The sequence below is a fragment of the Hymenobacter piscis genome, assembly GCF_018760735.1.
Taxonomy (GTDB): domain Bacteria; phylum Bacteroidota; class Bacteroidia; order Cytophagales; family Hymenobacteraceae; genus Hymenobacter; species Hymenobacter piscis.
The window spans coordinates 1-57,671 of the sequence record NZ_JAHHZN010000021.1; the positions used below are offsets into that span (position 1 = coordinate 1).

Sequence of the window (57,671 nt, forward strand, 5' to 3'; positions counted from 1 at the left end):
GCGGCCGGTGCCGCCTGCCGTACCGGCCTGCCCAAGCGTGTGTGGCTGAATCAGTTGCCATTCACGTTCCGTAAGTTCGTGGCGTCGCATCCCGCAAATTTAAACATGACTGTCCACACACTCTAGTAAAAAGTTATGAATTGGTAATGCTGGCTCAGGGCAGTGTTGCCTACCCACAGAAGGCCACCCGTGCCGAACCTCTGGCCGGGAACAAAAGCACTTTTTAACTCGCCAAACCGGCCGTTTCTTCCGGCATGAACCTAAAAAAGCCACCCCTTGCGGAGTGGCTTTTTTTTGAATATTTCCGGGAAGGGGAAGGTCCTAGAGCTTGGGCAATGTCAGCACTTGGCCTACTTCAATATGGTCGGGGTTGCTGCCGATGGTGGCCTTGTTGGCATCGTAGATCTGGTGCCATTTGGCGGCATCACCGTAGTGATTCTTGGCGATTTTGGACAGCGAGTCGCCACTCACTACCGTGTAGGTTTCGCCCGTGGTGGTGTCGGCTGCCTTGTCGGTGTTGCCGAAGAAATCGGTGGCGCCGCCGGCGGGCGTAGTAGTAGGAGCAACTGGTTTTTTATCGCCTTTATCGGAGAGGAAATCGAAGAGTCCCATGAGCGTGGTAGGTTAGGGTAGAGGGGTGAGGAAAGAGGGAAGGAGGCTGCCGGGCAGCGGGGTAATCAGCACCTCTTACGCCGTGGTAGGCAATAGGTTGTGTCGGGCTGGTAATAGCGGTTTAGGCGGGTAAGGGCCACGGTAGCCAGAACGAACCCCGGGAGCCGTGCTACCGTAAGAGGCGCAACACCGTGCGTTCCGCTGCGGAGCCGCGGTTTCTTTTGCCACATCCTTTCACTATCCTTTCCTCTCTCCGATGAAAAACCTGACCACCACCTCATCCCGCCTGCTGGCTAGCCTGTTCATGCTCGTGCTGCTCTTCACCGCTGCCTGTGGCGGCAAGGAAGGCACCGTGGAATCCGTTAATCAGCTCTACGGCACCGACAGCAAAACCTGGAAAACCGACAAGGAAATGGACGCTACCGGCGATAAGGTGAAGCAAACCGACGCCATGGAGGACCAGCGCGTGACCTTCTACGCCAACGGCCAGTACAACATGATGTCGGGTGCCCAGACCATGAACGGCAAGTATGCCTTCGATCAGGGTGCCAAAACCATCACCATGACCCCCGACGGGGCCGCCCAGTCGAACACCTTCTCGGTCGTAACCCTGACCGACGACAAGCTCACGCTCAAAGGTACCGACGGCTCGGAACTGCGCCTGGAAAAAGAGTAGTTTCGGTTCGATAACCGCTTCTGAAAAATACAGAAAGCCCCTTCTGCCGCAGGCAGAAGGGGCTTTCTGTATGCCAGTACCTTGGGTTGATTGGGCCGGTAAAAGCTGGCGGAATTTGTGCTACTTTGCCGGCTCTCTTTCCTATTCTAGTTTCCGTTATATGCTCGTAAGATTGTCCCGGCTGGCCGTTTTAGGCCTGCTGAGCGCCGCCCTGCACGGCCCCGCGGCCCAGGCCCAAACCACAACTCCCGCCACCACGGCTCCGGCGGCCACCCCGCTGCCCACCCACGCTATCCGCAGCATCAGCCCCGCCGACACCGACTTCTCGGACCTGGAGTTTCTGCGCCGGGAAATTGGCGGGGCGCGGGTGGTGATGCTGGGCGAGCCGACCCACGGGGAAGGCAATGTGTTTGAGGCGAAAATCCGGCTGATGCGCTTTCTGCAGGAGCGCATGGGCTTTACCACGGTGGCCTTCGAAAGCGGCTTTTACGAATTGGACAAGGCCCAGCGGGAAATACAAGCAGGTACGGCTGTGCGGGAGGCAATTGAAGGTAGCGTATTCCCGATTTGGACTACTACCCGCGAGTTTCAACAGGTGCTGCCGCTGCTAGGGCCTGGTAAGCTGAAAGTAGCCGGGTTCGATTACCAGCTAAGTGGAGGCTACCAGGATGAGCTGGTGGAAGAGTTGGAAGCTTTCCTCAAGCCTGAAAAAGGTGCTGACGGCATTGCCTACGATTACCTGGACGAGTGCATCAGCACGATGGGCGAACAATTTATGTTTCCGGCCTCCCACCAGATTGTGCTGTTCAATCTGCAGGTGAACAAGGCCCGCAAGCTGCTCGAAAAAGTAGCCACTGGCCCCGACGCCCGGCGGCGGGAGCGGGCCGCTTTCTGGCTCCAGAACCTGCGCAGCCTGCAGGCCATGGCCCACGACTACGCCAACAACGACCCCGGCGCCATTGATTCGGCCGATTTCAAAGCAGTAAACAGCAACCCCCGCGACGCCCAGATGGCCGATAACCTGCTCTGGTACGTGCGCCAGCATCCGCAGGAGAAAGTTTTGTGCTGGGGTGCCCTGCCGCATCTGGCAAACCGGGTGGAAGTATTGAATGATGACGAGATAAAACAGTACATCCCCATGGGTCGGGCCGTGAAGGCGGCGTTAGGCGACGATGCGGTGTACGTGCTGGGTACGTTGGCGGGCAGCGGTACGCATGGTTTCCTGAATTCCGGGGGGCACAAGCCGGTGCCGGTGCCCGCTCCCGGCACGCTGGAAGCCGAACTGCTGAGCCGGGGGCAGGACTACAGCTTCGTGAGCCTGAAGCATGAAGCGCCCAACCGCCAACTGACCACGTATGCCTTCCAGTATGAGGCCTTAACCGGCCCCTGGAGCCAGATAGTGGATGGTTTTCTGTTTTTGAAAACCATAAATCCGGCGCACCTAGCCGACCCGGCAACCGGCGCCGTAGCCGCCGAGGCAGCTACCACCAAGGCAGAGGCCCGGCAATCGGGAATTCTGAACCCGGCCCAGCGGCCTATTCCAGTGGGCAAAGCCAGCGGCGCCGCTTTTACGCTCAGCGGCACAGTACTCGACCGTAAAACCGGCCAACCGGTACCCTTCGCCACGGTGGCCGTGCCCGCCCGCAGCGCCGGCACCGTGACGGATGCCCAGGGTCGGTTCCGGCTGGATGCGCGCCGGGACGAGCTGGTGCAGATCAGCAGCATCGGCTACGAACCAACTACGCTGGCCGCTGAAGGAACTGCCGCTGCGGTGCGTCTCATGCCGGCCGCTTTTGCCTTGGCCGATGTACGGGTGAGTGCTCAGTCGCAGAACCCGAAGCGCATCATGAAGAAGGTCATAAAAGCGGCGGAACAGAACTATGAGCAGCAAGATTATATGGCCCAGGTGTATACGCAGCGGCGGCTCATTAATTTCGATACGCTCCGCCACGAGGTAGAATACGTGAGTCACATATTCGAGCCGGCAGGCTACCGGCACTGGGGCGGGGGTTTTCTAATGATGGGCCCCGTCCAAACGCATCAGGTTTTAGAGAAGCACGTGGCGGTGCAATCGGTCAAGCCATTGGGGTCTTTCGACCTGATGGAGGGCGGCCAGGGCTTCATGACGGCTGCCGCCGACCCCGTGCGTACCTCTCCGCTGTTCAAAAGTCGGACTCTAGGCAAATTCGCGCTCCGGTTGGATTCGGTCGAACACCACAACGGCGAAACCTGGTACGTTATCCGGTTTGCCGCTAAGCGGGCTACCCACCGAAGCACCGGCACGTACCTGCAGGCTGGCTATTCGGGCAAGGTGTACGTGCGTCAAAAGGATTACGCCGTGACGCGTTACGAAGCGCTCTGGCAGACGGATACTGTGCGGTACAACGCCACCGCTCGCAAGTACAGCGGGCGGGCGAACCAGATTGCCCGACTGTATGCACAGGTATATTCCGATAGCCGTACGGCGCATGTGGTAAATTACGAGCAGGCAGCTAACGGCCGCTACCACGTCAGCAGCAGTATTGCCCAGGCTCTGAGTATCGGCCGGGTCCTGAAAGGCAATGCCTTCTACGCGCAGAAGTATTGCGCGCAGTATTTCCAGCAGTTGCCGCCAGCCGCGCTGGCTAACCGGCCGGATCATGGAGATAAGCCCGGAATGAAAAGCTTCGAAATCTGGCAGGTGAATAACACGCCCTACCGCCCCGAGTTCTGGCAAACCTACCAGCGCCCCGTGCCCGCCGAGCCGGCCCCGATGCTGGAAGTGAGTAAGTAGCAGTTGCATCGGCCTGTGGCCCGGCCGCAGTTCGGGCCACAGGCCAATGCAACTGCTAGGAATGCATAACCTTCCGGGCCGCGCGCTTGCCGTAGATGCGGGTAATCCAGCGGGGCAGGAACACGGCACCCAGCACCAGGTAGAGGTAGTAGGTTACGATGCGGTAGAGCAGGACCATGAAGTTGGTCATGGTGGCCGTGCCGATGAACTTGCCGAAGAAGGTGGGGAACGCGCCCTCGGCCACGCCCGCGCCGCCGGGCGTAATGGCAATCAGCAGGATAACCTTATAAGTGAGGTTGCGGCCGAAAATCAGCCAGAACTCGGTCCAGCCCACCGGAATAAAGGCCCCGATCAGGCAGCCGATGACCAGGTAACGGGCCGTCCAGACGAAGGCCGTGCTCAGGGCCGCCCGCAGCCAGTAGGCGGCCCCGTTGCCGCGCAGCTGGGCCGAAGCCAGCACCAGCTCGTTGCCCAGCTTATAGGCCCGGCCCCGGAACCGCCGCAGGCCGCGCAGCGTGAACAGGCGCACCAGCAGCCGGCGCACCGCCCGCGGGTTCACGAAAATGGCGTAGCCCATCAGCAGGGCGTAGGCCGTCACGAACACGTAGCTCAGGATAAAGCCGATGCGCAGGGTGGCAATCAGCCCGCCCTGCAGGGCCTCGTGGGGATAGAGCGTTTCGCCCCCGATAACCACCACCAGCGGCACCATGAGCACGTAGTAGAGGTTGTCGAGCAGGGCGGTGGCCATGATGTAGGCCACTGACTTGCCCAGCGGAATGCCCTCCTTGTGCAGCAGCACCGGGGCCACGGCCGTACCGCCCACTGCCGAGGGCAGCACGCACGACGAGAACTCCCAGAGCATAATCACGTCGAGGGCCGCGCGCCAGCTCAGCGCTTTTTCGGTCAGGTAGCGGATGCGGTACACGTAGCCCGCGTCGCGGGCCAGCAGCACCAGCACCGTGACCAGCAGCCACCCGGGTCTGGCTTCCGCCAGTGGGGCCAGGTCGCCGGGTTGGTAGCTACGCCAGAACATGAAGCCCACCACGCTCAGGCCGATGAGCACCGGCAGCACAATCCGCGAAGGCCGGAGCTTATCCAGTAGCTGTTGGTCTTCGGATTGGGCGTGGTGGAGCTGGGGCATGAGGTAGGGTAAAGCGTGGTCGGGTAAAGGTACGCAATCAGGTAAGGCAGGGGTATTACGTTTGGTGCATGCGGGAAGCAATGAACTGAACGGCGCCACTCCCTTCGCCACCTCCTGGCCCGCTGAACCGGGCGAACGGAAAACGCGTAACTTTGCTTGCCAACCTCCGCGCGTGCGAAGTCTGCAAGATAACTTTCGGCCTCAGGCGGCTGTTGCCACGCTACTTATCCCATCGTTTCCTACCCTTTGCACATGATTGTCGAACCCGGTCCCCTGCTGGCGGAAATTAATTCCCCCGACGACCTGAAGAAACTCAGCCCCGATCAACTGGTGCAGGTGAGTCAGGAACTCCGCCAATTTATCATCGACTCGGTTTCGATTTACGGCGGCCACTTCGGGGCCTCGCTGGGCGTGGTGGAGCTGTCGGTGGCCCTGCATTACGTGTTTAATACGCCCTACGACCAGCTGGTGTGGGACGTGGGCCACCAGGCCTACGGGCACAAAATCCTCACCGGCCGCCGCGACCGGTTTCCCAGCAACCGCCGCTACCACGGCATGTCGGGCTTTCCTAAGCGCAGCGAAAGTGAGTACGACGCCTTCGGGGTGGGCCACAGCTCCACCAGCATCGGGGCGGCGCTGGGCATGGCCGTAGCTTCGGATTACAAGGGCGAGTTCGACCGCCAGCACATTGCCGTGATTGGCGACGGGGCCATGACGGCCGGTATGGCCTTCGAGGCCCTCAACCACGCCGGGGTAGAGAAATCCAACCTGCTCGTTATCCTCAACGACAACTGCATGAGCATCGACCCCAACGTGGGCGCGCTCAAGGAATACCTCACCGACATCACCACTTCCCGCACCTATAATAAAGTGCGCGACGAGCTTTGGAACGTGCTGGGCAAGCTCAGCAAGTTCGGCCCCAACCCCCAGCAGATTGCCCGCCGGGTGGAGCAGGCCATGAAGGCCACCCTGCTCAAGCAGGGCAATCTGTTCGAAGCGCTTAACTTCCGCTACTTCGGTCCCGTGGACGGCCACGACGTGCAGCATTTGGCCACCATTCTGGCCGACCTCAAGAACATTCCCGGCCCCAAGCTGCTGCACTGCGTGACGGTGAAGGGCAAGGGCTACGCCCTGGCCGAGAAGGACCAGACCCTCTGGCACGCGCCGGGTTTGTTCGACAAAATCACGGGCGAGATTTACAAGAAAGTCCCCGAGAAGCCCCAGCCGCCCAAGTACCAGGACGTGTTCGGGCACACGCTGGTGGAACTGGCCGAGCAGAACGACAAGATTATGGGCGTGACGCCGGCCATGCCGTCGGGCTCCTCGCTCAACATCATGATGAAGGCCATGCCCGACCGCGCCTTCGACGTGGGCATTGCCGAGCAGCACGCCGTGACCTTCTCGGCCGGCCTGGCCACCCAGGGGCTGGTGCCGTTCTGCAACATCTACTCCTCCTTCATGCAGCGGGCCTACGACCAGGTGGTCCACGATGTGGCCCTGCAGAACCTGCATGTGGTCTTCTGCCTCGACCGGGCCGGTTTCGCCGGCGCCGATGGCCCCACCCACCACGGCTGCTACGACCTGGCCTACATGCGCTGCATCCCGAACATGGTGGTGTCGGCGCCCATGAACGAGGAGGAGCTGCGTAACCTGATGTACACGGCCACGCTGCCCGAAAATGCAGGGCCCTTCAGCATCCGCTACCCGCGGGGCGAAGGCGTGATGCCGGAGTGGCGCAAGCCCCTGAGGAAAATTGCCATCGGCACGGGCCGGGTGGTGCGCGAGGGCGAAGGCGTGGCGGTGCTCAGCATCGGCCACATCGGCAACTACGCCGCCAAGGCCACCGAGCAGCTCCGCACCGAGGGTCTCAATCCCGGCCACTACGACCTGCGCTTCTGCAAGCCCCTGGATGAGGAAATGCTCCACAATATCTTCAGCCGCTACCGTGCCCTCGTAACGGTGGAAGACGGCTGCGTGCAGGGCGGCTTCGGCTCGGCCGTGCTCGAATTCATGGCCGACCACGGCTACAGCCTGCCCGTCCGCCGCTTGGGCATCCCCGATCGGGTAGTGGAGCACGGTTCCCAGGACGAACTTTACAAGGAATGCGGCTTCGACGCCGCCGGCATTGCCACTGCGTTGCGCGAGTTGAGCGGAAAGGTAACCGCGCCGGTGGCGGAGAAGGTGCTGCTGTAAATAACTTATGATTCTCAAAAGCAAGATAAAAGAGCATTGGCGACTGCTGGTGCTCTTTTTCGTTGTACTGGTTGACAGTACACACATGCAGGCACAGACACCCGGAAGCACGCTATTTCCGCTGATGTCTGCATCTACTAGATTTACCCCACGGTGGCTCGACGCGAAACTGCCACGCGACTTTAAGGTTCCTGATAGTTACGTTCGGATATTGCCTGAGCCATACCGCCGGAACAACAAGTTGTACAGCCAGTTGGCTATCAGCTATGGAGAGAAAAGCGGAGTCGTATTCACCCTTCGTCAGCAGGCAGATACTGTCTGGCTGGCAATGGATACCCAGGTAGTGGACTGGGACTCTGGTACGAGTGCGCAGCGCTTGCCTCTTGTGCAGGAAAACGTCCGCCAGCTCCAGGCCAGTTATCCTGCGCTCTTCTCCGCTATACCAACGAGTCTGGAGGAGAGTGTTTTGTTCCGCTTTAATGCTCGGATAGGCGAAAAGTGGATTTGCTATGCCAGTACCCGCCAGCGTTATACCTTCTACAGAGTAGAATTGCAAGATATTATTGTCGAAGGCCAAGCTGAACCCCAATATGTATTCAATGTCAGCTATAGTGGCGCTGCATCACACACGCCCAGCTTATTGAAAATTACGGTTTCAAAAAGTCGCGGAATCCGGGGTCTGCTTTGGTATGATTATCTGTGCGGGCCTCAGCTGAATTGCGCTGATGTACATATTCTGTATGGTCAGATGCCTACGGGTGGGGGACCAGGGCAGCTACGGCCGCGTCGGTTTCGCAGCGGCGGCGGATGACTTCCAGGATGCGCCGCTGGATTTCGCTCATCACGTAGCCCGTCCAGAGGCCGGCGTAGGGGTTGAGGCGGGTGCTCAGGCGCTGGCGGCTGTAGAGGACCAAGCGGGTGCGGCCGGGGCCGGCGGGCTGTAGCTCGTAGGTGCCGCGCAGCACGTCGAAAAACCGGCCGCCTACCGTCACGTGCTCGTCGAAGGTGGTGGGCGGAATGGTGGCCGTGTTGGGCACGATGCTGAACGAAATGCGCCGCTGGGGCTCCCACACGTCGATGGTTTCCAGAAACTCCACGCCCCGTTCGAAGGTGGCGCGGCGCACTCCGCCCAAGCCCTCGTGGCTGAGGGTAGCTTCCACGGGCCGCGGGAAACCCAGCCGGTCCACCAAGCTCGGGCCCAGGTCGCGGGCCGCAATGGGCGGCACCCGCACGATGTGCCGCCACACCACGGCCGCCGGGGCCGCAATGACCACCGTGTTTTCGACGCGCCGGTATGCGTCGGGGGCCGTGAACTGACTTTCAACGGGGGCCAGCACGAAGGGCAGCAGGGCGAAGGCGGCCACCACGTAGGTTCTGGACTGGTCGTCGCGGTTGCGGGTGATGAAGTGGTAGGCTAGCGCCCCTAATCCGGCCGTGACGATGAATAGCGGGAAAATCATCAGCACGCAAATCATTCCTTCGAGATGAAACAGCAATGCCGTGATGAGAAACACGAGCACTGTTAAAGAAGGTCCCCACACCAAGTGCCACCACAAGGAGGCGGTACGCGGGGTAAAATGAGCTGTAACTGCTCCGAGCGCCATCGGAATCAGCAGCAGGAAGCAGAGCATCAGCAGGCCCCCGGCATTGTTGAAATAACGGCTGGCAAAAGTGAATCGACCCAGCAGGGCGATGAACAGCCCCGCGCCGCTGGCAATCAGGTAGTGATAATACTGTCGTTGGATAAAGGCCATCGGAATCCAGAAAGGAGTAACGGAGGCGGTAAAAGTGCGTAATTGACCTGATTCCGCCAACTATCGTCCCATTGCTCATGCCCGCCGTTCCACCGCCTACCCTCGTCTTCCTCCATGGCTTCGCCGAAAGCGCGGCCATCTGGACCGACTTCACCCAAGGATTTCCGGCCCGTTACCGCCTACTCATGCCCAACCTGCCCGGCCACGGCCCGAATCCGGAGCCGGTAGCGGACTACTCCATGGAAGCCCAGGCCCGGGCCGTGCGGGCCCAGCTGGATGCGGCCGGCGCCGAAAAGGTGCTGCTGGTGGCCCACAGCATGGGCGGTTACGTGGCCCTGGCCCTGGCCGAAGCCCAGCCCGAGCGAGTGGCCGGCCTCGTGCTCTTCCACAGCACCGCCCTGCCCGATTCCGAGGAAAAGAAGGCCAACCGCGACAAAAACGCCGACTTCATCCGCCGCCACGGCCTCGGTAAGTTCATGGACTCGTTCATCCGGCCCCTGTTCGCGCCCTCCAACCGTGACTGGCTGAGCGCGGCCCGGGCCCAACTGGAAGCCATCGGCAAGGCCACCCCCGAAGCCACCATTCTCGGGGGCCTCGGCGCCATGCAAACCCGCCCCGACCGCACCCATGTGCTGCGGGAGGCTGCTTTTCCAGTCCTGTTCATCGGCGGCCACGAGGATGTGGCTGTGCCCCTGGAAACGCTGTTGCCCCAGTTGGCCCTGCCCGCCCAAAGCCAGGCCCTGCTGCTGCGCAACGTGGGCCACCTGGGCTTTGTGGAGGAGCCGGAGCTCACGCGGCGGGCGGTGCTGGATTTTGCGGCGGGGGCCTTGGGGGAGTAGATGTTCGGCCCGAAACAGGCTTCCCAGGCAGCGCGAAGGAGCTTGCCGCGTCAGAAAGACAACCGTTGTTAGGGCTATCTTTCTGACGCGACAAGCTCCTGGCAATTGCTCCGGATGAGAAGCTGGTTCTACCTGATTACGCCGTCAGCAAACCCATTTTGAGCAGGGCTTCGGCAATCTGCACGGCGTTGGTGGCGGCGCCTTTGCGCAGGTTATCGGCCACCACCCACAGGTTGAGGGTGCGGGGCTGGGTTTCGTCGCGGCGCAGGCGGCCGACGAGCACCGCATCTTGGCCGTGGGCGTCCTTGGGCATGGGGTAGACGTTGTTCTTTACGTCATCCACCAGCTCCACACCCTCGGTGCGACGCAGGATGGCGCGCACCTCATCAAGGTCGAATTCCTCGGCAAACTCCACGTTCAGGGCTTCGGAGTGGCCGCCCATCACGGGGATGCGCACGGTGGTGGCCGTGACACGAATCTGGTCGTCGCCGAAGATTTTCTTCGTCTCGTTCACCATTTTCATCTCCTCCTTGGTGTAGCCATTGTCCTCGAACACATCGATGTGGGGCAGCACGTTCAGGTCGATGCGGTGGGGGTAGGCGGGGTTGGTGGGCTGCTGGCCGGCACGCTCCTCCAGGAGCTGATCCACGGCCTGCTTGCCGGTGCCCGTCACGCTCTGGTAGGTGCTCACCACGATGCGCTGCACCTTGTAGCGGGCGTGCAGCTCGTTGAGGGCCACCACCATCTGAATGGTGGAGCAGTTGGGATTGGCAATGATTTTATCGGCGGCGGTCAGCTCCCGGGCGTTGATTTCGGGCACCACCAGCTTTTTGGAGGGGTCCATGCGCCAGGCCGAGGAGTTGTCGATGACCACGGTGCCGGCCTCGGCGAAGCGGGGCGCCTCCTGCTTGCTGATGGAGCCGCCGGCCGAGAAGATGGCCACGGCCGGGCGGGCCGCAATAGCGTCGTCCATGCTCACCACCTGGTATTTTTTGCCCTGGAATTCGATTTCCTGGCCCACCGATTTGGCGGAAGCCACCGGCAGTAATTCCGTGACCGGGAAGTTGCGCTCGGCCAGTACGTTCAGCATCTCGGTGCCTACCAGTCCGGTGGCACCCACTACGGCTACTTTCATATGCGTTGGGGGTTGAGCGGTAAAGGTAAAGCGGTTATATTTCCTACGCACATTTATCCGGGGGCTGGCCACCCGCCGCCGCAACCGGCGCGGCGGCCCCCGGCTGGCCGCGTTGCTATTTTTTATTGACCAGCGCCTATCCGTTATGAAGCACTTCCTGCTTTGGGTCTTGCTGTTGAGCAGCTTCGCCACCCGCGCCCAGCTCACCGACACTTTCGCCGACGGCGACTTCACCCAGAACCCCGCCTGGACCGGCGACGCGGCCTCGTTCCGGGTAAACTCCGCCCAGCAGCTCCAGAGCAGCGGCCCCGCCCTCACGGGCACCCGGCTTCAGCTCGCAACGCCCTGCCAGGCCAGCACCGGCACCACCTGGACGTTCTGGGCCAACCTGAAGCTGGCCACCAGCAGCGGCAACTACGCCGACGTGTGGCTGCTGGCCGACCGCGCCGACCTCAAAGCCACCGGCACCCGGGGCTACTTCGTGCGCCTGGGCGGCACCCCCGACGAGGTGGCCCTCTTCCGCAAGGACGCCACCGGCAGCCCCGCCTACGTGGTAAATGGCACTGATGGGACGCTCAGCTCCACCACCAACAACCTCGTGCGGGTGCGCGTCACGCGCTCGGTCCAGGACGTCTGGACCCTGGAGCGGGACCTGAGCGGGGGGCAGAATTTCACGAGCGAAGGCACCGGCCCCGATGCCACTTACCAGACCAGCGCGTTCTGCGGCGTGGTGCTGACCTATTCCTCGGCCAACAGCCAGGCGTTCTACTTCGATGATTTTCAGGTAACCGATGCCACCCCGCCCGCCGCCGTGCAGGCGGCCGTGGCCGGCCCCCGCACCCTGGATCTGACCTTCAACGAAGCCGTCGGCGCCACCCAGCGGCCCGCCGACTACCAGCTGCCCGGTGGCCCCACCGTGACGACCGCCCAGCGCGACGCCGCCAATCCGGCCCTGGTGCACCTGACGCTGGCCACCGATTTGCCACCCGGGGCCGGCACGGTGGAAGCGCGCGGCGTGGCCGACCTCTACGGCAATGTGGCGGTCGGGCCGCTCACGGCCGCCTTCACCTTCGCGGGCGTGCTCACCGAGCCCGGTTTCTATCAGCTGCTCATCACCGAAATCATGGCCCGCGAAACGCCCGTGGTGGGCCTGCCGGCTTCGGAGTATCTCGAAATCCACAATCCCTCGGCCACGCGGACGCTTGATCTGGCGGGCGTGAAGCTTAGCAAGGCGGGCAGTACGGGCAACGCGGCCGTGTTTCCGGCCGGGGCCACCCTGCTGCCCGGCGAGTACGCGGTAGTCTGCGGCAGTACCCGCGGGGCGCAATTCGCGGCCTTCGGGAAGGTGTTCGCCCTCACGAATTTCCCCAGCCTTAACAACGGCGGCGACGAGCTGCTGCTGCGTGCCCCGGGCGGGCGGCTTCTGTACGCGGTACATTACCTGGACAGCTGGTACCGCGACGCGGCCAAGCAGAACGGCGGCTGGAGCCTGGAGATGCTCGACCCCGCCAACGCCTGCGCCGGGGCCGAGAACTGGCGGGCCAGCCAGGACCCGAGCGGGGGCACGCCCGGCCGCCCCAACCCGGTAGCCACCAGTACCCCCGATACCGCCCCGCCGACGTTGCAAAGTGTGCTGGTGGTCAGTCCCACGGTGCTGCGGCTGGTCTTCAACGAAACGCTCGACAGCGCCCGGATGGCCAACCCCATTTTCTACAGCCTCACGCCCGGCGTCAGCCTCCAGCGGGTGCAACCGGTACCCTTCGATTTCCGGGCCGTGGAGCTGACTTTGGCCGCCCCGCTGGCAGTTGGGCAAACCTACACCGCCGCCGTGCAGAGCCGTACCGACTGCCTGGGCAACAGCACCGGCGCAGCCGCCACGGTCAGTTTCAGTTTGCCCGTAGCCCCGGGCTTCGGCCAGCTGCTCATCACCGAAATCATGGCCGACGAGACGCCGGCAGTGGGCCTGCCGGCCGCCGAATACCTGGAGATTTATAACCCCTCGATGAGCCAGGTGCTCGATCTGGGCGGGGTGCAGCTGCTGAAGCCCGGCAGCACCGGCAGCGCGGCCGTCTTTCCCGATTCGGCGCGGTTGCAGCCCGGCGAGTACGCGGTGGTCTGCGGCAGCACCCGGGGCGGCTTGTTCGCGGGTTTCGGCAAGGTATTTCCGCTGACCAATTTCCCCAGCCTGAGCAACGCCGCCGACCAGCTGGTACTGCTCGGCCGCACCGGCCGCATGCTCTTCGAGGTAACGTATTCGGACAACTGGTACCGCGACACCCGCAAGCAGGAGGGCGGCTGGAGCCTGGAACTGGTGGATGCGGCCAATTTCTGCGGGGGCTCTGAGAACTGGACGGCCAGCCAGGACCCCAGCGGCGGCACGCCCGGCCGCCAGAACTCCGTGCGCACCGCCAACCCCGACCGCACCGCGCCCGCGCTGCTGCGGGCCGTGGCCCTCACGCCCACCCGCGTCCGGCTGTTTTTCAGCGAGAAGCTCGACAGCGCCGCCGTGGCCAATCCCGCCCTCTACACCTTCGCGCCGGCCGCAACGGTGGCGCGGGTGCTGCCCCAGGGGCCCGACTTTCGCACCCTGGACCTGGAGCTCAGCACCGCCCTGCAACCCAACCAGCCCCTGACGCTTACCGTGCAGCGGACCACCGACTGCGCCGGCAACGCCAGCGGCCCGGCCACTGCGGCCCCGCTGGCCCTGCCCGCCCCGGTAGCGGCCGGCGACGTGGTTATCAACGAAATCCTGTTTAACCCGCGCCCCGGGGGCGTCGATTTTGTGGAGCTGCTCAACCGCTCGGCCAAGTACCTGAACGTGGAGGGCTGGCAGCTCGGCAGTGAAAAGCCCGACGGCTCGGTGGACAACAAAATCCTGAACGGCGGGCCCTACGTGCTGGCCCCCGGCCAGCTGCTGGTGCTCACCACCAGCCCCGCCAACCTCCTGAGCTACTACCCCAGCAGCGCGGAGCCGGCCAATCTCCTGGCTTTGCCCAGCCTGGCTTCCTACCCCGACGACGCGGGCATCGTGGTCGTGTACTCGGCCACCGGCCAGCTCCTGGACCGTTTCGCTTACGACAAAGCCATGCACCTCAAGCTGCTCGACGACCTGAACGGGGTGTCGCTGGAGCGCATCCGGGCCGCGGGACCGAGCACGGCCGGAAACTTCCACTCGGCCGCCAGCGCCGTGGGCTACGCCACGCCCGGCCGCCCCAATTCCCAGTACCAGCAGGACCCCGGCGGCGACCAAATATTTCGCCTCGAACCTGAAGTTTTCACCCCCGACGAGGACGGCCAGCAGGATTTCACGACCCTCAACTATACCCTCGACGCGCCCGGCTACGCCGCCAGCGTCACGATTTACGACGCCCAGGGCCGCCTCGTCCGCCGCCTGGCCCGCAACGAAACCCTGGCCACCACCGGCTTCCTGCAGTGGGACGGCCTCACCGACCGGGGCCAGAAGGCCGCCGTGGGCTACTACGTGCTGCTCATCGAGCTCTTCCAGCCCGGCACCGGCCAGAAGCGCGAATACCGCAAAACGGTGGTGGTGGGCGCCCGCCCTTAATCACAGCTGGTGCAGATGAAGGGGGTGTTGCAGATTCGTTTTGGCGAAGGAGTCGGTCTGGCACATGATACAATCGTCAAACGATTCCCTCCACCAGAACGAATCTGCGGCATCCCCGTCATCTGCACCAGCTGTGATTTAAACCATGAGAGCCCGGGCGCGTCCAAGCTGGCATGACGACGACGCAACAACAACTCCAGCACCTGTACTGGCGGGCGGGTTTCGGGCCGACGCCGGGGCAGGTGGCCGCCGGCCTGAGCCCCCGGCAGGCCCTGCGCCAATTGCTGCGCGACTCGCAGCAATTCGAACCCCTCGACGGGCCGGCCATGCGCTACGCGGAGCCGTTGCCCCCGCCTTCCGATAAGAGGTTGGCGGCCCAAGGTCGGCCCCAGACGGCGATGGTGACCACGCCCGACGGCACGGCCCAACCCGCCACCCAGGGCGCGGGCAAGATGACGGCCGCGGAACGCAAGCAGCGGAACCAGGCTATCCGGAGCGCCTATTACGCCATGAATACCGGCTGGCTGACCCGCATGGCTACGTCGCCGGCCCAGCTGCGCGAGAAGCTCACCTTCTTCTGGCACGGCCACTTTGCCTGCCGGGTGCGCCGGCCCGATGCGGCGTTGCAGCTCAACAACACCATCCGGCGGCTGGCCCTGGGCAAGTTCCCCGACCTGCTGCTGGCCGTGAGCAAGGAGCCGGCCATGCTCCAGTTTCTTAACAACCAGCAGAACCGCAAGCAGCATCCCAATGAGAACTTCGCCCGCGAGGTAATGGAGCTCTTCACCCTGGGCCGCGGCCACTACTCGGAAACCGACGTGAAGGAGGCCGCCCGCGCCTTTACGGGTTGGGGCTACAACGCCGAGGGGCAGTTCGCGTTCCGGGAGCGGCAGCACGACGACGGCCCGAAAACCCTGCTCGGGCGTACCGGCAACTTCACCGGCGAACAGGCCTTGGCCGTCATTCTGGCCCAGCCCGCCTGCGCCGAGTTCATCACCACCAGGCTCTACCGCTTCTTCGTCAACGATACGCCCGACCCAGCCCACATTCAGCCGCTGGCCCAGGCGTTTTTCCGGAGCGGCTACGACATTGCAGACCTGCTGGAACGCCTGTTTTCGGCCGACTGGTTCTACGCGGCGGCCCACGTGGGCACCCGCATCAAGTCGCCGGTGGAGCTGCTGGCGGGCCTCAAGCGCACCCTGGGCCTGCAGCTGGCCAACGAGCGGCCGATCATCGTGTTCCAAAAGGCCTTGGGCCAGACGTTGTTCGAGCCCCCGAACGTGGCCGGCTGGCCCGGCGGCCGCAGCTGGATTGATTCGTCGTCCCTGCTCTACCGGTTGCAGCTGCCGGCGGTGCTGCTGCGCAACGCCGAGTTCAACGTGGCCCTCAAGCAGGACGAAAATGACCTGGCCCCCAACCTTTCCCGCGCCGACCGCACCTTCAACGAGCCCGTGAAAACCACCGTGCAGCTGGCTCCGCTCCAGCAGCTGCTGGCCGGCACACCCGCCGCCCGCCAACCCGCCCGGCTCAGCGAGTTTCTGTTACAGGTGCCCATCCGCCCCGAGAATTTGGCCCTGGTGCGCGGGGACCTGCGCGCCATGACCACCGCTTTGCTGAGTTTGCCCGAGTACCAGCTGATGTAAGTGGTTATGCTTTGCCGGCAGAACGTCATGCTGAGCTTGTCGAAGCATCTCGCGTGCTGACGTCGCAAAGGTAACTCATTGGCAGCAAGCGAGATGCTTCGACAAGCTCAGCATGACGTTCCTTGTTGCCCGGTCCCTCAATTACCTAATCCCCCAGTCCCCCGGTTCCCCGAAAACCCCCAACCCATGACGTCTCGCCGCGAATTTCTGAAAGGCTCGGTGCTGGCCAGCACGCTGCTGTTTGTGCCCCGGTTTCTGCACCGCCTCGATGCCCAGGACCTGAAAAGCCTGCGCGACGCCGACGGGCGCCGCCTCGTGGTGGTCCAGCTCGGGGGCGGCAACGACGGGCTCAATACGGTCATTCCCTACGAAAACGACCTGTACTACAAGGCCCGGCCCACGCTCGGCATCCGGCCCCAGAGCGGCATTCTGACCCTCGACAAAGGCCTGGGCTTCAACCCGGCCATGACCGGCCTTAAAAGCCTCTACGACCAGGGCCACGTGGCCGTGCTCAACTCCGTGGGCTACCCCAACCCCGACCGCAGCCATTTCCGCTCCATGGACATCTGGCAGAGCGGCTCGGGCGCCGAGGAGTACCTGGGCACCGGGTGGCTCGGCCGCTACCTCGACTCGAACTGTGCCCCCTGCACGCTGCCCTACAACGGTCTGGAGGTGGACGATACGCTGAGCCTGGCCATGAAGGGGGGGCTGCGCAAGGGCCTGGCCCTCAAGAATCCGGAGAAGTTTCACCAGCTGACTCAAAACCGCCTGCTTGCTAAAGTGGGCAGCGAAAAGCCCGGCGGTGCGGTATCGGAGCTGGATTACCTCTACAAGACGCTGGCCGAAACCACGTCCTCGGCCGAGTATCTGTACCAGAAAAGCAGGGTGTACAAGTCCGGCGTAACGTACCCCGGCACCGAGTTCGGGCGCAACCTCAAAACCACCGCCGAGCTCATCAATTCCGGGGTCGATTCGCGGGTGTTCTACGTTTCACTCACCGGCTTCGACACCCACGTGCGCCAGCAGGAGCAGCAGGGCCGGCTGCTCGGCGACTTGTCGGAAAGTCTGCGCGCCTTTTCGGAGGATTTGCAGCAGGCCGGTAATTTCGACGATACGCTCGTGCTGGTCTTCTCCGAGTTCGGCCGCCGCGTGGAGCAGAACGCCAGCAACGGCACCGACCACGGCACGGCCAACAACGTGCTGCTGCTCGGCGGCGGCCTCAAGCGCCAGGGCATTCTCAATGACGCGCCCAACCTGCAAAACCTCGACGCCGGCGACCTGCGCTACCAACTCGACTTCCGCAGCGTCTACGCCACCGTATTGCACGACTGGCTCCGGGCCGACGACCGCGCCATCCTGAGCGGCGGCTTTGAGCGGCTGCCGGGGCTGGTGTAAGGTTAGTGGTGGGTTGTTGGTTGTCAGTTGCTAGTTGTCAGTTGAAGGAACGTCATCCTGAGCGGAGCGAAGGATCTTACCACGTTGAAACGAGTCGTTGATACGATTCTCGTTCATGCTTGATAGGATCCTTCGCTTCGCTCAGGATGACGTTCCTTCAACTGACAACTAGCAACTGACAACTGACAACTGACAACTAAAAAGACTACCGCCGCACCACCAGGCCCACGAAGTACTCCCGGTCGGCGTTGCGGGTGAGGGCGAAGTGGCGGCCGAAGTCGAACTGCAGGTTTTTGCCCACGAAGAAAACCGGGCCTACGTTCAGGGCTTCTTCCCAGCGCCGGGAGCGGAAATCCCGCTCGGCCACGGCTTCCACGAACACCATGAGCCAGGGCCGCAGCGTGTGGTCGAGGTTGATGGACGGGCTCGTGGCGAGGTAGTGGCGGCTCGCGTCGCGGTCGAAGCCCAGGCGCAGGGGCAGTTGGGCGCTTAGGTTCCAGGAGTCCGAGAGGGCGTAGGTGGCGGGCACCAGCACGGCGTACTCAGTGCCGCCGGCGCCCTGGGCGCCCCCGGTGGGCAGCAGCACCGACCCGATCAGGCCCAGGGCCAGAGGGCCTTCCGTGCTGTCGTTGCCCAGCAGGTTGCGCTTGAGGCGCAGCGTCACGTCGCCGAAGCCCCGGGAGCTGGTGGCCGGCTCGTCGGCGGTGGCAAAGGTGCGCTCCCACTGGTAGGCATCCACGAACACCTGCAAATCGGTCCGGTTGCTGAGACCCATTTTGAGGGCAAAGGCGTTGGCCCGGATGGTGCGCTGGCGGGGCTCGGTGCCGGGTCGGCTGGTGATGAGGCGGCCCAGGTCGGTTTCAAATTGCAGGTGGCCGGCATCCACGGTCACCGGGTTTTCCGTCACGCCGGGCCGGTCGGCGGCCAATGGGCGCATCAGGCTCCGGGGCACCGGCCGCAGCAGGGAATAGCGGCTTTTGACGGCCGTAAGCGAATCAGTGGTGGTTTGGGCGGCGGCCAGGTGCGGCAGCAGGGGCAGCAGCAGGGCCGCCAGAAAAGCAGGGGAGGGGAAGCGCATAGCAGCGGTAGTACGCGGAATGCCGCGCACGGTTGAGCTTCGGAATAGTCGGCCGCGGCCCGGTCGGCGGAGTCAGCGCCCGAAAACAATCCGCCGCGGCCGGAGCTTACAGGTGCTTACCATGCTGCCGGCCATGAAAAACACCCTCTACTTCAGCCTCGCCCTGCTCGCGGCCTCCTGCTCCTCGAATCCCGAGCAAACTACCCCGGAAGCCCCGGCCGAAACAACGACGGCGGCCGTTCCGCGCAAGCTGCCCGCAGTGCTCCGGCAGGCCCTGGAAGCCCACGGCGGGCTGGCCGCCTGGCAGCAGTTCGGCACCATGGAGTACCGGATGAAATCGACCCTGGGCACGCCCCGCGACGAAAAGCACCTCATCGACCTGCGCACCCGCCAGACCCGCATCGAGGGCGCCGGCTACCAGCTGGGCCGCGACGCGCAGCAGCAGGTTTGGGTGAGCCCCGCGAAGGCGGCCTTCGGCGACATGTCGGCCCGCTTCTACCACAACCTGTTCTTCTACTTCTTCTCCATCCCGTTCGTGCTGGCCGACGAGGGCATCGTGTACGAGGACCTGGGCCTGCGCACCGTGGCCGGCCAGGAGTATCAGGCCCTGAAAGTAAGCTACGAAGCCGGCCGCGGCGACTCCGCCAAAGACGAGTATATCGCCCACTTCAACCCCCGCACCCACCGCCTGGAGCTGCTGCTCTACACCGTCACGTTCTTCGAGCCCGGCAAGCAGGCCACCTTCAACAGCCTGCTCTACACCGACTGGCAGCAGGCCGACGGTTTGCTGCTGCCCCGCAAAATGGAAGGCCACAAGTTCGCCAACGACCAAATTGGCGACCTGCGCTACCAGGCCGAGTTCAGCGACGTGCACCTGACCCGCGCCCAACCCGCCGCCAGCCTGTTCGCCATGCCAAACGGTGCGGAAGTGGATTCGCTGAAGCAATAGAGCGGATAGCAATCAGTAGAAAGAACGTCATCCTGAGCGCAGCGAAGGATTCTGTTACGGGAGAACGATAGTCTTGGCAACGACTCGTTTCAACGCAAGAGGCTCCTTCGCTCCGCTCAGGATGACGTTCTTTCTACTGACAACTGACAACTGACAACTGACAACTGACAACTGACAACCGGCAGCCCACTCAAAACGGCACGACCACCTTCACGCTCAGGTTGCGGCCGGGGTTGTAGATGCCGGTGCGGCCGGTGGGCGAGGCGCGGTAGTATTCGAAGTATTTGAGGCGGTTGAGGTGGGCCTGGTAGGCCACGTCGAAGAGGTTGTCGGCTTGCAGCACCAGTTGGGCGAGGGGGCGGCCGGTGGCGGTGCGCAGGCTGGTGCCCGCGCCCAGGCCCGTGAGCAGGTAGCCGGGCGTGGCGGTTTCGGCCCCATCTACGGCGTAGAAGCGGTTCTGGCGGGCGGTGCCGGCCAGCGTGAGGCGCAGGTAGGAAGCGGCGAAGCGGCGGCCGGGCTGGTCGGGCAGGGTGAAGCGCAGCTCCGTTTGAGCCGTGGGCGCCGGAATCAGGGGCAGGTAGCGGCCGGCGCGGCCTTCGCGCTGGCGCAGAGCGGCGTTGCGGTTCAGGCCGACGACCAGGGCCGCCCCGGTGCGCCAGCTCAGGCCGGGCAGAGCGGCCGGCTGCACGTTCAAGGCCAGCTCGCCCCCGTAGAGGCTGGCGCCGGCCTGCTGAAACTGGTAGGTGGCGTTGCCCAGGGCATCGCGCCGGGGCTGGCCGTTGGCCTCGAACAGCCGGGCCTGGTAGATGAAGTTCTCGACGCGGTTATAGAATGCCTCCGCGCTGGCCTCCACGGCCCCCGACTTCCAGAGCACGCCCACGTCCTGCTGCCAGTTGAATTCGGGCCGGAAAGCGGGGTTGCCCAGATAAATGATGTGGGCGCCCGGGTCGAGGCCGTTGGAGCCGATTTCGGGGATGTTGGGGGCGCGGTAGCCCCGGGCCAGGTTGGCCCGCAGCACCAGGCGCGGCCCCGCCGCGTAAGAGCCCCCCACGCTGGCGGACACGCCCCGGTACACCTTGTGAAAGGCGGTGAATTGCCGCTCGGCCCCGGGCGTGGTGGCGCTGGCCGCGCGGCCGAAGCCGGTGGCCGGGTCGGTGCCCACGTAGAAGTCGTTCCAGTCCACCACCCGGGTATCGTAGCGCAGGCCGCCGGTCAGCTCCAGGGCCCCGAAAGCCTTTTTCACCACCCCAAACCCGCCAACATCAAACAGGCGGTAGGGCGGAATGGGGAAGTCGGTGGCGTTGAGGTGGCGGTTGTCCTGGGCCATGCCATTGGTGCCCACCGTCAGCTCGTAGCCGTGCTGGCTGGGCAGCAGGTAGCGGACCTCGTAGTTGAGCGTGGTCAGGCGCAGATCGAGGCCGGGCTGGGCGGGGTCGGTGGGGTGGTTGAACTCCTGGCGGTGGTTTTGCTGGAGGCCCAGCAGCAGGCGCAGCTCGCCGGGGCCGGCCTTCAGCTCGCTCGTGGCAAAGGCCCGGTAGTGCGCAATGTGCTGGTGCAGATCAGTAATCCGGTAGCTGTTGAGCTCCCGCCGGCTCACCACGGGCCGGGTGGCAAAGTCGTCCTGCTCGCCCTCAAATACCTGCCGCGTGAAGGCCCGGCTCAAAGAGTCGCGGCTGCCGTCCGGGATTTCCTGGCGGTTGTCGTAGGCCGTCAGCCAGAGGCGCACGGTGCCCCAGTTGCGGCGCAGGCCCAGCAGGCCCGTCAGGTTCAGCTCCCGGAAGCCGGTGTTGTACACCCGTCCGTCCACGGGGTTGCGGTAGTCGCGGGCCCAGCGGTGGCTGGCGCGCAGGCTGGTCTCAATACCCCGGTTCTGGTACTCCAGCGCCCCCGACTTGCCCACCAGCCCGTTCACCGACTGGTACTCGGTCAGGACTTCGCCGTGCAGCTCGCCGTCGGGGCCGGAGGGCAACGCGGGCAGCAGGTTCACCACCCCGGCTACGGCATCAGAGCCGTAGAGCAGGCTGGCGGGCCCCTTCACTACTTCCACCCTATCCAGGCCGTAGCCGTCCACCTCCAGGCCGTGCTCGTCGCCCCACTGCTGGCCCTCCTGGCGCAGGCCGTTGAACAGGGTGAGTACCCGGTTGTAGCCCAGCCCCCGGATAAAGGGCTTGCTCACGTTCGGGCCGGTGGTCACGGCGGCCAGCCCCGGAATGCCCCGCACGGCCGCGTCGATGGCGTTGCCACTGGCGTTGAGGCGGATTTCCCGGCCCGTCAGGGCCGCAATGGGCACCGGGGAGCGGCGGATTTCGGTGCTCCGGCCCACGCCCGTCACCACTACTTCGCCCAGGGTGCTTGCTGCCGCCCGCAGCCGCACCGTCAGCAGGTCGGTGCGGGGCATTTTTACGATAATGGTGGCCGCCGCGAAGCCCACGGCGCTGCCCTGCACCGGCTGGGACCCCGCGGGCAAATCGGGCAGGCTGAAGCGGCCGTCGGCATCGGCGGCCGTGCCGCGCTGCAGGGCGGGCAGGGCCACGCTGGCAAACGGCACGGGTTGGCCCCGCTCATCGAGCACCACCCCGCGCAGCGTGCTGGTTTGGGCCAGGGCCGGCAGGGCCAGCAGCAGGGAAAAAAGCAGCGTAAGAACTGTCTTCATTTTAGTGGTGGTTAATTTTAAATTTAGATGTGTCTAAATCTGTGGTCGAAAGAAAAGCCACAAGCAGGTTGCGGCTTTTCGGAGTGATGATAGGAGGCTGGCTAGGCGTCCCAGGCGTCCCAGGGTTGAAACCCTGGGCTACGGAGCAGTTTGCATCTTCGCCGCCAGCTCACTAGCCCAGGGCTTCAGCCCTGGGACGCCTGGGACACCTGGAATGCTACGCCCCAGTGAAGAACTGGAACAGCAGGTAGCCGTTGAGGCCCAGAATGATGGCCGAAATAATCCAGCAGACGGCCTGCAGCCAGGGTTTATTCACGAAAACGCCCATTTTGAGCTTGCTGCCGGTGAAAAGCACCAGCGGAATGACGGCAAAGCTGAGCTGCAACGACAGAATCACTTGGCTCAGGACCAGCAGCTCACTCGTGCCTTTTTCCCCGTAGAGCATGGTTACGATGAGGGCCGGCACCACGGCAATGGCGCGGGTGATGAGGCGGCGCATCCAGGGCTTGAGCTTGATGTCGAGGAAGCCTTCCATCACGATTTGCCCGGCCAGAGTGCCCGTCAGGGTCGAGTTCTGGCCCGAGGCCAGCAGGGCAATGGCAAACACGGCCGAGGCCGCGCCCGCGCCCAGTACCGGCGTGAGCAGCTTGTGCGCGTCGTAGATGTCGGCTACCTCGCGCAGGTTGTTGGAGTGGAACGTGGCGGCCGAGACGACCAGGATGGCCCCGTTCACGAAGAAGGCCAGAAACAAAGCCACCGTGCTGTCGATGGTGGCAAACCGGATGGCCATGCGCTTGCCCGGCTCGTCCTGGCGGATGGCCCGGGTTTGCACGATGCTCGAGTGCAGGTACAGGTTGTGGGGCATCACGGTGGCCCCCAGAATCCCGATGGCCAAATAGAGCGCGTGCGGGTCAGTGACAATCTGCGGCTTCGGAATCAGACCTTCGGCCAGGGCGAAGTAGTCGGGGTGGGAGGCCACGATTTCGTAGATGAAGCACCCGAAAATCACGAAAATCAGGCCCGCCACGATGCTTTCGATGATGCGGAAGCCCTTGCTCTGGAAGAAGAGCACCACCAGCACGTCGAGAATGGTGAGCACCACGCCCCAGACCAGCGGAATGCCGAACAGCAGGTTGATGGCAATGGCCGAGCCGATGACTTCGGCCAGGTCGCAGGCAGCAATGGCAATTTCGCACAACACCCAGAGCACGAACGACACGGGCCGGGAGTAATGGTCGCGGCAGGCCTGGGCCAGGTCGCGGCCCGTCACGATGCCCAGCTTCACGGCCAGGTGCTGGAGCAGCATGGCGAAGAAGTTGGAAATCAGAATCACTGAGAGCAGCATGTAGCCGTAGCGGGCCCCGCCCTCAATGTCGGTGGCCCAGTTGCCGGGGTCCATGTAGCCCACGGCCACCATCAGGCCCGGGCCGGTAAAGGCCCAGAGCTTGCGCCAGAACGAGGCCCCTTCGGGCGGCACCGTGATGGAGCCGTGTACTTCGGGCAGGGAGTTGGCGCGGCGGGCGTGCCGCCAGCCGGTTTCAGGAGCAGCGGCGGCCGGGGACGAATCGGGGAGAACGGGTAACGTGGAAGGCATACGGGTGGCCGCGAGGCCCAAAACAGAAGCGGAGGAGCTGATCCTCACAAAGAACGGTAATTTTTAGCCTTGTCTAAATTTTAATTTATGACAGTCTACCTACTGCTTTTGTTGACAAAAGTTGCGGACCGGGCAAAAAGACGGAATTTTGCCGGCCCCGGGCGTGTCTTGGCAGGCCATAATCCGGGGAGCCGCTCAGCCGCGTTGCCCTCCCGCCTGCCTTCTTTTGCCGCCGCCGTTTCACCCGCTGCCCATGCCGTTGCCCCTCAAAACCCGTTTCGCTATTCTTTCGCTGGTCGTGAGCGTGGTGCTGATTGTGGTCAAGTTCTACGCCTGGGTGCTTACCCGCTCCCAGGCCGTGCTCACCGACGCGGTGGAGTCCATCATCAACGTGGTAGCCAGCGGCTTCGCCCTCTACAGCATCTACCTGGCCAGCCTGCCCAAGGACGAAAATCACCCCTACGGCCACGGCAAGATTGAGTACCTCTCGGTCGGTTTCGAGGGCGGGCTGATTCTGATGGCGGGCGGCTACATCTTCTACTCGGCCATCCAGGCCCTGCTGCATCCTCACCCCGTGGCCCGGCCCGACTGGGGCATTGCCCTGCTGGCCTTCACGGCCCTGGTCAACCTGGCCGTGGGCTTCGCCCTGGTGCGGGCCGGCCGGCAGCACCACTCGCCCGCCCTCGTCGGCGACGGCCAGCACCTCTACCTCGACGCGGTCAGCACCTTCGTTTCCTGCGCTGCCCTGGGCCTGGTCATGCTCACCGATAACCTGCTTTACGATGCCCTGGCGGCCCTGCTGCTGGGCGTGTTCATCGTGGTGAACGGCTACCGCATGGTGCGCCGCTCGGTGTCGGGGCTGATGGATGAGGCCGACGTGAAAACCGTGCAGCAGGTAGTGGCCGAGCTCCAGGAACACCGCCAGCCCACCTGGATTGACGTGCACAACCTGCGCGTGGTGCGCTACGGGGCCAGCCTGCACATCGATTGCCACGTGACGATGCCCTACTACCTGAGCCTGGAGCAGACCCACGAGCAGGTGCACGGCATCGAGCAGATCGTGGCCCAGGAATTCGAGGTGCCGGTGGAAATGTTCGTCCACGCTGACCCCTGCACCTTCGCCGCCTGCTCCCACTGCCACGTGGCCGACTGCCCCGTGCGCCAGCACGCCTTCACCCGCGAAATTCCCTGGACCCTGGCCAACGTCGCCAAAAACGAGCGGCACGTGCTGGGGAATGAGTAAATGAGTGAAGTGGAGAATGAGTGAATGCGTGATGTGCCCTGTCATCCTGAGCGGAGCGAAGGACCTTATCACGCTTGAACAGCCCGTTTTACGGCGTACTCTTCAGACGTGGCAAGGTCCTTCGCTCCGCTCAGGATGACAGCATAGTCACTCATTCCCCACTTCACTCATTCCCCGACTCACTCCACTACCAACTGCTGGGTGCCGCCGCTGCTTTGTACCGAGTAGAGGCCGGGCCTGAGGCCTTCCACCGAAAACGTGAACCGGGTCTGGGCGGCGGGGAAACGGGTGGTGCGCACGGTGCGGCCCAGGGCGTCGCGAACCAGGACGGTGGCACCCGCGGCGGCCGGGGCGGGCAGCTCCAGCGTGACGGTGCGGCGGGCCGGGTTGGGCCAGAGGCGTAGCCGGGCCGCGGCGTTGCTTTTGGTGGAGGTGGCCACGTAGGCCCGGTTTTCGAGCACCAGAATCCGGTCGTCGGGGGCGGCGGGGTTGCCGCGGCCGTCGCGGTTGCTGGTGCCCACGTAGAGGCGGCCCTGGGGCGAGATGCAGATGGAGCGCAGGCGGCCGAAGCCGGTGAGGTAGTCGGTGCGGGACGTTACGGCGTCGCCGGCGGCGTTCAGGGGCAGGTCGGTGAGGCGGGAGGCCTTGAGCGAGGTCAGCAGCAGGTGGTTCTGCCAGCCCGGAATGGCGGGGGAGGTATAGTAGGCGAGGCCCGCCACGGCCAGGGTGGGCGTCCAGGTGGTGAGGGGCTCACGCACGTTGTTCTGGGCGCAGAAGGCCGTTTCCGTGGTCTGGTCGCAGTAGCCTTCCACCGTGGGCCAACCGTAGTTGCGGCCGGCCTCGATGAGGTTGAGCTCGTCGTCGCTGCTGGCCCCGTGTTCCGAGCTGTAGATGCGGCCCGCGGGACCGAGCGCGAGGCCCTGGGGGTTGCGGTGGCCGAGCGTGTACACTAGGCTGCCGGGGACGGGGTTGTTGGCCGGCACGGTGCCATCGAGGTTGAGGCGCAGGATTTTGCCGTTCAGCGAGGCCGGGTTCTGGGCCTGGGGCCGCTGCTGGGCGTCGCCGGTGCTCATGAGCAGGGTGCGGTCGGGCAGCAGCAGCAGGCGGGAGCCGCTGTGGGTGCTGGTAGCCGGAATGTTGCCCAGCAGCACCAGGGGCGCACCCAGCGTGCCGTTGGCATAGGTCAGGCGCACGAGCTTTTCGAGGTAGGTGCCGTTGTCGGTGTAGTTGTAGACCACGTACACGTAGGGCGAGGTAGTAAACTCGGGGTGAAGCACCATGCCCAGCAGCCCGCCCTCGGAGGAAGTGGAAACGTCGGGTAGCGTAAGCAGCGGCGTTACGGCCCCCGTGGCGGGGTCCACGCGGCTGATGCGGCCGCCGCGCTCGGTCATCCAGATGAAGTTATCGGGCCCCCAGACCAGCTCCCAGGGCACGCTCAGGCCGGTCGTCAGGGCCGAAACCGTGACGGTGGTGCTGCCGACCGGGAAGGTGGCCAGGGCGGGCGGAGTCGTCTGGGCCCGGGTCAGGACCGGGCTGGCCAACAGGAAAGTGGCAGTCAGAAGAGCGTTCAGATGTTTCATAGTCAGGTGCTTAGAATGGAGAGGCAGTTCAGGAGCTAACGAAGCCCACCAGTTTTTGGATGGTGCCCCGCCGGATTTTGCCGCCGCCTGCCGTTCTTGGCACCTTACTTCCTGCCCTCTGACTTCGCGCCCGTCATGTTCACCGTCAGCCCCGACCCCGCCCGCCTTGATGTACCCCTGATTCACCGCTACCTCTCGCAGGAGTCGTACTGGGCCCGGGGCATTCCGCGCGAAACCGTGGACCGGGCCCTGGCCAACTCCCTCAACTTCGGCCTCTACGGCCCCGACGGCCGCCAGGCCGCCTTCGCCCGGGTCGTGACGGACTACGCCACCTTTGCCTGGCTCTGCGACGTGTTCGTGCTGCCCGAGTTTCAGGGCCGGGGCCTGGGCAAGCAGCTCATGCAGGCCGTTTTTGCCCACCCCGACCTCCAGGACCTGCGCCGCTTCCTGCTCGCCACCCTCGACGCCCACGGCCTCTACCGCCGTTTCGGCTTCCAGGACCTGGCCGCGCCGGATCGGTACCTGGAAATCAAGAAACTGAATCCGTACGGGGTGCCAACGGGGAATTAGAAAGTTAAGAAGTTGGGAAGTTAGAAAGTGAGCGAAGATGAGGCAAGAAGCTTTCGATTGACTCACCGCTACCGACTTTATCAGAGACGATATGCTCCCAGCGCATCCTTCTAACTTTCTAACTTAGAAACTTCCCAACTTTCTAACTCCGCATGCAAACCCACTGGAACGCCCTCGTAACGCCTCTGCTGCCCGATACCGCCCTCCGCGACGACACCTACCGGCAGCTCGAATCTGCCTACTCCGGCCCCGGCCGCCACTACCACAACCTGACCCACATCCGGGCTCTGCTCGATACGGTGGACCAGCACGCCGCCCTGGTCCACGACCGGGCGGTGGTGGAGCTGGCCATCTGGTTTCACGACGCGGTATATGATTACCGGTCGGCGGAAAACGAAATCCGCAGTGCCGCGCTGGCCCGGCAGTTTCTGGCCCGTACCACGCTCAGCCCCGAGCAGCAGGCGCGGGTGGCCTACCTTATCGAGTGTACGGCCCGCCACACCGCCCGCCACGCCCCGGCCCCCGATCTGGATTTCTTCCTCGATGCCGACCTGCAAATCCTGGGGGCGGCGGAAGCTGATTACGCTGAATACGCCCGGCAGATACGCCAGGAGTACCGCCTCATCCCCGGTTTTCTGTACCGCCGCGGCCGCCGCAAGGTGCTGGAGCAGCTGCTGAATACGCCCGTCCTCTACTGCACCCCGGAGTTTCGGGCGCGGCTGGATGCGGCGGCCCGCCGGAATCTGCGGTGGGAGTTGGCGGGGTTGTAGGGTGATGCACGCGCCTACCGGAGCTACTTACCGGGCAACAAATAGCTCGCTTGCATTTGGAACACGTTGTTGCGTGGTCCTTGCGGGGTAACTTGGGTAAAGTCATGAGCATAGCGCAGGCCCAACCCCAGCCCCATCGGCAGCCGGTAGCCAATGCCGGCGAGGGCACCTGCCGCCAGTCGGTTATGGGAGCTTACATCGGTGTAAGTGCCCGTGGGCCCCTCGTTCCGAACGGCCAGCAGGTAGCTGACTTGTGGGCCGAGTTCGAAGAACAGCCCGCCTGCCTTGATTCGGGCCAGCAACGGGACATCGAGATAATGGAGCCGGTCGGTATTACTGCCAGCATAAAAGGAGTCTTTCGCACCCTTAGCCGAGTAAAGTAGCTCAGGTTGAAACGCCAAAAAATCATCGGCCGACAAGGGAATCTGTGCGAACACGCCCGCCGCGGGGCCGAGCAGCCAGCCGGGGTCTTCAAGGTAGAAGGAGAGACGGCTGTAATTGAGGCCGCCCTTCAATCCGAGCCGGACGTTCTGGGCGTTGGCAGGTGCGGCCACGCCGAGGGCCAATAGCGCCAAGGTAGATAACAGGATAGTTTTCATAGGAGGGTTGATAGCGTGTTGAAGGAAGGAGTAATACCGGCTGACGCCCGGAAATCGAGCGATATTACAATCATCTTCCAGAAATGACAACCGGCCTGGATCTGCTGGCTTCGGCAACGTCGCGCGGCTAATCGTGTCTGTGAGATACTCCTTCCTCGCTTAGTAGATTTGTTGATGCCTGAAATCCGCCTTTTCGGCCTGCTGCTAATGGTAGCCGCCCCGACTTTTGCCCCAACCACTGCTGCCCAAGCCCAGCAGCTGGCCCCGCTCACCGTGGAGAAAATAATGCGCGACCCGGCCCAGTGGCTCGGCACCTCGCCCTCCAACATTTCCTGGGCCGCGGATGGCAAGGCCATCTACTTCAGCTGGAACCCCGAAAAGGCCCGCCGCGACTCGCTCTACCGCATCGGGCCCGGGGGCGGTGCGGCCCGCAAGGTGAGTCTGCGCGAGCAGCCCGGCCTGCCCGCCGCCGAGGGCGAGTACGACCGGCGCCACGCCCGCAAGCTCTACGAGAAGGCTGGCGACATCTACCTGCTCGACCTCAAAACCCAGCGCATCCGGCGCATCACGAACACGGCCGAGCAGGAAACCGACCCCCACTTCGCCCTCCTGGACCAAGCCATCAGCTACACCCGCGGCGGCAACCTGTTCACCTGGGACCCCGCCACCGGCGAAACGGTCCAGCGCACCGACTTCCGCAAGGGCAACCGCCCGGCTACGGGTGAGCCCACGGATAAAAGTGAGAAGTTTCTGAAAGCCCAGCAGCTGGCTTTGTTCGAGGTGCTGCGCGGCAAGGACCAGGATGCCCGCGCCCGGCAGCAGCAGCAGAAGGCTTTGGCCCGGCTGCGGCCCAAGGCCATCTGGCTGGGCACCCAAACGGTGCGCAATCTGCGCCTCGCCCCCGATGGCCGCTACGTGACCTACACCCTGACCCAGGAACCTTCGGCCGAGAAAGTGGCCCTGGTGCCCAACTTCGTCACGGCTTCGGGTTTCACCGAAGACATCAACACGCGCACCAAAGTGGGCGCGGCCCAGACCGCCTACCAGCTGGGCCTCTACGACGTGGGCCGCGACACCACCTTCGTGCTCGGGTATAAGGAATTGCAGGGCCTCGACGAGCAGCCAGCATACCGCCAGGAGTACCAGCTCAGGGCCCAGGCGCCCGCTCCGGCCGATTCGGCCAAGGCGGCTAAAATGGCCAAAACCGGCAAGCCGGCCACTGAGCAGCGTCGGGTGGTGCCGTTCGGCCCGTTCTGGTCGCCCGACGGGCAGCACGCCTTCCTCGTCATCCGCAGCACCGATAACAAGGACCGCTGGATTGTGAGCCTCGACCCGGCCACCCAGAAAATCAAGCTCCTGGACCGCCAGCACGACGATGCCTGGATTAACGGCCCCGGCATCGGCTACGACGAGGGCAACGTGGGCTGGCTGCCCGATTCGCGCCACCTCTGGTTCCAGAGTGAGGCCACCGGCTACTCCCACCTCTACACCTACGACATCAGCAGCGGCCAGAAAAAGGCCCTGACCAGCGGCTCGTTTGAAGTGCAGAAAACCCAGCTCAGCCAGGATGGCAAAACGTGGTACCTGCTGGCCAACAAAACCCACCCCGGCGAGCAGCACCTCTACCGCCTGCCGGTGGCGGGCGGCGCGCTCACCCAGCTTACCACCCAGCCCGGCGGCTACGACGAGGCCACCCTCTCGCCCGACGAGAAAACCTGGGCCCTGCGCTACAGCACCAGCAACACGCCCTGGGAGCTGTACACGATGGACAACAAGCCCGGCGCCAAGCTGCGCCGCCTTACCCACAGCACCACCCCCGAGTTTGAGAGCTACGCCTGGCGCCAGCCCGAGGTGATTGAGTACAAAGCCCGCGACGGGGCCGGCGTGTACTCCCGCCTCTACCGCCCCGCCAACCCGCAGGCCCAGGGGCCGGCCGTGGTGTTCGTGCACGGCGCGGGTTACCTCCAGAACGCCCACAAGTGGTGGAGCAGTTACTTCCGCGAGTACATGTTCCACAATCTGCTGGTCGACAAGGGCTACACGGTGCTCGACATCGACTACCGCGGCTCGGCCGGCTACGGCCGCGACGTGCGCACGGGCATCTACCGCTACATGGGCGGCAAGGACCTCACCGACCAGGTAGACGGCGCCAAGCTCCTGACCGAGAAATACGGCGTCAGCCCCCAACGAATTGGCATTTACGGCGGCAGCTACGGCGGCTTCATCACCCTGATGGCCATGTTCACCCAGCCCGACGTGTTCCAGGCCGGCGCCGCTCTGCGCTCCGTTACCGACTGGGCCCACTACAACCACGGCTACACCGACAACATCCTCAACGAGCCTTACAACGACTCCTTAGCCTACGCCCGGTCCTCGCCCATCAACTACGCCGCCGGCCTCAAAGGGCACCTGCTCATGTGCCACGGCATGGTCGATACCAACGTGCACTTTCAGGATATCGTGCGCCTGAGCCAGCGCCTGATCGAGCTCAAAAAGGAGAACTGGGAGCTGGCCGTCTACCCCGTCGAAAACCACGGCTTCGTGGAGCCTTCTTCCTGGACCGACGAATACCGCCGGATCCTGAAGCTGTTCGAGGAAAACCTGAAGCCGGCCGGCGCGGCCCCCGGCAGCACGGGCGGGCAGTAAGGCCCGGATTATTGTAGCGGGCTGCCAGCCTGACGCAGGCAAAGCCGCCTGAGGTCCGACGCCGTTTGCTCCGGGGCGTGGAAGTGAATTTCCTATGGCACCAGAGACGTGGCGCAGCGTAATTTCGGCCGTTCGTCAGCTTACCTCTAAAAATGCCCTCTTCAATCAGCCGCCTTCTCCGCTACACCTTGCTGATACTGGTGGCTACGGCTTCGTTCTGGTTTTCACCCGCCCCGCGCACTGACGGCGAGTACTGCGGCACCTACCTGCACCTGACGTCTTTTGCCGGCTTCACGGCCAATTGCGACGGGTTTGTGTACATGGAAGATGCCCGCCAGCCGGCCCGCCTGCTCGAGCCGCGTGAGGTCCGGCAGTCGCGGCCGTTGTTTATTCTGTTGGGCACGGCCGTGGGCTACCCGGTTACCTGGGCGGTACAGGGCCTGCAGCGCAGCGGCCTGCTCCCGGCTGGCCTGGTGCAGAAGCTGCCCGCCAAGTACCAGCCTTTGCTGGGATTTTACATCGGGTACGTTTTGCTGAACTACGCGGTGCTGCTGGCGGCGCTGCTGTTGTTTCGGCACCTGTACTACCGCCTCACGGCCGGGCAGGGAAGCCCCTGGGTACTGGCCGGCCTGCTGGTTGTGCTGGTGTCGAATCAGATTACCAAAGCCTTTTTCTGGACGGTGCACCAGCAGATGTTCACTTTCCTGGTGCCGCCACTGCTGCTCTGCACGGCACTGCAGCTGCGCAACTCGGCGCGGTGGCGGGCGCGGCTGCCGGGGCTGGCCGTATTGGGCGGGTTGCTGGCGCTGGTGTATGGCAGCTTCGTGCTGGCGCTGCCGGTCCTGCTGTACGGTGCCTGGCGGCCGCGGCCCCCACGCCTGCCGCTACGGCTGCTGGGGCTGGTCGTGTTATTCCTGCTGCCTACCCTCAGTTGGATTGCCCTGCTCCAGCTGCGCGGCGTCACGTACTACAACCACGAAGCCGTAGCCTACAACCAGCTGGTATGGCTACGCGCGGCCTGGCAGCAGCCCTTCCCGGAGTTTTTGGCGCTGGCGGGTGCCAATCTGCGGCAGTTTGCGGCTACGCTGCCCGCCATCGGGCTGTGGCTGGCGGTGGGCCTGGGAGCGGGATGGCGCTGGTACCAAACCGGATTGTCCGGCCCGGCCGGCCTTCCTGAACTGGTGGGTCTGCTGCTGCTGCAACTCGTGTTTCTGGCCGGTTTGGGCTACTACCAGGAGCGACTCACCTTCATGCTGGTGCCGCTGCTGTTGCTGCTGCTGGCGGGCGCGCTGGCCCGGCGGCCGCCGGGCCGCGTCGGAGTGGGGCTGCTGACTGCGGCGGCCCTGAGCTGGCACGTCTGGCAGGTTGTCAGCTACGGACCGTTTTCTTAGAGCAACTGTAGGGCCGCAAACCGGCTACAGCCGCTTGGTAAGCAGCAGGCCGCTGTAGGCGTGGCCGTTCACGTTCAGGCCCCGCACGGGCAGCAAACCCAGGCCCCGGCCGTTTTTCTTATGCAGCTGCGGAATCAGGATGCCCGAGGCGGCGCCCACCGCGTAGCCCACGATGTTATCGGAGAGGAAGTGCTTGCCGGCCCTGAGGCGGGTGTAGCCCTGCGCGGCCGGCACCAGGGCGGCGGCGGTCCAGATCAGGGGCTCGGCGGCGGTGCCGGGGTTGAAATCGTGGTAGACCTTGGCGGCGAAGAACGTGGCCGTGGCCGTGTGGGCCGTGTGGCCGGCGAAGAAGGAGTTGGTGGAAATCTTGCTGTTGCGGTCGCCTCCCCCTTCGGTACCGTACAGAAACGGCCGGTAGCGGGTCACGTTCCCAATGGTGAGGGTAAAGGTGGCGTCGGTGGCCAGCATGGTTTCGAGGTAGAGCGCCAGCACCTGCCCGTAGCTGCCGCGGATATCCTGGTTGAGGGCCAGCAGGGCCGGGGCCACCAGTAACGAGGGATACACAATCAGGTCGCCCGCTGTCTGGGCCGAGGTGCTGTAGTAGCCTGCCGAAAACCGGTCGAACTTGGGCACGTCGTTCTTGTTGAGGGCAGCCAGCTGGGCATCGGTCAGGCCGTCCTTCTGCTGCACCAGGTACAGGCCCGTGGCGCTGGCCAGGCCCAGACCCAGAATAACCGGTCCGTCCACGGCCAGGCGCGTCTGGTACGGGGAAGAAGTGCGCTGGGCGTGGGCCGCCGCCGGGTTCAGCAGTAGTAGCAGTGGCAGCAGGGGAGCTAAAAGTCGTTTCATGCGGGGAGGGAAGAGGCGAAAAATTGTTTGGGACCTCTAAACGAAACCGGGCGTTGCGGGTTGGAGGTAGGCGCAAACAAGCGGGTCGGTTTTGGCAAATGGCTTCGGCTAACTTCCGTAAAACTCGTAGCTTTGCGGCCCCACGCTGGCGCTCTGGCCGCACCGGGGCAGGGGCTGCCGGCCTCTCGCGTACTTCTACCTTTTCCTAGCTGATGCCCTACCTGTTCACTTCCGAATCTGTTTCGGAAGGCCACCCTGATAAAGTAGCCGACCAGATTTCCGACGCCATCCTCGACGAATATCTGCGCCAGGACCCCGCCGCAAAAGTGGCCTGCGAAACCCTGGTAACCACCGATTTTGCGCTGGTTGCCGGCGAAATAAAATCGACGGCCCACGTGGAGGCGGAGCCCATTATCCGGGAAGTGATTCGTCGCATCGGCTATAACAAGCCCGAATACCTGTTCAATGCCGATACGTGCGAGGTGATGAACCGCCTGCACGAGCAGTCGCCCGACATCAACCAGGGCGTGGTGCGGGCCACGGCCGAGGAGCAGGGCGCCGGCGACCAGGGCATGATGTTCGGGTACGCTACCAAGGAAACGGCCAACTACATGCCCCTGGCTCTCGACCTTTCGCACCGGTTGCTGCGCGAGCTGTCGGCCATTCGCAAGGCCGGGCAGGAAATGACCTACCTGCGCCCCGATGCCAAAAGCCAGGTCACCATCCGCTACGCCGACGACAACACGCCCGAGGCCATCGAAACCATCGTGGTCAGCACCCAGCACGATGAGTTTGCCGCCACGGAGGCCGAGATGCTGCGCCAGATCGACGAGGATATCCGCACCATTCTGGTGCCCCGCGTGAAGGCCCAGCTCGATGCCGACACCCAGGCCCTGTTCACCACCGACATTACCTACCACATCAACCCCACCGGCAAGTTCGTCATCGGGGGGCCCCACGGCGACTCGGGCCTGACCGGCCGCAAAATCATCGTGGACACCTACGGTGGCAAAGGAGCCCACGGCGGCGGCGCCTTCTCCGGCAAGGATTCGAGCAAGGTCGACCGCTCGGCCGCTTACGCGGCCCGTCATATCGCCAAAAACCTGGTAGCCGCCGGTGTGGCCGATCAGGTACTCGTGCAGGTGGCCTACGCTATTGGCGTAGCCCAGCCCGTGGGTGTGTTCGTGACCACCTATGGCACGACCAACGCCACTGGCCCGAACGGCGAGAAGCTCACCGACGGTCAGGTTGCCGAAAAGGTGCAGCGCCTCTTCGACCTGCGTCCGTATGCCATTGTGCAGCGTTTGGGCTTGCAGAACCCCATCTTTGCCGAGTCGGCCGCCTATGGCCATATGGGCCGCGAGGCGGGCTCCAAAACCGTTACCCTGCCCGACGGCAGCACCAAAACGGTGGAAACCTTTACCTGGGAAAAGCTCGACTACGTGGACCGCATCAAAGCCGAATTTGGCTTGTAGACTGCTTCCCGGCCGCTTGGCCCGAACGCAGAAAAAGCCCCGTCTGACAATTCAGACGGGGCTTTTTTATGGCTCAGCTACTGACTGAGAGCTCCTGGCTGGCAGCCAGCGATTTAGTGGTTTACGAGTTTCTCTTTGTGTTTTACCAGCTGACGGCGCATGCACTCGTAGGCGGCGTCGGTGGCCGACTCGAACGTGGGCGCATCTTCCTGGCAGAAGAGCGTAGCGCCCGGTACGAGCAGCTTCACTTCCACTGTTTTGTTGGCGATACCGTCCTTATTGTTCAGCTTCAGAATCACTTCGCCTTCCGTGACGCGGTCATAGAAGGTTTCAAGTTTGTCGAGGCGTTTCTGGATGAAATCGAGCAGTTTTTGGTCAGCATCAAAGTGTACCGAATGCGTCTGTACTTTCATCGACTGGGGGGTTAAGGGTAAAAAAAGAAACAACATCAGGCCTTGGGATGGGCCTTCTCAAAAACCGACCGGAGCTTGTCGATGCTCAGGTGGGTATATACCTGCGTGGCCGCCAGGTTGGCGTGGCCCAGCAGTTCTTTAATGGCGTTTAAATCAGCTCCTTTACTGAGCAGATGGGTGGCGAACGAGTGGCGCAGCACGTGAGGGTGCTGCTGGCCCGTGGCCGTGGTAATCTGGCTCAGATAGTGCTTTACGGTGCGGTAAACAAACTTTTCGTAGAGCGATTCTCCTTTATCCGTAACGAGCAGGGCGCTGCCGGCGTTGCTGCCGGCGCCAAATTCCTGGTGCTGGCGGGCTATATAGCGTTCGAGCACTGTTAGCAGGCTGGGGTTGAGCGGTACGATGCGCTGCTTGTTGCCCTTGCCTGTTACGCGTACCGTGCGGCCGGGCAGGCTCAGGTCGGCGTGCCGGATGCCGATCAGTTCCGAGAGGCGGATGCCGGTGCCATAAAGCAGCTCCAGAATGAGCTGGTCGCGGACACCGGCAAAGGTGTCGGGAAAGTCAAAGGAGTTGAGCAGGCCGTTAAGGGCTTCTTCCGGCACGAAATCGGGCAGTTTCTTCGCCACTTTGGGCGACGTGATGCGAAGCATCGGGTTTTTCCCGATCTGGCCGGTGCGCAGCAGATAGTTGTAGTAGGAGCGGAGGCAGGCAATTTTGCGGTTCACCGTGCGCGGGTCCCGCTGCTGCTGCATGAACTGCACTACCCAGGACCGGATCAGGGTGTGGTCGGCCCGGGCCGGTTCGGCCAGCTCGTAGGTAGTCTGCAGAAACTCGGCAAACTGGCGCAGATCAGTCTGGTACGATACCACGGTGTGGGGGCTATAGCGCCGTTCGAACCGCAGATAATCAAAAAATAACTCCATACTTCGGGGTCGGCCCTGGGGGCCGCATACCCAATGTAGGGAATTCAAGGCAGGAAAAAAACCAAAGTGTGCGCACGCGAAAAACCCACCCGATTCATTTCCTGAGGGAAATCGGGTGGGTTTTCGCTCGACCAAGGGCTATGCCGTGGGCGTCGGACTATTTCGGATCCGCGTCGGGACCGTAGGTCGCCAGCTTGTAGATAGCCTTCTGCTTCTGCTTGCGGTTGGTGATGGAGGGCTTCTGGAAGAAGGTGCGACGACGCAATTCTTTCAGAACGCCGGTGCGCTCGAATTTCTTCTTAAAGCGCTTGAGCGCACGGTCAACCGACTCGTTTTCTTTGATTTGTACGATGATCATATCAGCAGTGAACTTGAGAATGCAAACCTGTGAAGGGCCGCAAAGATAATCACATATTCTGCGGATTCAAAAGATAATCACAGATGGTGCAGATAAAAGTAATGCCGCAGATTCGTTTTGCTAAAAGAAACGCAATCAAATCTGCGGCGTCACTTTTATCTGCACCATCTGTGATTCTATTTGAGGATGGCGCGGGCAATCACGAGCTTCTGAATCTCGGAAGTGCCTTCGCCGATGGTGCAGAGTTTGGCGTCGCGGTAGTATTTCTCGGCGGGATAGTCCTTGGTGTAGCCGTAGCCCCCGAAAATCTGCACGCCTTCGTTGGCCACGCGCACGCTCACTTCGGAGGCGTACAGCTTGGCCATGGCCGACTCTAGGTTCACGTTCAGACCCCGGTCCTTCATGTCGGCCGCCCGGTACGTGAGCAGGGAAGCCGCTTCAATTTCGGTGGCCATATCGGCCAGCTTGAAGCTGATACCCTGGAAGTTGCTGATGGGCTGGTTGAACTGGTGGCGCTCCTTGGAGTACTGCAGCGCGGCCTCGTAGGCCCCCTGGGCAATACCCAGGCTCAGGGCCGCAATGCTGATGCGGCCGCCATCGAGCACCTTCAGCGCCTGCACAAAACCGTCGCCGACCTGGCCAATTACGTTCTCCTTGGGCACCCGGCAGTCGGTGAAGATGAGTTCGGTGGTTTCCGAAGCCCGCATGCCCAGTTTGTCCTCCTTGCGGCCCGCCTCAAAACCGGGGGTGCCGCGCTCAATGATAAAGGCCGTCATACCCCGCGAGTCGCCGACTTCGCCGGTCCGGGCAATAACGACGGCCACGTTGCCGGTTTTGCCGTGGGTAATGAAGTTCTTGGCGCCGTTGAGCACGTAGTGGTCGCCATCTTCCACGGCCACGGTGCGCATGTTGCCGGCATCGGAGCCGGTGTTGGGCTCCGTGAGGCCCCAGGCCCCGATCCACTCCCCGGAAGCCAGTTTGGGCAGGTACTTGTGCTTCTGCTCTTCGGAGGCGTGCTGCAGAATATGGCCCGTGCACAGGGAGTTGTGCGCAGCCATGCTCAGGCCAATGCTGCCATCAATTTTGGAGAGCTCAGCAATGGCCGTCACGTATTCTACGTACCCAAAGCCGGCCCCGCCGTACTCCTGGGGCACCAGCACACCCATCAGACCCAGTTCTCCCAGTTTGTGGAAGACGTCTTTCGGAAATTCCTGCGACTCATCCCACTGCATCATGTGGGGCTTGATGTGTTGGGCGCCGAAGTCGCGCACCATCTGGGCAATCATGGTCTGATTTTCAGTAGCTACCAGTTCCATAGGGGTGGGGGTGGGATTGGTGGGAATCAAGAAGGGGGCAGATTGGCGTAAAACGCCGCGGCCCGGATTTTGGGTCCGCGAAAGTACGATTTTAAGGCCGCACAAGCCAGTACAGGATTCCGGCTTACGCGGGATGTTATTTTGAAAGAGGCGGGTAATTCGGTTTCTTTGATGGTTTTTAGGCAAATACTGCCCTGTCCTACAGGCAAAATACGCCCCAATTTTCTACCTGAATCCGGTCTGGGCCGGTCTGCATGCATAAATTCCTCTCTCGCCGCCTCTTGTTTTTGTGGTTGCTGTGCGCCCCGGCCGCTCTGTTGTTGGGCTCCTGTGCCACTGCCCGGGTGCACCAGCAGAACATTTTGTTTCGTACGGACGGAGCTGGCCGTATCGATACAGCCAGATTGCGGGATGTAGTGAACCGTGCGGAGCGAAACTATATTATTCAGCCTAACGATTATCTGGAGGTGCGGCTCTACACCAACGAGGGCGAACGAATCCTGGACCCCAACGGTGAACTCTTCTTTGGTAACCGTACTGGAAATGCCGGTGGAGCCAGCACTATCCGTCAATCAGCAGGTATTGGTCGACAAGGCCAGCAAGGCCAGCAGCAAAATCAGCAGCAAAATCAGCAGGGGCAAGGAAATACAGTATTTCTGGTGCAGCACGACGGTATTGTACGGTTGCCGATGGTGAACTATCAGCGCCTAGCAGGCCTTACGCTGCTCCAGGCCGACAGCCTGCTGCAAACCAAGTATACCGAGTTCTACAAAGGTGTATTCGTGACGACGCGGGTGACCAATAACCGCATCGTAGTACTGGGGGCTCTTTCCGGTGGTTCCGGTCAGGTTATCCAGATGTTCAACGATAACATGACCTTGCTGGAGGTGCTGGCCAGTGCCGGTGGTATCGAAGGTGCCTTCGTCGGAACCAGTGGCACAGGCCGGGCCGGCCGGGCCGATAATATCCGCCTGATTCGGGGCAATTTGAAGAACCCTCAGGTTCAACTTATTGACCTGACCACCATTGACGGAATGCGGCGAGCCAATCTGCAGGTGGAACCCAACGATATTATATATGTTGAGCCTATCCGGCGGCCTTTCTACGAAGGTCTACAGGATATAACGCCTTTGTTCGGGCTCCTTGGGGGCATTGCGTCCGTGGTGAGTACTATTTATCTTGTTTCGCGCCTTTCGGGCGGCAACTAAGAATTTTTTCTCTGACAACTACCCGAATGGCGGCAAAGGAAGACGCAGAACTGGAAGAACTTATCCGCAGTGCCGGAGGAGAACCGGAAGAAGAAAGTGACGGGGGAGGACTGGATTTAACGACCCTACTAACAGTTGCCCGCCGCAGCCTGCCCTGGATGATAGTGCTGATGGTATTGGGAGTAACGGCGGCGTGGCTGTATTTGCGCTATACTCCTTCGGTTTATAAGTCTACTTCCACACTTAAGATTGATGAAAAGTCGGAGGCGGGCGTATTGGGTCTGGAAGGATTAGGAGGAGCAATTGAGCAAAAGCAGTCCATCAACAAACTCTCGGGAGAAATCGAGATAATTAAGTCGGATATCATCTATCGGCGCCTTAAAGATTCTTTGGATCTGGACGTTAATTACTACGTTCAGGGCACCGTGCTGGAAACTGAATTGTATGGTTTATCGCCCTTTGTGGTCGCCTATGAATCTAGTGATGGAAGTGTTTTCGATCAGAAGATAGCTCTGCGCTTCGTATCGCCTACGACTTTTGAACTGACCTTGCCAGAGGCATTAGGAGGAGCAGAACAGCAGCAGCTATTTGACCAGCCCTTCAATGCTGCGGGCTTCCGGTTTACCGTGCGGAAAACGGCTTTTTACAATGAGGCGGCACTCGACGGCCAGTATTCTTTTGTAGTCAACAGTAATAGCGCGCTGAATAACTATTTCAATACCAACCTGCTCATCGATATCGTGAATGCTGATGCCAACACCATCAGTATTTCGTTCACTGACCGCAACCCTGCCAAAGCCCGGGATATTGTGAATGCCATTGATTCCGTTTATCTGCAGGAAAAGCTGGAGAATAAGCGTGAGCAGGCGGCGCGCGCCATGCGCTACATCAGCGAGCAACTCGGCGACAACAACCAGAAGCTCAGCCGGGCGGAGGAAAATATGGGCAACTTCGTGAAGCGGGCCGGCACCTACGATGTCAAGGGGGACGTCGGGCAGATTACCACTGCGCTACAGGAACTCGAACAGGAGCGTGCTGTATTGCAGGAGCAGGTCACGATGATGAACGACCTGGCTCAACTGATTGAGCAGGAGAGACTAACGGATCGGGCGGATGGGGACGTGATGCAAAGCATTCCGGCCCTGGCCGAAGTGAAGGATGCCCAGTTAGTGGAACGCATTACACAACTGAGTGATGCGCAACTGGACTTGAAGCGCACTTTGCTTTCCTACCAGCCGGGGGCCACGCTGGCCGTACAGGCCAAGGAGCAAACCGTTGCTGATCTGAAAAGAATTGTGCGGCAACTACTGCGCAAAAACCAGCAGCTAATTATAGGGCAGGAGGCCAAGCTCCGCAGCAAGCGCGCGGAACTGGAAAACGAGCTCCGGCAGTTGCCTGATAAATACACTGAACAAACCCGGCTGCAACGTCCGCTCGAATTGTACGAAAAGTACAACCTCATGATGATGGAAAGGCAGATGGAGTTTGGCATATCCATGGCTGGGGCAACGGCTGACTTTCAGATTCTGTCACCCGCCAGCCCGGCTGTGCCTATTTCTCCTATAAAAACCATGGTTTATGCCATTGGTCTGGCAGTGGGCATATTACTGGGGCTGGGGCTTATTGCGGTGCGGTATCTTCTGCACAACACGGTAACCAACATCCGCGAGCTGGAACGGAACACGCATGCTTCGGTGCTGGGAGTCATTCCTACGTATGACAAGGAGAAAATGGCCGTGTCGAAACTGGTGGTGGACCGTAACCCCAAATCGGCCCTTTCCGAGGCTATTCGCTCCATCCGGACCAACCTGGAGTTTGTAGCTACCTCCAAGAAAAAACGGCTGATTTCCATCACTTCTACTATCAGCGGGGAAGGCAAAACCTTCGTCACTGTCAACTTGGCCGGTATTATTGCAGCTTCGGATCAACGGGTCGTGATTCTGGATCTGGACATGCGCAAGCCCAAAGTCAACCTGGCCTTTGATGCTGAAAATACGAAGGGCGTAAGTACAATCCTGATTGAGAAGCACACTTGGCAGGAATGCCTGCAGCATACCAGCATTCCGACCCTCGACTTTATTTCCGCCGGTCCGACGCCTCCTAACCCTTCGGAGCTGATCCTGAGTCCGAACTTCGATGAGCTGATTAGTCAGCTACATCAGCAGTACGATGTGGTGATGATTGATACGCCGCCGGTTGGTTTGGTGACGGATGGCATCCTGATCATGCGCAAAGCCGATGTGCCGATTTATATCGTGCGGGCCAACTACTCCAAAAAGTCGTTTCTGAAAAACGTCAACAAGCTCATGCGCACCAACGGCTTCACGAAGCTGACCACTATTCTGAATGATGCGCAGACCACGGGCGGTTACGGCTACGGGTATGGCTACGGATATGGCTACGGGTACGGACAGGGATACTACGACGAAGACACGACTCCCAAAGGGCTGTTCGGCCGGTTGCGGAAGCGCATCTCCTGATTCTGTCGGCTCTTTAGATGTCTTTTTTTCAGAAACTCTTCCAGCGGGACAAAGCCCCGGCAGTTCCGGCGTCGTTGGCGGCGTTGGGCACGGACATGCACTCCCACTTGCTGCCCGGCCTGGACGATGGGGCTGAAACCTTAGACCAATCGGTAGCGCTGGTGCGGCAATTGCAGGACCTGGGCTACCACAAGCTGATCATGACGCCCCACATTATGGGCGACTTCTACCGCAACACCCCCGAAGGCATCCGGGGGGCCCTGGCTGCCTTACGGCAAGCGGCCGCAACGGCCGGGATTACGGGAATGCAGCTGGAGTGCGCAGCGGAGTATTACCTGGATGAGAGCTTCGGGCAGCGCCTGGAGAACCAGCAGGAGTTGCTCACGTTTGGGGGCGAACAGCGGCTCGTGCTGGTTGAAACCTCTTACATCAACGAGCCCTTCAACCTGGCCGAAACCATCTTCAACCTGAAGGCGGCCGGGTACCAGCCGGTGCTGGCCCACCCCGAGCGCTACACGTATTTGTACGGCCGGTTTGAGGAACTTGTGCGCATCCGGCAGGAAGGCGTATTGCTGCAGGTCAATCTGAACTCGATAACCGGTTATTATTCGGCCGGGGCAAAACGGGTTGCGGAGAAACTCATTGACGGTGGATTGGTTGACCTGCTGGGCACGGACACCCACCACCTCAAACACCTGGATACCTTGCGCAACAAAGTGCTGGCCAGTCCTTACCTGGCAAAGGCTCTGGCCCTGCCACTACTGAATAATACGCTCTAGCAACTGCTTGCAGCCGCTCATCATCCCCAGTAGAGTCTGCGCAGCAGGAAGGAACGTGTTTGCTTGCGGGCAGGCTGCCACCCCAAGGGCCTGCGAAAACGAAAAGGCAACCTCGAAAAACGAAAGCATGATTCTCGTAACCGGCGGTAGTGGCTTAGTGGGGAGTTTTCTGATAGCCAGATTGCTGGGACGGGGCCTGCCTGTGCGGGCGCTCTATCGCACCACGATTCCGGCGGTTGCGGGTGCCGAGGCAGTCGAGTGGGTGGCCGGCGACATTCGGGATGCTCTGGCCGTAAGGGCGGCCCTGGAGGGCGTCACGCATGTATTTCACTGCGCCGGACTCGTCTCCTATGCTCCTCAGGACGAAGAGGAACTGCTGCGGGTGAACGTGGAAGGCACAGCCAATGTGGTAGATGCCTGCCTGGAGCGGGCAGGCGTTCGGTTGGGGTTTGTGTCGTCGGTGGCGGCGCTGGGGCAGATGCCGGCCGCGCCGGAGGAAACTGCGCAGCAACCGGTGGTGGATGAGCAGGCTAAGTGGGACCTGGGCGCCGAGCACAACGCCTACGCCACGTCGAAATACCTGGCGGAGCTGGAAGTGTGGCGCGGCGTAGCCGAAGGGCTGTCGGCGGTGATGGTGAATCCGTCGGTGATTCTGGGACCGGGCGACTGGCAGCGCAGCAGCACCCGCCTGTTGCGCTATGCCTACCAGGAGCACCGCTTCTACACGCCCACCACCATCAACCTGGTGGATGTGCGCGACGTGGTGGAGGCCTTGCTAGGGCTGACCCTGGATACCAATCGGAGCGGAGAACGGTACGTAGTCAGTGCGGGAAGTATGCCGCTGCGCGAACTGCTGACGCAGGCGGCGGCCGGCTTCGGCAAGCGCCCGCCCACGCTGGCCGTGCCCGGTTGGGCCGCCGAAACAATCTGGCGTTTGGAGCACGTGCGGGCGTTGCTCACGGGTGCCCGCCCGCTCATCACCAAAGACACCGCCCGGGCCGGCCGCCGGCCCCTGGAATACCGGGCTGATAAAATCCGGCAGGAATTGGGCCGGGAGTTCCGACCTTTGTCGGAAACCATCCGCTGGTGCTGCCAAGAGCTGGCGCAGGGCGAGCTAGGGAAATGAGAAGTTGATGCTGGGGGGCGCGAATGGGGCGGAATAGGCAGCCTGGGCCAACGGCTCCTGTCGGTCGGTACCCGCCGTTAACGCTGCCCGACCGTCAACTGCCCTTTTCACTAGCTTCCCATTTCACCTTAGGTGTGGTTGTTGTATATTATGGGCGGGGCGAATTCGATCCTGAAAACGCGCCCGTTCACCCACGAAGTCTGCCCTTTTGGCGGACTCGTGCTGATAGCAGAAGCATGAGAATGAACGAGAACTTTGAGGACCGGGAAGAAGTGCTGGCCACCGTGCGTCGATTTGAGGACATGGTAGCCAGCAACGCCCCCGTGTTTTTTGACCTGGCCGATTTTGAGAACATCATCGACCACTATACCACCAACACCCAGTACGATAAAGCCCTGCAGGCCTGCGAGGCGGCTATTGCGCAGTACCCGTTCAGCACGGAACTGCTCATCGACCGCTCGCAGGTGCTGGCCATGAAAGGCGAATACGCTGCCGCCAGCACCCAGATTGAGGATGTGGCTCACCTCGACCCCGACAACCCCGACGTGGCCGTGACGCGCGGCATCATTGCCACCCAAAAGGGGGAGTTTGCCGAGGCCGTGGCCTTCTTTCTGCAGGCCGTGGAGCGCACCGAAGACCGCGACGACATCTTCTTCAACCTCGGGCTGGCTTACCAGAGCTGGCAGAAGTTCAAGAGTGCGGCCAAGTACTACAAGCAAAGCCTGCGCCTGAACCCCGATAACGAGGTGGCCGTGCAGGAGCTGCTTTACTGCCTGGAGGTGAGCGAGCGGCTGGAAAGCAACCTGGAGTTCTTCCGCCGCTTCACCGACGAAGACCCGTATTCGGCCGTGGCCTGGTACAACCTGGGGCAGGCCCACTTCCGGGCCGGACAGTTTGATGACGCCATCCGGGCCTTTGATTACGCCATACTCATCGATGGCGAGTTCTACGACGCCCACGGCTACCTGGCCAGCACCTACGTGAGCCTGGAGCGCTACCGGGCGGCCATCAGCGAGTTTGAGCTGAGCCATCCGGCCGGTGAGCCCACGCCCGAGGCCCTGTGCAACATTGGTGAGTGCCACGAAAAGCTGGCCGAGTGGGACCTGGCCCGCCGCTTCTACCAGCGCGCCATAGACCTGAATCCTGAAATGGACGAGGCCTGGTTTGGCATTGGTGTGATCATGCAGGCCCAGGAAAAGTACTTTGAGGCCATCCACTTCTTCCGCAAGGCCGTGAGTCTTTACGCCGACAGTGTGGAGTACTGGTTGGCCCTGGCCGCCGCCGAGTACCAGATCGGCAACATCGTGTCGGCCATTGAGGCCTACGAAAAGGGCACCGAGGTCGGCCCCGAAAACAAGGACGGCTGGCTGAACTGGAGCATCCTGCTCTATGAGCAGGGCAACTTCGACGGGGCCATTGACCTGATGCGGAATGCGTTGGAAATCAGCCCGGCCGAGGCGGAGCTGCACTACCGCCTGTGCGCCTATCTGCTGGCGGCCGGGCGCTACCGCGAGGCCTACGCCTGCCTGGAAGGGGCTTTGCTGCTCGATTTCGACAAGCACCGCCTGTTGTTCGAGTATTTCCCCGAGCTGGAGTCGCAGCAGGCCCTGGCCCGGCTGATCAACCAGTACCGGAAGTAGGTTGGTGGGGTATCGGGGGCCGGGGAGCTGAGGGACTGGGTTGAAGTTCGCAAGGGAAGACCAATCCCCAGTACCCGGAATTCCGGTCTCTTAGTCCTCCGCTACCCCAACTCCCCGCAACCCCGGCAACCTAGTCCCCCGGACCCTCAGTCCCCGGGACCCCATCTTATAGAATTCGGGCGTACTTTTGAGCCGCCGCGCGCCCTGGGCGCGGCGGCTCAGTTTTTTTAGACTCTCAGTCCTCCGGACCTTCACACTACCATGAACTACTCCCTCAATCAACTTCCCGAGCGCACCGTCAAACCCCGCGAGCAGGGCTTCACCATGGTCATGGACAAGGGCCTGAGCGTGCGGGAAGCCGAAGACTTTCTGGAAGTAGGGGCCTCGTACACCGATATTGTGAAGCTGGGCTGGGCCACCTCCTACGTAAACCCCAACCTCAAGCGTAAGCTGGCCGTGTACAAGGAAGCCGGGATTCCGGTGTATTTCGGCGGGACGCTGTTTGAGGCCTTTATCATCCGCAACCAGTTCGAGGATTACCGCCGCCTGCTCGATACCTTCGGAATGGAATACGCCGAGGTATCGGACGGTTCCATCGACCTCAACCACGACAAAAAGCTCGAATTCATCCGGACCCTGTCGCAGGATGTGCAGGTGCTGAGCGAGGTGGGTTCCAAGGATGCGGAGAAGATTATTCCGCCCTACAAGTGGATTTCTCAGATGAAGACCGAGCTCGAAGCCGGCGCCACGAAAGTTATCGGCGAAGCCCGGGAAGCCGGCAATGTGGGCCTGTTCCGCAGCACCGGCGAGGTGCGCTCGGGGCTGGTGGAAGAAATTCTGACCCAGATTCCGTTCGAGAAAATCATCTGGGAAGCGCCCCAGAAAGCCCAGCAGGTGTGGTTTATCAAGCTGCTGGGAGCCAACGTGAACCTGGGCAACATTGCGCCCAACGAAATCATCAGCCTCGAAACCATCCGCCTGGGCCTGCGCGGCGACACGTTCACCGACTTCCTGGATATGGACGCCGTGGACGAGATGTTCCGCCCCGAGCCCAAAACCTCGGGCCGCCCCGGTACCTCCATGCCGCGGGGGTAAGGCCGCCGGCTCAGCAGGACCAGAAAGGAAAAGGCTTCGCCTCAGCGGCGGGGCCTTTTTTGTTTCGGCGGCGGGCGAATGGCCCGAAGCTTGCGGGGCGGCCGGACGGTTGTGGTTAACCTAGGGCGCGCAAATGCAGTACACGGAAATAGCCCGGGCTGTCAGTGGTTTCGGTTATTGTTGTCTTGTACTTTTACCTTTCTATGCATCACTTCGCCTCCACATCGGCTTTTGTCACTCTGTTGCTACTGGCGGGCTGCGGAGAACCCACGAAAACAGAAAAGACCGAAGCGGCCCTCATTACCCCCGCCGACACCGTAGCCACGGCCACCAAAGAGCTGGAACTGCCGGCTCCCTACGCCACCGAATCAGTGACCAAGCGCAGCCGGATTGTGGAGTGGCCCCAGGCCGAGATGCCCGCCGTGCCCACCGGCTTTCTGGTGACCCAATACGCGGCCGGGCTGGAGAGTCCGCGCAATATGTACGTGCTGCCCAATGGCGACGTGCTGGTGGCCGAGGCCAACACCGTACCCACTGACACCAAGGAGAAAGTAGCCGCCGCCCTCAAGCTCGACCCCTCTAAATCGTTGCGGCCGACCAGCGCCAACCGCATCACGCTGCTGCGCGATGAAAAGCAGGACGGCCGGCCCGATACCCAGACCGTATTTCTCAAGGACCTGAACCAGCCCTTCGGCATGCTGCTGCTGGGCGGCTACTTCTACGTGGCCAACACCGACGGCGTGTGGCGCTATCCCTACCAGGAAGGCCAGACGAGCATCACGGCCCCGGGCGAGAAAATCCTTGACCTGCCCGCCGGCGGCTACAACAACCACTGGACCCGCAACCTGCTGGCCAGCCCCGACGGCCAGAAAATCTACGTATCGGTGGGCTCGGCTTCCAACGTGGGCGAGCACGGCATGGAGGAAGAAAGGCGCCGGGCCAACATTCTCGAAATTAACCCCGACGGCAGCGGTGAGAAAGTGTACGCCGCCGGCCTGCGCAACCCCGTGGGCATGGACTGGGCCCCCGGCACCAATGTGCTCTGGACGGCCGTGAATGAGCGCGACGAACTGGGCGACGAGCTGGTGCCCGATTACCTGACCAGCGTGCAGGCCGGGGGCTTCTACGGCTGGCCCTATGCCTACTTCGGCCAGCACGAAGACCCGCGCCGCAAGGGCGAAAAGCCGGAGTTGGTGAAGAAATCCATCGTGCCCGAAGTGCCGCTGGGGGCCCACACGGCCTCCCTGGGGCTGGCTTTTTACGATGCCGAGGCGTTTCCGGAACGCTACCGCAACGGCGCCTTCATCGGGCAGCACGGCTCCTGGAACCGTTCCGAGTTTTCGGGCTATAAAGTGGTATTCGTGCCCTTCAGCGCGGGTAAGCCCAGCGGGCCGCCCGAGGATTTCCTGACCGGCTTCATTGCCAACGCCGAAAAGAACGAGGTGTACGGCCGCCCGGTGGGCGTAACGGTGCTGCCCAACGGCGTGCTGCTGGTAGCCGACGACGCCGGCGGTAAAATCTGGCGGGTGGCCGCCCAGTAGCCTTCCTGCTTTATCTCACCAGAGCCACTTCCCGCCGGGAGGTGGCTTTTGTTTTGGCCGTACCTTCGGGGCCTATGAACAAGCTGCTGAGTGCCGGGCGCCGCCTGCTGAGTTACGTGCTGCCCCTGACGCGCCAAGTGGCCTCCGCGCACAGCGGCACTTTGCGCGTCACGCTCTACCGGGGCCACAAGGTGCTCGACACGGCCCAGGCCAATTACAGCTACGGCACCTTGCAGCGGGTGCTGCGCTACGGCCTGCTGTTTGCGCCCGCTCACCCAACCGGGCCGGTGCTGCTGCTGGGCCTGGGCGGCGGCTCCGTGATTCCCACGCTGCGGCAGGAACGGGGCGTTACGGGCCCCATCACGGCCGTGGAGCTGGACCCGGTGGTCATTCAGGTGGCGGCGGAGGAATTCGGAATCCGAACCGGCCCGGGGCTAAACGTCGTTTGTGCCGATGCTTTTGTCTGGGTGGCCACGGCCCCGGCGGCCACGTTCGAGCTGGTGGTGGTAGACCTGTTTCTGGATCTGGAGCTGCCCGCCGGGCTGGGCGAAGCCGCCTTCTGGCGCAGCCTGTGGCACCTCACGCGGCCCGGCGGCTGGGTGCTGTGCAACCTGCTGGTAACGGCCGAGTTCTGGCCCGATGGCCGGGAATTGCCCGAATTTCTGGCGGAACTGGGCTTCGAGGTGCGGGACTTGGCGGTCGAGCAGCTCAACCGCCTGCTGATTCTGCGCAAAGCGGAAGCCTGAACCATCCGGCGGGCGGAACCCGGTGCGCAGCCGTTTGCTGCTAACCTGCTTTCTTTGCACGCTCAATCCCCCGCTATGGAAATCCTCAAGGACCTCATCGACTTCGTACTGCACCTCGACAAACACCTGGCTGCCATCATTCAGGATTATGGGGCCTGGACCTATGCCATCCTGTTTCTGATCATCTTCATGGAAACCGGGGTAGTGGTGCTGCCCTTTCTGCCCGGCGACTCCCTGCTGTTTGCGGCCGGCTCCCTGGTGGCTTTGCCCGGCTCCCCGCTCAACGTATGGGTGATGATGGGGCTGCTGATTGTGGCCGCCGTGCTCGGCGACGCGCTCAACTACCACATCGGCGACTACCTGGGGCCGCGGGTGTTCCGGGAAAATTCCCGCTTTCTGAAGCGGGAGCACCTGGAGCGTACCCAGGCCTTTTACCAGAAGCACGGAGCCAAAACCATTATTCTGGCCCGCTTTATTCCCATCATTCGCACCTTTGCGCCGTTCGTGGCGGGCGTGGGCACCATGAAATACAGCAAGTTTCTGGCCTACAACCTCTCCGGCGCGGTGCTGTGGGTAACGCTGCTCACGGGGGCCGGCTACTTCTTCGGCACCATTCCGGTGGTGCAGAAAAACTTCTCCCTGGTGGTGCTCGTCATCATCGTGCTGTCGGTGCTGCCGGCGGTGTGGGAATTTGCCAAGGCCCGGAGCCCGAAGAAGACGCCGGTGGCCTGAGTAGAAACTTTCTGCGCGTGTACGCCCGAAAACCGCCTGCTCCGCGAGGAAAGCAGGCGGTTTTTTTGTTGCTTACCCTTCCAACCCCATGTTTAGTTTATGCCCGAATTCGGATTGCTCGGCCGCTCGCTCAAACACTCGTTTTCGCAGACGTACTTCACCCAGAAGTTTCACAACCTCGATCTGGCCGACCATCACTACGAGTTGTTTGAGCTGGCCACCATGCACGAGCTGCCCGGCCTGCTGGCGGCCCACCCCAACCTGCGCGGCCTCAACGTCACGATTCCCTACAAGGAGCAGGTCTGGCCGTTTCTGAATGAGGTGGCTTCCTCGGCGGCCCGGGTGGGAGCGGTGAACGTGGTGGAGTTCCGGGCCGATGGCCGCCTGGTGGGCCATAACACCGATTACGTGGGCTTTCGGGAGTCACTCCGCCACTTTCTGGGGCCCAGGCCGCCGGCCGGGTTGCGGGCTCTGGTATTGGGCAGCGGCGGAGCCTCGAAGGCGGTGGAAGTAGCCCTGCGCGATTTGGGCATCGGCTACTGGGTAGTATCGCGCAATCCGCTGGGCCACGGCCTCACCTACGACGACCTCACGCCCCGCCTGGTACAGGAACACGCCCTCATCATCAATACCACGCCCCTGGGCACCTTCCCCGACGTGCAGGAGTGCCCGCCCCTTCCCTACGCCGCCCTCACGCCCCAGCACTACCTCCACGACCTCATCTACAACCCCACTGAAACCGAGTTTCTGAAGCGTGGCGCCGCCGCCGGTGCCCAAGTCAAAAACGGCTTCGAAATGCTCTGCCTCCAGGCCGAAGCCGCCTGGCAAATCTGGCAGGGAGAGGTGAAATGGTGAGATGATGAAATGGTGAGTTTGATGTTCAAAAGTCCTGACTGCGCAAGTGGCGCGGCAAAGGGCAACAGAACATCAAACTCACCATCTCACTATTTCACCATCTCACTATTTTACCCGCCCTGGCCGCCGGAGCTGCTTTGTTTGGAGTCGTTGTTCTGGATGGTGCGGCGCTGGCGGCCGCCGCCCTGGAGGCTGCCGAAGCGGTAGTTGAAGGAGAGGCGCATGTTGCGCTGGTAGGAGTAGAAGCGGCCGTAGTTGACGAAATCCGGCGTGGTGGTAGTGCTGCGGAATTCGCGGCCGGGGGCCAGGAAATTGTTGGCGCCCAGGGTCAGATCGGCCTTTTCGGCTAGCAGCAGCTTCTTCAGACTCAGGCCGTAGTACACGCCGCCGGAGTAGCGGGTCTGGAGCTGGACGCCGCCGGTCCAGAAGCCGCCGTAACCCTGCATGGTGTAGGATTTGCCGAGCTTGTAGGACGAGTTCAGGTTCAGGTACAGGCTGGCCCGGCTGCTGACGCGGCCCAGCACGGCGCTGCGCAGGCGCGTGTAGTCGCCGCTCAGGTTGGTGCTCAGGTCCCAGCCTTTCGCCGGTTTCCAGGAGCCGAACAGGTTCAGCCCGTAGTTGTACACGGTGGCCAGGTTGCCGTAGGTGGTTTCGTTGCGGGCCAGCGTCTGGTTGTAGCGGCTGTAGCGCTCAATGGAATTGCCTACCCGCCGGGCAAAGCCCGAAAGATTGAGCGAGGATTTCTCTCCGAACGTGCCATAGGTCAGTTCCAGCTGGTCGGATAGCTCGGGCCGGAGCTCGGGGTTGCCAAAGTCCACCGAGTTCGGCGTAATCTGGTTCACGTAGGGGTTCAGGTAGTAGATATGAGGTCGTTGGATGCGGCGCGAGTAGCTCAGCCCCAGCGTCTGGCCGTCTTTCTGAAGCGTGCGGGTGACGTTGAGGTTGGGCAGCACGTTGAGGTAGGTGCTGCGGAAGCGGCCCGCCTCGTTCTGAAACTCGCCCTCGATGGCCGTGTGCTCCAGGCGGGTGCCCAGGCTGAACGTGGTTTTCTTGCCCAGGGCGAAGGCATACGTGCCGTAGCCGGCCAGCACGTTCTGGCGGTAATCGAAGCGGTTGGAGCGGCGGCGGCTGCGCGTAAAATCGGGCTGCACGGCTACCAGCAGGGTATCCAGGTTATAGTCGCTGCGCACCTGGCGGCCGATGCGCTTGGCCCCGACTTCGAGCTTGTTCTTCTCCTTGAAGGGCAGAATGTAGTCGGTCTGGAGCGTCGTTTCCAGGTTGTGGGCCAGGTTCAGGCTGGCTTCGCGGTACTCAACAGGCCCTTCCCCGAGGGTAGCCGTCGGAAACTGGTCGAGGCGGTAGTCCTGCTTGTTGCGGCTGTTGGTGTGCTGGGCCAGCACCACCCACTCCCGGCCCGGGTGGGCCTCGCCGAAGGTGCGCGTGTAGCCCGCGTTCAGGTCGTAGTTACGGTTCTGGCCCTGCTGGCGAATGTCGCGGGTGTAGAGCGTATCGAGTGAGGGCTGGCCGGCGTAGCGGTTGTAGAGTTGCTGGGGCGAGCGGCTGTCGTAGAGGTTGCCGTTGCCGCTGAGCGTGAAGCTGTGCCGGGCGGAGGGTTCGTAGGTGAATTCGGCTTGCCCGTAGCCCCCGTTGCCGATGTTGCGCGACATGGTACGCTCCACCAGCTCGCCGGTGCTGCCATCGGCCAGGAAGCTGGTGCGCTCGGTCTGGCTCTTGAAGGGGTACACGTTGTGGAAGGTGCTGAGCTTGGTGTTCACGCCCACCGGGCCCTTCTGGGCGTTCAGGCTGCCGTTCAGGCTCTGGTTGCGGTTGCCGGTGCTGGCGCCCACGCTGCCGTTTACGCCCTCCAGGTTGCTCTTTTTGAGCACGATGTTGATGACTCCGCCGCTGCCCTCCCCGTCGTAGCGGGCCGAGGGGGCCGTCACCACCTCAATGGCCTTGATCTGGTCGGCCGGAATCTGCTTGAGCGCCTCGGCCAGATTGCCCGAAAGTAGGGCCGAGGGCTTGTTGTTGAGCAGAATCCGCACGTTGCTGGTACCGCGCAGCTGCACGTTGCCTTCCCCGTCGAGGTTGACCATGGGCGTTTTGCGCAGCACATCGGCCGCCGTGCCGCCGGTGTTGGAGGCATCCTGATCGGCGTTGTACACGAGCCGGTCGGGCTTGGTTTCGATGACGGGCCGCTCCCCGGTTACCGTTACGCCGGCCAGGTTCTGGGCCGAGGCTGTGAGCGGCAGCGTGCCCAGGGCCAGCAGCTCCGCCCCGAGGGTGACGGGTTCCAGCCGGGCCGCGTAGCCCACGAAGCTGATCTGGAGGCGAAACGAACCGGTGGGCAGGTCGCGCAGCTCGAAGCGGCCTTCCGCGTCGGCGGTGCCGCCGAGCAGGGGCGCGGTGCCGGTGGCGGGCAGCAGGGCCACGGTGGCAAACTCCACGGGCTTGCCGGTGGCCGCATCGACCACGCGGCCGGTGAGGCGGCCGGTTCCTTTGGGGGCCGGAGTTGTAGTGGCGGGGGAGGTAGTCTGGGCCCACGCGGCCGGCGCGGCAGCCGTAGCCAGTAACAGCAGCAGGATAGTCTGCTTCATCAACAAGAGCAATAAAAGGAGTATAGGATAGCCCCGCGGAGGGAGAGGCTGGGAAGAACCAGAAAGAAGGAGGGGGTAAGCCCTCGTAAACGTAGACAGTAGGCGAGGCCGGGAGTCGGAAAATTCAACCACCGTTGCATGCGTAGTCAACCAAATGCCCCGGGCCGCCCGCCAGCGGCCGCCGGGCGGCTCGTAGCCCGCGGGGCGGAGTTGGTTGAAGCCGGCGGCGGCACTGGTTGAAAACGCGGGGTGCGCTGCCGGCCGATGTCGTATTTTGAGCCGTTTTCCAGCCCCGCTCCCTCTGTTACCGCCCGTCTTTTCCCCGCCCGCCCGCCGCTCGCGCCCTCTGCGGCCCGCGCCCGCCTGGCTCCGGCGTATTCCGTGGCTGCACCTGGCCTGGGTGGGGCTGCTGCTGTACTTCGATCTGCAGGGCTGGCTGATGCGGCAGGGCGTGCTGGTGCCGCCCGTGGCGGAAAACTTCTGGTCCCTGGCCCTAACCACCGACGTGCTCGATTCGGGCCTGTTCTACTTCAACTGGCTGCTGATGCCCCGCCTGTTCCGGCGCGGGTGGCTGGGGGCTTACCTGGCGGCGCTGGGGCTGGGCCTGGCGGCTTTCTGCGCGCTGCGGATTGGGGTGAGCTACTGGTTTGAGGAAGTGAAGGTCCAGGGCCAGTCGCAGCCGCTGAGCTACTATGTGCAGGTGCTGCAGAGCTACTACCTCTTGCTGGGCGGCCTGATTCTGCTGCTGAGCTTCTTTCTGCGTCTGGCCGGCGACTACCTGCGGGAGCTCGGCCACCGCCGCGAGCTGGAGCAGCAGCACCTGCGCACCGAGCTGGCCCTGCTCAAAACCCAGCTCCACCCGCACTTCCTGTTCAACACGCTCAACAACATCTACTCGCTCACCCTGCACGCCTCGCCCCAGGCCCCGGAAGCGGTGCTGCGCCTGGCCGAGCTCATGCGCTACCAGCTCTACGAAAGCTCCGACGACCTCGTGCCCCTGGCCCGCGAAATCAGCCACCTGCAAAGCTTCCTGACGCTTCAGCAGCTGCGCCTGCCCGCCGGCGAGGAGGCCGACGAAGCCATTGAGTTCCGGCTGCTGCTGCCGCCCGGCGCCGAGCACGCCCTGCGCCTGCCGCCCATGCTGCTGCTGCCACTGGTGGAAAACGCCTTCAAGCACGGCGACCTCACGGCGCGCCCCCACGTGGTGCGCCTCACCCTGGAGCTGGCCCCCGACGGGCAGCTGCACTTCCTGGTCCGCAACCGCGTGGCCCCCGATGCGGTCCCGCCCGGCGGCGTGGGCCTGGCCAACCTGCGCCGCCGCCTGGAGCTGCTCTACCCCAACGCCCACACCTTGGCCGTCACGGCCAACACCCAGGAATACGCCGTGCGGCTGTCGGTGAAGGTGAAATAGAGAAGTGGTGAAATGGTGCGTTGACGTTTAACAAGCCTTATTGCACCAGTTGCCCCATCCGCCCCGTCAGGCTTCCCGAACATCAACTCACCATTTCACTATTTCACCACCTCACCACATGGAAACCCGTCGTCCGATTAGCTGTATTGTGGTGGATGATGAGCCGCTGGCGCTGAAGGTGCTGGTGGATTTCTGCCGGCAGGTGCCGTTTCTGGAGCTGCGGGGGCAGTTTCAGGAGGCGCTGGCGGCGGCGGCTTTCTTGCAGGATACGCCCGTGGACGTGGTGTTTCTCGACATTCAGATGCCCCGGCTCACGGGCTTGCAGCTGGCCCAGCTGCTGCCCGTGCCGCGCCCGCGCATCATCTTCACCACCGCCCACCCCGATTACGCCGTGCAGAGCTACGAGCTGCCGGCCCTGGATTACCTGCTCAAGCCCATTTCCTTCGAGCGGTTCGTGCAGGCCGCCCACCGGGCCCGCGCCGCCCTGCTGCCGCCCGCCGCCCCGGCCCCGCACCCCGCCACCCCGCCGGAAACCCCGGAAGCCGCCGATGAGGTCCTGTTCGTGCGCCACGACGGCCGTTTGCGCCGCCTGCCGGTGGATGATATTTTTTACGTGGAGGGCCAGAAGGAGTACCTGATGTACTACACGGCCACCGGCAAGCTGCTCATCCTGCAGTCCTTCCGCAAGCTGGAGGAGCAACTGCCCGCCGGCCGCTTCGCGCGCATCCACAAGTCCTACCTCATCAACCTGCGCCACCTCGAGTTCGTGGAGCGCCACCGCGTGCAGGTCCACGGCACCGGTCTGCCCATCGGCGAAACCTACCGCGACGGGCTGCTGGAAGTGCTGCGCTACCACGGGAAGTTGGGATAAATAGCCCGGTGTTATGCTGAGCAGAGCGAAGGAACTTGTCACGCGTGAAGAGCCACTATAACGACTCGTTTGTGCGTGATAAGATCCTTCGCTTTGCTCAGGATGACAGTGCTTCTTGATTCTTTCTATAGCGGTTTTCAGGTTGCTGTACAGGGTGTAGAGACGCAACATTTTGCGTCTCGTCGTTGAACGGACCAGCCGAACAACGTCAGCAACGACGAGACGCAAAATGTTGCGTCTCTACACCCTGTATGTCGACTCGAAATTTGCTCTAATTTCCCTGCTGGCCTTGTTGCCCATCACCGCCGCTCTTGGTATCGTCGTTGCGGATGCTGCGGCGGCGCTTGGGGGGCTGGTTCGAGACTTTGCCGAAGCGGTAGTTGAAGGCCAGCCGGACGCCCCGCAGGTAGATGTAGTTGTTGCTTTCCTGGCGGAACTGGTCGGTGTCGAGGGTGGTGCGCAGGTTGCGGGTGGCGGAGAGGAAGTTATCGGCGTTCAGGGTCAGGTCGGCTTTGTCCTTGAGCAGGTTTTTGCGCAGGCCCAGGGAGTAGAACGTCCAGGCCGCCTGCCGGCCCTGGAGCTGCACCCGGGGCGAGTTCAGGCCGCCGAAGAACTGCAGGCTCAGGCCCTTTTCAAATTTGTAGCTTGAGTTCAGGTTCAGGTTGTACTGCACGCCGCTGTTGTTGAGGCCCAATGAAGGGCTTTTCAGCGAGACGTAGTACACGTTCACGTTGCCGCTCACATCCCACTTTTTGGTGGGCTTGAACGAGCCGAACACGCTGCCCCCGTAGGTGGCGTTGCGGCCGATGTTGGCATAGGTTTGCTCGTTCACGCCGTTTTTAACTTCGCGAACCGCTTCAATAGAGTTGTCGGTGCGGCGTACGTAGGTGCTCAGGTTCAGCACCGAGCCCTTGATAAAGGTGGTGTAGTTCAGCTCGTAGCTGTCGGTCAGCTCGGGTTTCAGTTGGGGGTTGCCGAAGCTCACGTTGAGCGTATCGGCGGTGTTGCGGAAGGGGTTGAGGTAGAAAATCTGGGGGCGCTGAATGCGGCGGGAGTAAGCCAGGCGCACCGATTCGCCGGGCTTCTTCTCGTTCTTGGGCTGGAAGTTCAGACTCAGGTTGGGCAGCACGTTGGTATAGTTCTGCGTGACGCCCGAATTCTCGCTCTGCTGCTGCTGAAAACGCCCGTCGATGCGCGTGTTTTCCACCCGGGTGCCCAGTTTGAAGCTCAGCTTTTTGGAAGCCGCAAAGCCGTAGCTCGCGTAGCCGGCCAGCACGTCCTGGTCGTAGCTGAACTCGTTGGAGCGGTCGGGGTTGAACTGCGGGTCGAGGGTGGCAGCGTTGGGAAGGCTGTTGAATACGTCGTAGTCGCTGCTCACGCGGCGCAGGATGGCCTTGGCCCCGGTTTCGAGGGAGCTGGTTTCCGAAAAGGGCTGAACGTAATCGGTTTGGAGGGTGGTTTCGAGGTTGCGGGCCAGGTTGTCGGATTCTTCGCGGTACTCCTTGGCAGCATTTTCGGTGGTGCGGCCCCCAAACTGGTCGAGGCCGTAGGCCTGCACGTTGCGGTTGCGCGTGTGCTGGGCCAGCACGCTCCACTCGCGGCCTTTCTGCCCCTCAAAGGTGCGGGTATAGCCCCCGTTCACGTCGTAGCTCTGGGTGCGGAACCGGCGGTCGGTGTCGCGGGTGAAGTCGTTGGCCACGGGCAGCAGCACGCGGTTGTACTGGTCGTAGGTGCCGCTGTTGCGGAACAGGTTGCCCTGCACGTTCAGGGTCAGGTTATGGAAGGGGGCCGGGTCGTAGTCGAGGCCCAGCCGGCCGAAGCCGCCCCCGCCCAGGGTGTTGCCGTCACCCTCCTGCTGCAGGGTCAGCTGCTCGGCGCCGGCGGGCGTTTTGAGGTAGCGCGTGAGGTCGTTGCGGTTGGGACTGTAGAAGGCAAAGCCGCTCAAAGAGCTGGTCAGCCCGATTTTGCCTTTGCGGTAGTTGAGCGAGGCGTTGCCGTTGGAGCTGCGCGTGCCCGCCGCCAGCCCCACCGAGCCGTTGAGGCCCTGCAGGTTGTTCTTCTTGAGGATGATGTTGATGATGCCGCCCGTGCCTTCGGCGTCGTACTTGGCCGAGGGCGTGGTAATGACCTCCACGCTCTTGATCTGGTCGGCCGGAATCTGCTTGAGGGCATCGGCCACGCTACTGGCCACAATGGCCGAGGGCTTGTTGTCGATGAGCACCCGGATGTTGCTGGAGCCGCGCAGCTGCACGCCGCCGTCGGGGTCCACGCTCAGCAGGGGCACCTTGCGCAGCACGTCGGCCGCCGTGCCGCCGCTGTTGGTCAGGTCTTTTTCGGCGTTGTAGACGATGCGGTCCGGTTTGGTTTCGATGACGGCCCGTTCGCCCGTCACGGTTACTTCGCCCAGGTTCTGGGTTGTGGCGGCCAGGCGCACGGCGGGCACGCTGGTCAGCCCCT

At 62.6% G+C, this 57,671-nt stretch carries 43 protein-coding genes (1 of these 43 running past the window's edge); 27 read left to right on the forward strand and 16 right to left on the reverse strand.

What is annotated here, in order from left to right:
- Positions 1 to 321: 321 nt before the first annotated feature.
- Positions 322 to 612, reverse strand: coding sequence for a LysM peptidoglycan-binding domain-containing protein (locus KLP40_RS17385; protein ID WP_215595100.1), 291 nt, complete (start codon positions 610 to 612; stop codon positions 322 to 324).
- 256 nt (positions 613 to 868) lie between these two features.
- Between KLP40_RS17385 and KLP40_RS17390 the strand changes: the two genes are divergently transcribed.
- Both KLP40_RS17390 and KLP40_RS17395 read left to right on the forward strand, forming a co-directional pair.
- Positions 869 to 1,288 carry a lipocalin family protein gene (locus tag KLP40_RS17390; protein WP_215595101.1) on the forward strand — a complete coding sequence of 140 codons (420 nt, stop codon included), beginning with the start codon at positions 869 to 871 and terminating at the stop codon, positions 1,286 to 1,288.
- Positions 1,289 to 1,448: 160 nt separating this feature from the next.
- Positions 1,449 to 4,061: an erythromycin esterase family protein gene (locus tag KLP40_RS17395; RefSeq protein ID WP_215595102.1), complete on the forward strand. Its 2,613-nt coding sequence runs from the start codon at positions 1,449 to 1,451 to the stop codon at positions 4,059 to 4,061.
- Positions 4,062 to 4,116: 55 nt separating this feature from the next.
- Here the strand turns inward: KLP40_RS17395 and KLP40_RS17400 are convergent, their stop codons facing one another.
- Positions 4,117 to 5,202: a lysylphosphatidylglycerol synthase transmembrane domain-containing protein gene (locus KLP40_RS17400; protein WP_215595103.1), complete on the reverse strand. Its 1,086-nt coding sequence runs from the start codon at positions 5,200 to 5,202 to the stop codon at positions 4,117 to 4,119.
- 252 nt (positions 5,203 to 5,454) lie between these two features.
- Here KLP40_RS17400 and dxs point away from each other — a divergent pair, with 252 nt between their 5' ends.
- On the forward strand, positions 5,455 to 7,395 hold the full coding sequence (gene dxs / locus KLP40_RS17405) for a 1-deoxy-D-xylulose-5-phosphate synthase (RefSeq protein WP_215595104.1): 1,941 nt from the start codon (positions 5,455 to 5,457) through the stop codon (positions 7,393 to 7,395).
- A gap of 7 nt (positions 7,396 to 7,402) precedes the next feature.
- Entirely contained in the window at positions 7,403 to 8,206 is an 804-nt protein-coding gene (locus KLP40_RS17410) for a hypothetical protein (RefSeq protein ID WP_215595105.1), read from the forward strand.
- Here the strand turns inward: KLP40_RS17410 and KLP40_RS17415 are convergent.
- The gene (locus KLP40_RS17415; RefSeq protein WP_215595106.1) at positions 8,148 to 9,149 is read right to left on the reverse strand and encodes a hypothetical protein; all 1,002 of its coding nucleotides are present in this window, start codon (positions 9,147 to 9,149) and stop codon (positions 8,148 to 8,150) included. The genes KLP40_RS17410 and KLP40_RS17415 overlap by 59 nt on opposite strands.
- 77 nt (positions 9,150 to 9,226) lie before the next feature.
- On the opposite strand from KLP40_RS17415, the gene KLP40_RS17420 reads away from it, so the two are divergent.
- Positions 9,227 to 9,988, forward strand: coding sequence for an alpha/beta fold hydrolase (locus tag KLP40_RS17420; protein WP_215595107.1), 762 nt, complete (start codon positions 9,227 to 9,229; stop codon positions 9,986 to 9,988).
- 136 nt (positions 9,989 to 10,124) lie between these two features.
- Here KLP40_RS17420 and KLP40_RS17425 read toward each other — a convergent pair whose 3' ends face one another.
- The gene (locus KLP40_RS17425) at positions 10,125 to 11,123 is read right to left on the reverse strand and encodes an aspartate-semialdehyde dehydrogenase (RefSeq protein WP_215595108.1); all 999 of its coding nucleotides are present in this window, start codon (positions 11,121 to 11,123) and stop codon (positions 10,125 to 10,127) included.
- 145 nt (positions 11,124 to 11,268) lie between these two features.
- Here KLP40_RS17425 and KLP40_RS17430 point away from each other — a divergent pair, with 145 nt between their 5' ends.
- The 3 genes from KLP40_RS17430 (at position 11,269) to KLP40_RS17440 (ending at position 17,726) form a co-directional block, all read left to right on the forward strand.
- The gene (locus tag KLP40_RS17430; RefSeq protein ID WP_215595109.1) at positions 11,269 to 14,688 is read left to right on the forward strand and encodes a lamin tail domain-containing protein; all 3,420 of its coding nucleotides are present in this window, start codon (positions 11,269 to 11,271) and stop codon (positions 14,686 to 14,688) included.
- A 173-nt stretch (positions 14,689 to 14,861) separates the two neighbouring features.
- Positions 14,862 to 16,331, forward strand: coding sequence for a DUF1800 domain-containing protein (locus KLP40_RS17435; RefSeq protein ID WP_215595110.1), 1,470 nt, complete (start codon positions 14,862 to 14,864; stop codon positions 16,329 to 16,331).
- Between the two features lie 186 nt (positions 16,332 to 16,517).
- Positions 16,518 to 17,726: a DUF1501 domain-containing protein gene (locus KLP40_RS17440; RefSeq protein WP_215595111.1), complete on the forward strand. Its 1,209-nt coding sequence runs from the start codon at positions 16,518 to 16,520 to the stop codon at positions 17,724 to 17,726.
- 205 nt (positions 17,727 to 17,931) lie between these two features.
- Here the strand turns inward: KLP40_RS17440 and KLP40_RS17445 are convergent, their stop codons facing one another.
- A complete protein-coding gene (locus KLP40_RS17445) occupies positions 17,932 to 18,804 on the reverse strand; it encodes a transporter (protein ID WP_215595112.1) in 873 nt (290 codons plus the stop codon).
- A gap of 133 nt (positions 18,805 to 18,937) precedes the next feature.
- On the opposite strand from KLP40_RS17445, the gene KLP40_RS17450 reads away from it, so the two are divergent.
- Entirely contained in the window at positions 18,938 to 19,753 is an 816-nt protein-coding gene (locus KLP40_RS17450; protein ID WP_215595113.1) for a DUF6503 family protein, read from the forward strand.
- 190 nt (positions 19,754 to 19,943) lie between these two features.
- On the opposite strand, the gene KLP40_RS17455 is transcribed toward KLP40_RS17450, so the two are convergent.
- Positions 19,944 to 22,406, reverse strand: a complete 2,463-nt coding sequence (locus tag KLP40_RS17455) for a TonB-dependent receptor (protein ID WP_215595114.1) — start codon at positions 22,404 to 22,406, stop codon at positions 19,944 to 19,946.
- 217 nt (positions 22,407 to 22,623) lie between these two features.
- Positions 22,624 to 24,000, reverse strand: coding sequence for an Nramp family divalent metal transporter (locus tag KLP40_RS17460; protein WP_215595115.1), 1,377 nt, complete (start codon positions 23,998 to 24,000; stop codon positions 22,624 to 22,626).
- Positions 24,001 to 24,253: 253 nt separating this feature from the next.
- Here KLP40_RS17460 and KLP40_RS17465 point away from each other — a divergent pair, with 253 nt between their 5' ends.
- Positions 24,254 to 25,243, forward strand: a complete 990-nt coding sequence (locus KLP40_RS17465) for a cation diffusion facilitator family transporter (RefSeq protein WP_215595116.1) — start codon at positions 24,254 to 24,256, stop codon at positions 25,241 to 25,243.
- 179 nt (positions 25,244 to 25,422) lie between these two features.
- On the opposite strand, the gene KLP40_RS17470 is transcribed toward KLP40_RS17465, so the two are convergent.
- Positions 25,423 to 26,823 carry a PQQ-dependent sugar dehydrogenase gene (locus KLP40_RS17470; protein WP_215595117.1) on the reverse strand — a complete coding sequence of 467 codons (1,401 nt, stop codon included), beginning with the start codon at positions 26,821 to 26,823 and terminating at the stop codon, positions 25,423 to 25,425.
- Positions 26,824 to 26,919: 96 nt separating this feature from the next.
- Between KLP40_RS17470 and KLP40_RS17475 the strand changes: the two genes are divergently transcribed.
- Both KLP40_RS17475 and KLP40_RS17480 read left to right on the forward strand, forming a co-directional pair.
- On the forward strand, positions 26,920 to 27,393 hold the full coding sequence (locus KLP40_RS17475; RefSeq protein ID WP_317196789.1) for a GNAT family N-acetyltransferase: 474 nt from the start codon (positions 26,920 to 26,922) through the stop codon (positions 27,391 to 27,393).
- Positions 27,394 to 27,545: 152 nt separating this feature from the next.
- The gene (locus KLP40_RS17480; RefSeq protein ID WP_215595118.1) at positions 27,546 to 28,163 is read left to right on the forward strand and encodes an HD domain-containing protein; all 618 of its coding nucleotides are present in this window, start codon (positions 27,546 to 27,548) and stop codon (positions 28,161 to 28,163) included.
- 23 nt (positions 28,164 to 28,186) lie between these two features.
- On the opposite strand, the gene KLP40_RS17485 is transcribed toward KLP40_RS17480, so the two are convergent.
- On the reverse strand, positions 28,187 to 28,762 hold the full coding sequence (locus tag KLP40_RS17485; protein ID WP_215595119.1) for a porin family protein: 576 nt from the start codon (positions 28,760 to 28,762) through the stop codon (positions 28,187 to 28,189).
- A gap of 174 nt (positions 28,763 to 28,936) precedes the next feature.
- On the opposite strand from KLP40_RS17485, the gene KLP40_RS17490 reads away from it, so the two are divergent.
- Both KLP40_RS17490 and KLP40_RS17495 read left to right on the forward strand, forming a co-directional pair.
- Positions 28,937 to 31,408: a S9 family peptidase gene (locus KLP40_RS17490; protein WP_317196790.1), complete on the forward strand. Its 2,472-nt coding sequence runs from the start codon at positions 28,937 to 28,939 to the stop codon at positions 31,406 to 31,408.
- 152 nt (positions 31,409 to 31,560) lie between these two features.
- Positions 31,561 to 32,799, forward strand: a complete 1,239-nt coding sequence (locus KLP40_RS17495) for a hypothetical protein (protein ID WP_215595120.1) — start codon at positions 31,561 to 31,563, stop codon at positions 32,797 to 32,799.
- Between the two features lie 24 nt (positions 32,800 to 32,823).
- On the opposite strand, the gene KLP40_RS17500 is transcribed toward KLP40_RS17495, so the two are convergent.
- Positions 32,824 to 33,648, reverse strand: coding sequence for a phosphatase PAP2 family protein (locus KLP40_RS17500; RefSeq protein WP_215595121.1), 825 nt, complete (start codon positions 33,646 to 33,648; stop codon positions 32,824 to 32,826).
- A gap of 212 nt (positions 33,649 to 33,860) precedes the next feature.
- Between KLP40_RS17500 and metK the strand changes: the two genes are divergently transcribed.
- Positions 33,861 to 35,123, forward strand: a complete 1,263-nt coding sequence (gene metK, locus KLP40_RS17505) for a methionine adenosyltransferase (RefSeq protein ID WP_215595122.1) — start codon at positions 33,861 to 33,863, stop codon at positions 35,121 to 35,123.
- Positions 35,124 to 35,236: 113 nt separating this feature from the next.
- Here metK and hpf read toward each other — a convergent pair whose 3' ends face one another.
- The 4 genes from hpf to KLP40_RS17525 all read right to left on the reverse strand — a co-directional run bounded on the left by hpf (position 35,237) and on the right by KLP40_RS17525 (position 38,133).
- Positions 35,237 to 35,536 (reverse strand): ribosome hibernation-promoting factor, HPF/YfiA family, encoded by a 300-nt coding sequence (hpf, locus tag KLP40_RS17510; protein WP_215595123.1) that lies wholly within the window; start codon positions 35,534 to 35,536, stop codon positions 35,237 to 35,239.
- 35 nt (positions 35,537 to 35,571) lie between these two features.
- Positions 35,572 to 36,459, reverse strand: coding sequence for a tyrosine-type recombinase/integrase (locus tag KLP40_RS17515; protein ID WP_215595124.1), 888 nt, complete (start codon positions 36,457 to 36,459; stop codon positions 35,572 to 35,574).
- Positions 36,460 to 36,616: 157 nt separating this feature from the next.
- On the reverse strand, positions 36,617 to 36,817 hold the full coding sequence (gene rpsU / locus KLP40_RS17520) for a 30S ribosomal protein S21 (protein ID WP_215595125.1): 201 nt from the start codon (positions 36,815 to 36,817) through the stop codon (positions 36,617 to 36,619).
- A gap of 176 nt (positions 36,818 to 36,993) precedes the next feature.
- Entirely contained in the window at positions 36,994 to 38,133 is a 1,140-nt protein-coding gene (locus KLP40_RS17525; RefSeq protein ID WP_215595126.1) for an acyl-CoA dehydrogenase, read from the reverse strand.
- Positions 38,134 to 38,387: 254 nt separating this feature from the next.
- Here KLP40_RS17525 and KLP40_RS17530 point away from each other — a divergent pair, with 254 nt between their 5' ends.
- The 10 genes from KLP40_RS17530 to KLP40_RS17575 all read left to right on the forward strand — a co-directional run bounded on the left by KLP40_RS17530 (position 38,388) and on the right by KLP40_RS17575 (position 50,335).
- Complete coding sequence (locus KLP40_RS17530) at positions 38,388 to 39,341, forward strand: polysaccharide biosynthesis/export family protein (RefSeq protein ID WP_215595127.1); 954 nt, start codon at positions 38,388 to 38,390, stop codon at positions 39,339 to 39,341.
- Between the two features lie 26 nt (positions 39,342 to 39,367).
- Positions 39,368 to 41,821 carry a GumC family protein gene (locus KLP40_RS17535; RefSeq protein ID WP_215595128.1) on the forward strand — a complete coding sequence of 818 codons (2,454 nt, stop codon included), beginning with the start codon at positions 39,368 to 39,370 and terminating at the stop codon, positions 41,819 to 41,821.
- 17 nt (positions 41,822 to 41,838) lie between these two features.
- Positions 41,839 to 42,600: a tyrosine-protein phosphatase gene (locus tag KLP40_RS17540; RefSeq protein ID WP_215595129.1), complete on the forward strand. Its 762-nt coding sequence runs from the start codon at positions 41,839 to 41,841 to the stop codon at positions 42,598 to 42,600.
- A 127-nt stretch (positions 42,601 to 42,727) separates the two neighbouring features.
- Positions 42,728 to 43,726, forward strand: coding sequence for an NAD-dependent epimerase/dehydratase family protein (locus tag KLP40_RS17545; protein WP_215595130.1), 999 nt, complete (start codon positions 42,728 to 42,730; stop codon positions 43,724 to 43,726).
- A 242-nt stretch (positions 43,727 to 43,968) separates the two neighbouring features.
- Positions 43,969 to 45,366, forward strand: a complete 1,398-nt coding sequence (locus KLP40_RS17550; protein ID WP_215595131.1) for a tetratricopeptide repeat protein — start codon at positions 43,969 to 43,971, stop codon at positions 45,364 to 45,366.
- A 261-nt stretch (positions 45,367 to 45,627) separates the two neighbouring features.
- The gene (locus tag KLP40_RS17555) at positions 45,628 to 46,461 is read left to right on the forward strand and encodes a phosphosulfolactate synthase (protein ID WP_215595132.1); all 834 of its coding nucleotides are present in this window, start codon (positions 45,628 to 45,630) and stop codon (positions 46,459 to 46,461) included.
- Positions 46,462 to 46,664: 203 nt separating this feature from the next.
- The gene (locus tag KLP40_RS17560; protein WP_215595133.1) at positions 46,665 to 48,002 is read left to right on the forward strand and encodes a PQQ-dependent sugar dehydrogenase; all 1,338 of its coding nucleotides are present in this window, start codon (positions 46,665 to 46,667) and stop codon (positions 48,000 to 48,002) included.
- Positions 48,003 to 48,076: 74 nt separating this feature from the next.
- A complete protein-coding gene (locus tag KLP40_RS17565) occupies positions 48,077 to 48,748 on the forward strand; it encodes a spermidine synthase (RefSeq protein WP_215595134.1) in 672 nt (223 codons plus the stop codon).
- A gap of 75 nt (positions 48,749 to 48,823) precedes the next feature.
- A complete protein-coding gene (locus tag KLP40_RS17570; protein WP_215595135.1) occupies positions 48,824 to 49,480 on the forward strand; it encodes a DedA family protein in 657 nt (218 codons plus the stop codon).
- 99 nt (positions 49,481 to 49,579) lie between these two features.
- The gene (locus KLP40_RS17575; RefSeq protein ID WP_215595136.1) at positions 49,580 to 50,335 is read left to right on the forward strand and encodes a shikimate dehydrogenase family protein; all 756 of its coding nucleotides are present in this window, start codon (positions 49,580 to 49,582) and stop codon (positions 50,333 to 50,335) included.
- A gap of 110 nt (positions 50,336 to 50,445) precedes the next feature.
- Here the strand turns inward: KLP40_RS17575 and KLP40_RS17580 are convergent, their stop codons facing one another.
- Complete coding sequence (locus KLP40_RS17580) at positions 50,446 to 52,932, reverse strand: TonB-dependent receptor domain-containing protein (protein ID WP_215595137.1); 2,487 nt, start codon at positions 52,930 to 52,932, stop codon at positions 50,446 to 50,448.
- Between the two features lie 274 nt (positions 52,933 to 53,206).
- Here KLP40_RS17580 and KLP40_RS17585 point away from each other — a divergent pair, with 274 nt between their 5' ends.
- Together KLP40_RS17585 and KLP40_RS17590 are read left to right on the forward strand one after the other, a co-directional pair.
- A complete protein-coding gene (locus KLP40_RS17585; protein ID WP_215595138.1) occupies positions 53,207 to 54,343 on the forward strand; it encodes a sensor histidine kinase in 1,137 nt (378 codons plus the stop codon).
- Positions 54,344 to 54,461: 118 nt separating this feature from the next.
- Complete coding sequence (locus tag KLP40_RS17590) at positions 54,462 to 55,214, forward strand: LytR/AlgR family response regulator transcription factor (protein WP_215595139.1); 753 nt, start codon at positions 54,462 to 54,464, stop codon at positions 55,212 to 55,214.
- Between the two features lie 271 nt (positions 55,215 to 55,485).
- On the opposite strand, the gene KLP40_RS17595 is transcribed toward KLP40_RS17590, so the two are convergent.
- On the reverse strand, positions 55,486 to 57,671 hold the 3' portion of the coding sequence (locus KLP40_RS17595) for an outer membrane beta-barrel family protein (RefSeq protein WP_215595140.1). Its footprint extends 367 nt past the window's final position; only the last 2,186 of its 2,553 coding nucleotides appear in the window; its start codon lies off the right edge, out of view; it ends in the stop codon at positions 55,486 to 55,488.

Coding starts and splice junctions, on each gene's coding strand:
- KLP40_RS17385 (WP_215595100.1), bottom strand. CDS start 612: ATGGGACTCTTCGATTTCCTCTCCGATAAAGGCGATAAAAAACCAGTT.
- KLP40_RS17390 (WP_215595101.1), top strand. CDS start 869: ATGAAAAACCTGACCACCACCTCATCCCGCCTGCTGGCTAGCCTGTTC.
- KLP40_RS17395 (WP_215595102.1), top strand. CDS start 1,449: ATGCTCGTAAGATTGTCCCGGCTGGCCGTTTTAGGCCTGCTGAGCGCC.
- KLP40_RS17400 (WP_215595103.1), bottom strand. CDS start 5,202: ATGCCCCAGCTCCACCACGCCCAATCCGAAGACCAACAGCTACTGGAT.
- dxs (WP_215595104.1), top strand. CDS start 5,455: ATGATTGTCGAACCCGGTCCCCTGCTGGCGGAAATTAATTCCCCCGAC.
- KLP40_RS17410 (WP_215595105.1), top strand. CDS start 7,403: ATGATTCTCAAAAGCAAGATAAAAGAGCATTGGCGACTGCTGGTGCTC.
- KLP40_RS17415 (WP_215595106.1), bottom strand. CDS start 9,149: ATGGCCTTTATCCAACGACAGTATTATCACTACCTGATTGCCAGCGGC.
- KLP40_RS17420 (WP_215595107.1), top strand. CDS start 9,227: ATGCCCGCCGTTCCACCGCCTACCCTCGTCTTCCTCCATGGCTTCGCC.
- KLP40_RS17425 (WP_215595108.1), bottom strand. CDS start 11,123: ATGAAAGTAGCCGTAGTGGGTGCCACCGGACTGGTAGGCACCGAGATG.
- KLP40_RS17430 (WP_215595109.1), top strand. CDS start 11,269: ATGAAGCACTTCCTGCTTTGGGTCTTGCTGTTGAGCAGCTTCGCCACC.
- KLP40_RS17435 (WP_215595110.1), top strand. CDS start 14,862: ATGACGACGACGCAACAACAACTCCAGCACCTGTACTGGCGGGCGGGT.
- KLP40_RS17440 (WP_215595111.1), top strand. CDS start 16,518: ATGACGTCTCGCCGCGAATTTCTGAAAGGCTCGGTGCTGGCCAGCACG.
- KLP40_RS17445 (WP_215595112.1), bottom strand. CDS start 18,804: ATGCGCTTCCCCTCCCCTGCTTTTCTGGCGGCCCTGCTGCTGCCCCTG.
- KLP40_RS17450 (WP_215595113.1), top strand. CDS start 18,938: ATGAAAAACACCCTCTACTTCAGCCTCGCCCTGCTCGCGGCCTCCTGC.
- KLP40_RS17455 (WP_215595114.1), bottom strand. CDS start 22,406: ATGAAGACAGTTCTTACGCTGCTTTTTTCCCTGCTGCTGGCCCTGCCG.
- KLP40_RS17460 (WP_215595115.1), bottom strand. CDS start 24,000: ATGCCTTCCACGTTACCCGTTCTCCCCGATTCGTCCCCGGCCGCCGCT.
- KLP40_RS17465 (WP_215595116.1), top strand. CDS start 24,254: ATGCCGTTGCCCCTCAAAACCCGTTTCGCTATTCTTTCGCTGGTCGTG.
- KLP40_RS17470 (WP_215595117.1), bottom strand. CDS start 26,823: ATGAAACATCTGAACGCTCTTCTGACTGCCACTTTCCTGTTGGCCAGC.
- KLP40_RS17480 (WP_215595118.1), top strand. CDS start 27,546: ATGCAAACCCACTGGAACGCCCTCGTAACGCCTCTGCTGCCCGATACC.
- KLP40_RS17485 (WP_215595119.1), bottom strand. CDS start 28,762: ATGAAAACTATCCTGTTATCTACCTTGGCGCTATTGGCCCTCGGCGTG.
- KLP40_RS17490 (WP_317196790.1), top strand. CDS start 28,937: ATGCCTGAAATCCGCCTTTTCGGCCTGCTGCTAATGGTAGCCGCCCCG.
- KLP40_RS17495 (WP_215595120.1), top strand. CDS start 31,561: ATGCCCTCTTCAATCAGCCGCCTTCTCCGCTACACCTTGCTGATACTG.
- KLP40_RS17500 (WP_215595121.1), bottom strand. CDS start 33,648: ATGAAACGACTTTTAGCTCCCCTGCTGCCACTGCTACTACTGCTGAAC.
- metK (WP_215595122.1), top strand. CDS start 33,861: ATGCCCTACCTGTTCACTTCCGAATCTGTTTCGGAAGGCCACCCTGAT.
- hpf (WP_215595123.1), bottom strand. CDS start 35,536: ATGAAAGTACAGACGCATTCGGTACACTTTGATGCTGACCAAAAACTG.
- KLP40_RS17515 (WP_215595124.1), bottom strand. CDS start 36,459: ATGGAGTTATTTTTTGATTATCTGCGGTTCGAACGGCGCTATAGCCCC.
- rpsU (WP_215595125.1), bottom strand. CDS start 36,817: ATGATCATCGTACAAATCAAAGAAAACGAGTCGGTTGACCGTGCGCTC.
- KLP40_RS17525 (WP_215595126.1), bottom strand. CDS start 38,133: ATGGAACTGGTAGCTACTGAAAATCAGACCATGATTGCCCAGATGGTG.
- KLP40_RS17530 (WP_215595127.1), top strand. CDS start 38,388: ATGCATAAATTCCTCTCTCGCCGCCTCTTGTTTTTGTGGTTGCTGTGC.
- KLP40_RS17535 (WP_215595128.1), top strand. CDS start 39,368: ATGGCGGCAAAGGAAGACGCAGAACTGGAAGAACTTATCCGCAGTGCC.
- KLP40_RS17540 (WP_215595129.1), top strand. CDS start 41,839: ATGTCTTTTTTTCAGAAACTCTTCCAGCGGGACAAAGCCCCGGCAGTT.
- KLP40_RS17545 (WP_215595130.1), top strand. CDS start 42,728: ATGATTCTCGTAACCGGCGGTAGTGGCTTAGTGGGGAGTTTTCTGATA.
- KLP40_RS17550 (WP_215595131.1), top strand. CDS start 43,969: ATGAACGAGAACTTTGAGGACCGGGAAGAAGTGCTGGCCACCGTGCGT.
- KLP40_RS17555 (WP_215595132.1), top strand. CDS start 45,628: ATGAACTACTCCCTCAATCAACTTCCCGAGCGCACCGTCAAACCCCGC.
- KLP40_RS17560 (WP_215595133.1), top strand. CDS start 46,665: ATGCATCACTTCGCCTCCACATCGGCTTTTGTCACTCTGTTGCTACTG.
- KLP40_RS17565 (WP_215595134.1), top strand. CDS start 48,077: ATGAACAAGCTGCTGAGTGCCGGGCGCCGCCTGCTGAGTTACGTGCTG.
- KLP40_RS17570 (WP_215595135.1), top strand. CDS start 48,824: ATGGAAATCCTCAAGGACCTCATCGACTTCGTACTGCACCTCGACAAA.
- KLP40_RS17575 (WP_215595136.1), top strand. CDS start 49,580: ATGCCCGAATTCGGATTGCTCGGCCGCTCGCTCAAACACTCGTTTTCG.
- KLP40_RS17580 (WP_215595137.1), bottom strand. CDS start 52,932: ATGAAGCAGACTATCCTGCTGCTGTTACTGGCTACGGCTGCCGCGCCG.
- KLP40_RS17590 (WP_215595139.1), top strand. CDS start 54,462: ATGGAAACCCGTCGTCCGATTAGCTGTATTGTGGTGGATGATGAGCCG.